The sequence below is a fragment of the Metabacillus herbersteinensis genome, assembly GCF_042433335.1.
In the GTDB taxonomy this organism is placed as follows: domain Bacteria; phylum Bacillota; class Bacilli; order Bacillales; family Bacillaceae; genus Metabacillus; species Metabacillus herbersteinensis.
This window is the reverse complement of record NZ_JBHLVO010000001.1, coordinates 115344-172436: the sequence shown is the minus strand read 5'-3', so window position 1 is coordinate 172436 and position 57093 is coordinate 115344. Positions and strand designations below refer to the sequence as shown.

Sequence of the window (57093 nt, the reverse complement as noted above, 5' to 3'; positions counted from 1 at the left end):
TGCAAATGACTCAAGAGAATCTTTTGACATGTTAATGTCTGAAATAACAAATGTAAATGAAAAGCTTTCTGGAATGAAAGACCGTATTCAGCAATTAAATGGCTCTATGCCAAAGATGGAGCAATCGGCAGAGAACTTTGTCTCAGTTTCTCAAGAAACGTTGGCAAGTGCCGAGCAAATGATTGCAACTTCTGAAGACCAAATGGACCAAGTAAAAAGAACACATGAAATAGGTCTAACATTAACAGAATTATCACGATCCCTTTCTAATAGTACAAAGCAATTTAAATTAAGTTAAATGAATACGTAAAATGGGGCTAACTGCTTAAGAGTTAGCCCCATTTACGTCTCTAAGTATTAAATTATATCAAGCCTTTAACTTATTTTTTGAAGGTGGAATTTCTTTTATGACTAAATATAGTACGATAAGGTGAACGAACCAGTTGATTAACAGACCACCTGGTACAGGGGCATTAATTGCCTCCATGATTGTAAAGAAAATTGTGGCTAACGTAATAGCATAGGCAGACATTACCCACAGTTGCTTAAAATTTACTTTTCTATTTAAGCTATTCTTTAGCGCCGATCCAAACAAAGCTAGAATCGTAATTTCAATAAACTTTGTTGCAGATGTGAAGAGATACATTGAAATAAAGAGTAAAGATAAAATAATTGGTAAAAGACTATTGAATTGTTTCATATAACTGATCATTTCTTCCTTCGTAAGGTCCATGTTCAGTAATTGATATTCATAAGTTTGGGCCACACCATTTGAAGATAATACAAATTGATTCTGTAAAAAACCAATTGCATTATGTTTTTTCTCAATAGCTTCAACATTAAAGGACCCAGTTGGATCAAACACGACGATGAATTCATCTTTACGAATTTCTATCGGTTTGTTTTGATCGGAAATGAGAGTTCCATCTTGGATCGAAAAATCTGGTAACTCATCTTGCAAAGTTTGGTCAAAACCTGTTAATCCATTAATTAGACCGTTGCTCATGTTTATTGCAATTGGTAAGGTAGCCAATAGAGACAACAAGAAGACAAATAGAATTGTTTTACCAATTCCTTGAAATCGAAAAAGTGATATTGACTTTGGTGAATAAATGCTTTTGATTAGTTGCTGAAAAATATTCATTATGTAGACACATCCTTCCCTGAGGTAATCCGTTGTTTATTTTATATCTCCAGGTACTGAAACACAAGAATTATGGTGCATTTGTAATGAAAAGTCTCTCGAACCTCTATTTAATGATTAATTGTAAATCATTGTGAGTAATATCAAAAATATCTTTACATTAAAACAACATTTCGTTAATAATTGTAAGGGTTGTTGAAAAATGTCGAAAGAAGAAAATTTGAGGGGTTGAAAACATTGGAAATTGATATCCAAAAGATGATTTTTGAATTCATCGGTGGTCTTGGGATATTTTTATTTGGTATAAAATACATGGGTGACGGACTGCAAAAATCTGCAGGTGACAAACTCCGTGATATTTTGGACAAGTTTACAACGAATCCATTAATGGGTGTGCTTGCGGGCATTTTTGTGACAGTTCTTCTACAGACGAGTTCAGGTACTACCGTGTTAACCGTTGGACTGGTTAGTGCTGGCTTTATGAATTTAAGGCAAGCGATCGGTGTTATTATGGGGGCAAACATTGGAACCACGATGACAGCATTTATCATTGGAATCAATATTACCGATTTTGCCCTTCCGATTATATTTGCGGGCGCAGTTTTGTTATTTTTCTTTAAGAATAAAAAATTACATAATATCGGACAGATTGTCTTTGGATTTGGTGGATTATTCTTTGGTCTCGAGTTAATGGGGAATGGGATGAAGCCATTGCAAACTCTCGAAGCGTTCCACGAATTAACGTTAAGTATGAGTTCAAATCCACTACTTGGTGTGTTAGTAGGCACCTTATTTACGGTCATTGTCCAGAGTTCAAGCGCAACAATTGGTATTCTCCAAGAACTCTTTGGCCAAGGCTTAATAGATATGAATGCAGCCTTACCTATACTATTTGGTGATAACATTGGAACAACTATTACAGCAGTACTTGCTTCTATCGGTGCGTCTGTTGCGGCTAGAAGAGCAGCGCTTACACATGTTATTTTCAACTTAATTGGAACAGCATTGATATTAATAATTTTACCACTGTTCACCACATTAATTACGAATATACAAAGTAACTTAGATTTAAACCCTGAAATGACAATAGCATTTGCACACGGGATTTTTAACACGGGAAATACGTTTATTCAGCTACCATTTATCGGTGCATTAGCTATCCTTGTTACAAAGCTAATACCTGGAGAAGATTCAATTATTGCTTATAAAGCAAAGCATTTAGATCCTTTGTTTATAGAACAATCCTCTTCTATTGCATTAGGACAAGCCAAGGAAGAGATTCTCCGTATGGGTAACTTTGCGATTATCGGACTGGAAGAGGCGAATAATTACTTAAAAACAAATCTAAAAAAGCATTCAGAAATGTCACTTCAACTTGAGGATGCAATCAATAATTTAGACCGGAAAATTACAGATTATCTAGTTTTGATATCAAGAAGTGAAATGTCAATTACGGAATCTGAAGAACATAGTATGCTGATGAACACTGTTCGAGATATTGAACGGGTTGGTGATCATTTCGAAAACATTGTCGAGCTTGTCGACTATAAGCAATCAAACAAAGTAAAACTGACTGAAAGCGCAATGGAAGACCTTGACGGTATGTTTACCATAACAATAGAAACAGTTAAAGATGCAATTACAGCTCTTGATGATAAAAATACAAGTCTAGCTTCAAAGGTATTAAAATCAGAAGAACAAATCGATATGCTTGAGCGTACTTTACGGAAAAAACATATCTTGCGTATTAATGAGGGAGCTTGTACTGGGCAAGCGGGGATTGTATTTGTGGATATTGTAAGCAATTTAGAACGAATCGGAGATCACTCTGTCAACATAGCGGAGGCTGTACTCGGTTACAGGAAATAAGTGTTAAATTGTAATTAACAAGATATAATGTAAGCAATGGTCTAGCGCCTTTGCTTATTTTTTATATATCACCAGAATTTATATAGACTTAGTCTGCTTTTCTGAATCCAGCTCCAGCGCCTAGACCCTCGAGGTCATAAGTCAATTCTAAATTGAAGGCAAAGAACGCCTTCTATTTAGAATCGTCTTATGCTATGCCTAAGTCTGAACAAGGCGCTTGCGCTTTTTTTAATAGTACATTTTCTAAAGGAGCTTACCATGGATTTTATTTATTGGACCCTTATAATTTTAATGTTTATTATTGCATTCATAGGACTTGTATATCCAATTATCCCAAGTGTTGTATTTGTTGTGTTGGGTTTTTTACTTTATGGGTGGTTTTATAGTTTTGACGAGTTATCAGTCATTTTTTGGATCGTTCAAGGTCTGTTTGTTGGTATTCTTTTTGCGGCAGATTATTTGACAAACTTAATTGGAATCAAACGTTTCGGTGGAAGTAAAGCTGCGATTTGGGGAAGTACGATCGGTTTACTTGTTGGTCCATTTATTATTCCTTTTCTAGGCGTTATTTTAGGACCATTTATTGGAGCAGTTCTTGCCGAATTAATTGTAAGCAAAAAAGACTTAAAAACTGCGACGAAAATTGGAATTGGATCATTAATCGGCTTTATTTCTGGTGTTTTTGCTAAAACAATTGTTCAGTTAATCATGATTAGTTACTTTCTTATCTTAGTATTATAGTTTAAATGGAACAATGGCTTATGAATAGAGAGAAGCCTCGTTCGTACTGTAATTGGCGAATACAAAATACGTTTTGCCGATACTGAAGAATATAAACTTGTTCATACGGGTCTTTAAAATTGAAAGATACGGACAAATTTGGTAATCTGAAAGAGAAGTTTATTTTGAGTACATATACCAACTTAGGAGGAGATTTTAAATGGCTTATGAATTACCGCAATTACCTTACGCTTATGATGCTTTAGAGCCTCATATCGACAAAGAAACAATGAACATTCACCACACGAAACACCATAACACGTATATCACGAATGTAAATGCTGCTTTGGCAGGTCACGATGAGCTTTTAAGCAAAAGTGTAGAGGAGCTTGTTTCTAATTTAGATGCTGTTCCAGAAGCTGCTCGTACAGCTGTACGCAACAATGGTGGTGGACATGCTAACCATAGCTTATTCTGGACAATTCTTTCTCCAAATGGTGGCGGTGAACCAACAGGTGAACTTGCTGAAAAGATCAACAGCAAATTTGGTAGCTACGAAAACTTTAAAGAAGAATTTGCAAAAGCTGGTACAACTCGCTTTGGTTCAGGATGGGCTTGGCTAGTTGTTAACAACGGTGAATTAGAAGTAACAAGCACACCCAACCAAGACTCTCCATTAATGGAAGGTAAAACTCCTGTTCTTGGATTAGATGTTTGGGAGCATGCTTACTACTTAAATTACCAAAATCGTCGTCCTGACTACATTGCATCTTTCTGGAATGTTGTAAACTGGGATGAAGTAACAAAGCGTTACGACGCAGCAAAGTAATTATTTCTTGAAAGAAAACGCAGATCAGACTTGTTGATCTGCGTTTTTTTGTGTTGTATTACGAATTTATAAAATTCTTGAACTGTGGATAGCGGTTCTGCAAACAGCTTCGATCCACTGGACGTGCTAGTGCAGTTATGGCGATTGACGTCGCGTTTTTGACTACCAGCGCCTAAACCCTCGAGGTCATAAGGCTGACCAAGGGCTTGCGCTCTTTTATGATAAAAAACCTAAACAATTCTTATAAAAATACATATCTCCCCTTTCATTACACAGACTATTCATTAGACATCGAAGGGGAGTAGTTTTATGTTTAAATTGCAAAAGTTATTTGGAGAAGTTGAGGTTAACCGAGATTTGATGCTTTTATTATTAATTGGTGGCTTATATTCGTTGAGTATTGCTTTGTCCAATACATTTGTAAATATATACTTATGGAAGCAATCGGGTGAGTTCATTGATCTAGCTATTTACAATTTATCAATCGTTGTCATGCAGCCAATTACATTTATAATAGCGGGCAGAATTGCAAAAAAAATTGACCGCGTTGTTGTTCTTAGATTAGGTGTTACTTTCTTAGCTGTATTTTTTATAGGAGTATTAATCATTGGAGAGTCCGCCTCAAACTACCTCGTTCTGTTAGGAGGTACTCTAGGTGTGGGCTACGGTTTTTATTGGCTTGCATTCAACGTGTTAACATTTGAAATTACAGAACCTGAAACAAGAGATTTTTTTAATGGATTTTTAGGAATACTAACTAGTATTGCAGGAATGGTAGGTCCAATTGTTGCCGGTTTTGTGATCTCAAGATTAACCAATTTTAATGGATATACAGTCATCTTCACGATCTCACTATTGTTGTTTTCTGGTGCCGTTATTTTAAGTTTTTTTTTGAAACGAAGACCCGCCGGAGGCATCTATTTATTTAAACGGATACTTCAAGAACGGAAAAATGACAGGAACTGGAGTCTAATTACAAAAGCTCATTATTTTCAAGGTTTAAGAGAAGGAACGTTCATCTTTGTTATCGGTGTATTTGTCTTCATTACAACTGGTAGTGAACTAGCACTTGGTACCTTTGGTTTAGTAAACTCCGCAGTAGCTTTTGTTTGCTATTATCTTGCTACAAGAATTATTAAGAAAAAAATGAGAAAAAAATCAATTCTAATTGGTGGTCTCCTTGTATACGTAAGTATCTTTTTAATCTTGTTTGATCTAAGTTACACAAAACTGCTGATTTATGCAGCGATAATTGCTGTTGGTTACCCAATGCTATTAGTTCCTTACATCTCGTTAACATATGATGTTATTGGCCGAGCTTGGAATGCCGGAGAGGCACGTATTGAATATATCGTTGTTCGAGAACTCTTTTTAAACATGGGAAGAGTAACTTCAATCCTTTGTTTCATTATTGCGATAACCTTTTTTAATGAAAAACAGAGTATCCCTATTCTACTCTCAATCATCGGTGCAGGCCATGCATGTATTTATCTCTTTATTAGAAAGATTGAATTAAGCGAAATAAAATCAGATGAAACAATGGAAGAAGACGGACAGAAACATATGCCTGAACCGAATCTTGTAGATGGGGAAAGTGGATAGCGTATTACAATCTTATGACAGTTGTCGGAAAATCTAGAAAAGTGTCGAAAAATATCATAAAATATAAAGTAGATGCCTCAAGGTGTCTATTCTTTTTTTATTTATTAAAAAAATAGTGAAGGTGATGACATGGGAAAGAACAAGAAAAAGAAAGTCGTACCTTTTCGCATAAATGTCTTATTTTTTTGTGTATTCATCTTATTTTCTACGATGATCTTAAGGATAGGTGTGATTCAAATTGTTTATGGTGAAGATTACACGAACGAGGTTGAACGTACAGAGCAAGTAAACGTAAGCACTTCGGTTCCAAGAGGTAAGGTTTATGATCGTAATTATAATGCAGTTGTTGACAATCAGCCTTTAAATGCTATCACTTATACTCGTTCGAATTCGACGACCCAAGAAGAAAGACTTGAGGTTGCAAAAAAGTTAGCTGAGATCATTGAAATGGATACAAGCAAAATAACAGAACGAGATATGAAGGATTATTGGATTATCACACGACCAGAACTAGCTGAAAAGAAACTTACTGAAGAAGATCTAAAAAAAAATGATGAACAAAAGAAAGAAGACAATTGGCTCTATGAACTTCAACTTCAAAGAATAACAGAAGAAGACCTCCGTGATATTTCCGAACAGGAACTTAAGGTATTGGCAATTAAAAGGGAAATGGATTCAGGCTATGCATTAACGCCACAAATTATTAAAAATGTTGATGTAACGGTTAAGGAGTTTGCCTATGTTAGTGAACATCTAGACACTTTGCCAGGCGTCGATATTACAACAGATTGGAAAAGAAACTATGTGTTTGATAGTACACTACGAACATTATTAGGAAACATTTCATCTTCTAATGAAGGAATTCCAAGAGAACGTTTGGACTATTACTTATCCAGAGACTATAACCGTACTGACCGTGTAGGGAAAAGTTATCTTGAATATGAATATGAAGAAGTGCTACAAGGACAAAAAGAAAAGGTTAGAAATATAACGGATAAAGCAGGGAACCTCATTGAAACGGAGACCATTTCAGAGGGGAAAAGCGGCAAAGATTTAGTCTTAACTGTAGACATGGAGCTTCAACGTGAGGTTGAGAAGATTATAGAAGAAGAATTGATTAATGCAAAGAAGAAATCAGGTACTGGATTACTTGATCGTGCGTTCGTCGTGATGATGGACCCGAGAAACGGCGAAGTTTTATCGATGGCAGGGAGACAGTTTGTAAAAAATGACGAAGGAAAAACTGAACTCCAGGATTTCGCTCTTGGAGCAATGACAACCTCCTATACAATGGGTTCGGCAGTAAAAGGAGCAACGGTGTTAACTGGATATGAAACAGGCGTCATTAAGCCTGGGAGTGTTCTCTTAGATGAACCACTCTACATTAAGGATTCACAACCTAAAAAATCTTATCAAACAATGGGGAAAATAGATGACCTAACAGCATTACAACGATCATCTAACGTGTATATGTTTAAAACAGCAATTAAGATAGGAAATGGAAAGTATGAACCTAATGGACCTTTACCTATAGAAACCAAAGCATTCACAACGATGCGTAATTATTTTAGTCAATTTGGTTTGGGTGTTAAAACGGGGATTGATTTACCGAATGAAGCAACTGGTTTTACAGGTCAAGATTTTACACCTGGTTTGCTTTTGGATTTGGCAATTGGCCAATATGACACGTATACACCACTTCAATTGGCACAATATGTTTCAACGATTGCAAATGATGGATATCGAATGAGACCACAGATTGTAAAAGAAATTCGGGAACCATCTCCTAAAGAAGGGTTAGGTACAGTTGTTAAAGCAGTCGATGCAGAGGTATTAAATCGATTAGACATGGATCAATCTCAAGTTGAAAGAGTTCAAGAAGGCTTTCGCCGAGTGATGCAAGAGCAAAGAGGAACAGCTTATAGCTATTTTAGAGGAGCGGAATATAACCCTGCTGGTAAAACGGGTACAGCTCAATCTTTTTATGACGGACCGATAAAAGATAAATTTTTAGCACCTACTTATAATTTAACCCTAGTGGGCTATGCCCCACATGATAACCCGGAAATCGCATTTTCAGTCGTTGTTCCATGGGCATATGATCGTGCAAAAAATCAGCATCCGATTAATAATCTGATTGGAAAAAGAATCATGGACAAATATTTTGAACTAAAAGCGGGTCAGAATGAAGAAAAAGCACTTAATGAGCAAAAAGAAGTTATAAATGGTACCGAATAATAGATAAGCAATGAATAACAGTACATTGTTTGGTCAAAAATAAAAGCACTCTATTGGGTGCTTTTTGTATTTTTGGTTAGTTTTTAAAATTTTTCTTCAATATATGTTTAAAGTAATATTAAGCTTCAAACCGCTTTACTACAGGACAGCTAGTCTATAGGATTCCAAATTGCGACAAAGTTCATCACAAATTTACAAAAGCTTAACATTAAGTTAAAACAAAATTAATACTAAACAGTTAATCTAATACTCGTAGGACAAAACAACCACTATCTAGGGGGAATTAAGAAATGAAAAGCTTTAAATTTCTAGCAATGTCTATTATGCTATCTTCTTTACTTGCATTTGCTGCAGCTTGTGGTAACACGGAAGAGCCAGCAGAAACTAACGAAGGTACTGAAGAAGTAGAAGAAGGTACTGAAGGTGCTTCTGACGAAGAAGCTGCATTAGAAGGCGAAGTTGGAATTGACGGTTCTTCAACTGTTGCTCCAATCGGTGAAGCTGTTTCTGAAGAATTCTCAGCTGAACAGCCAAATGTTAAAGCTCCAATCGGTGTTTCTGGTACTGGTGGCGGTTTTGAGAAATTCATCGCTGGTGAAACGGATATCTCTCAAGCATCACGTCCAATTAAAGACGAAGAAAAAGCTGCTCTAGAAGAAGCTGGTATCGAATTTACTGAATTTCAAGTTGCATTCGATGGTCTATCAGTTGTTGTAAATAAAGAAAATGATTTTATAGATAAATTAACTGTTGAAGATCTTAAGAAACTTTGGATTGAAGACGGTAAAACTAAAAAATGGTCTGACATTAACCCAGATTGGCCTGCTGAAGAAGTTAAATTTTTCTCCCCAGGAACTGATTCTGGTACTTATGACTACTTCAACGAAGTAATCTTAGAAGATGAGCAAATCGCAAAAGCTGCACAACTTTCAGAAGATGATAACGTATTGGTTACAGGTGTTACTGGAAATCCAAACGGTATGGGTTACTTCGGTTATGCGTACTACTTAGAGAATAAAGACAACCTTAAAGTTGTTCCGATCGTAAATGAAGCTGGTGAAGCAGTAGAGCCTACAAACGAATCAGTTGAGTCTGGTGATTACAATCCACTTTCTCGTCCATTGTACGTTTATGTAAACAATGCTTCACTTAAAGAAAAACCACAAGTTGCTGCTTTCGTTCAATTCTATTTAGAAAATGCTGCAACACTTGCTGAAGAAGTTGGATATGTTTCACTTCCTGAGGAAGAATACACAAAACAACTTGAAACTTTAGAAGGTTTAAAATAATATATAACAATAACATAGATGAGAAGCGAGATAATTGCTTCTCATCTTCCTATGCTTTTGGAAAGGGGTTTTCAAAATGGCTTTAACAAGTGGACAAAATGTGCGAGACTTAATAAAAGAGAAAAAGTCAAAAAATAGCACAAATCAAATGATCGAGAAGTTAGTTCCTGGATTGCTTTTTGTTTTAGCTTTAATTTCAATTCTTACAACAATTGGCATTGTTTTCACACTTTTATTTGAAACGATTACTTTTTTCACTCGTGTTTCTATCATTGATTTTTTAACTCAAAAAGAATGGTATCCTTTCTTTGAAGAGAACGCTACTTACGGAATAATGGCACTTATTTCTGGAACTTTACTTATTACGCTTATCGCAATTGTTGTTGCAGTTCCAATTGGGTTGGCTTCAGCTATATTCTTGAGTGAATATGCATCAGATCGAACAAGAAGAATAATAAAACCGATATTAGAAGTTCTCGCAGGTATTCCTACAATTGTCTATGGATTCTTTGCGTTAACTTTTGTAACACCACTGTTACAGAAATTCATTCCGGATCTAGCGATATTTAATGCATTAAGTCCTGGTATAGTCGTTGGTATCATGATTGTCCCAATGATTGCTTCACTTTCTGAAGATGCCATGAGTTCAGTACCGAATTCAATGCGTGAAGGAGCACTAGCTTTAAGGGCAACCAGATTGGAAGTAGCACTTAAAGTGATCCTTCCAGCTGCAACTTCAGGAATAGTTGCGTCATTTGTATTAGGAATTTCTCGTGCCATTGGTGAGACAATGATTGTATCATTAGCTGGTGGTGCAACTCCAAAATTAAGTTTCGATCCAACTGAATCGATCCAAACGATGACAGCGTATATTGTTCAGGTTAGTTCAGGTGATGCCGGTTATGGAACAACAGTTTACTACAGTATATATGCTGTAGGGATGACCTTGTTCTTGTTCACGCTCGCCATGAATATCCTAGCACAGGTTATTTCTCGTCGTTTCAAGGAGGAATACTAATATGAAGATGATTGATAAACAACAGCTTTCAAGGAAAATGGGTACAAGACTGATAGTTAATCAACTATTCAAAGGCTTATTTCTAGTAGCCACTTCTTTTGCATTGGTCGTTTTAGCTATCCTACTTTATCGGATATTCACTCAAGGATTTAGTTATGTTTCGCTTGATTTTTTCACAAGTTTTGCTTCAAGACGACCTGAGGATTCAGGTATTAAATCAGCATTGGTTGGCTCACTATGGGTTATTGGTGTAACCATTCCAATTGCATTACTATTATCTGTTGGTACTGCATTATATTTAGAAGAATACGCAAAAAAGAATAGGATCAACACGTTTATTCAAATGAATATTTCTAATTTAGCTGGTGTACCATCAATTGTGTTTGGTTTACTTGGATTAACTGTGTTTGTTCGATTCTTTGATTTAGGTCGAAGTATTTTAGCGGGTGGATTAACGATGGCATTACTTATTTTGCCTGTAATTGTTGTAGCTTCTCAAGAGTCGATTCGTGCAGTTCCGAAAGAACTTCGTGAAGCATCACTTGGAATGGGGGCGACCAAGTGGCAAACGATTTTAAGAGTTGTTTTGCCTTCATCCATTCCGGGTATTATTACAGGAAGTATTCTTGCCTTTTCCCGTGCGATAGGTGAAACAGCGCCATTATTAGTTGTTGGGGCTTTCGCATACGTTAACTATTTACCCGAAAATGTTATGAGTACATTCACGGTTATGCCAATCCAAATATATAACTGGTCAGCACGACCACAGCCAGAGTTTCAAGATGTAGCTGCGGCTGGTATAATTGTATTATTCATATTCCTAATTGTAATGAACTCTGTTGCAGTGTTCATTCGAAATAAGTTCCAAAATCGCTATTAACTGTTTTTAAGGATGAGGGAGGTTTCCTACATGGAAAGTTCAAGTATGGTAAAAATTAGAAAAGAAAAAAAGAGCGCACATGTAAATAAAGAAATCAATAAGAACATTGTGTATAAGACAGATAATTTAAACTTATGGTACGGGAAAGACCAAGCATTAAAGAATATTGATCTTGATATTTATGAAAATGAAGTAACTGCAATCATTGGACCATCAGGCTGTGGTAAATCTACTTATATTAAAACGCTAAATCGTATGGTTGAGTTAATTCCAATCGTTCGTACTTCTGGTAAAATTTTATATCGCGGGAAAAATATTTTCGATAAATCTTACGGAGTCGAAGAACTACGTACGCAAGTGGGCATGGTTTTCCAAAAGCCAAATCCGTTTCCGAAATCTATTTATGAGAATGTTGCATATGGCCCTCGCATACACGGAATTAGAGACAAAAAAATACTTGATGAGATTGTTGAAAAAAGCCTACGTGGTGCTGCTATTTGGGATGAAGTGAAAGATCGTTTAAAAGAAAATGCGTACGGTCTATCAGGTGGTCAGCAACAACGTTTATGTATTGCTCGTTGTTTAGCAATTGAGCCTGACGTTATTTTAATGGATGAGCCAACATCTGCTTTAGATCCTATCTCTACTTTAAAGATTGAAGAGCTTATTCAAGAGCTTAAGAAAAGCTATAGTATTATCATTGTGACTCACAACATGCAACAGGCTGCACGTATATCAGATCGCACTGCTTTTTTCCTAAATGGAGAAGTTGTCGAGTACACAGAGACAGATCGCTTGTTCTCAAATCCATCTGACAAACGTACAGAAGATTATATCACTGGACGTTTTGGGTGATTTAAATAATAGAAGGTCGTGCGCAAGATAGTTACGCACGACTTTTTGACTTATAATAAGAACAACTTAACAAAATAAAAAACAAGGGATTAGTTACATAAGGAGGACTTTGAAATGGTAGTAAGAGAAAAATTCGAATACGACTTGAAAAATTTACGTGAAAAATTAGTTGAAATCGGTAATCTGACGGAAATCGCTTTGTCACGAGCCATTCACGCTCTTGAAAACAAAGACATTGAACAAGCCCTTGAAATAATAGAGGATGATAATAAAGTGGATGATCTTGATGAGGAAATAAATGATTTAGCCATTTTGTTAATTGCAAAACAACAACCAGTTGCGATTGATTTAAGAAGAATAATTGTGGCAATTAAAATTTCAAATGATATTGAAAGAATGGCTGACTTCGCTGTTAATATTGCAAAGTCAACGATCCGAATAGGCGATCAGCCATTAATAAAACCAATTAATCATATTAAGAAAATGCATGCTATTGCTTCTGAAATGTTAACGCTATCAATAAAAGCATTTAACGAAGAAGATGTTGTGTTGGCAAAAAAAGTAGCGGACATGGATGACCAGGTAGATGAATTGTATGGTGAAACAATTCGAGAACTACTTGACATGATGCCAAATCAGAAAGAATTTTCTCAACAAATTACTCAGCTATCTTTCATTTGTCGTTATATTGAAAGAACGGCGGATCATGCGACAAATATTTCGGAGAGTATTTTGTATTTAGTTAAAGGTAAACACTATGATTTAAATACTTAAATAAAAAAGCCACATGTTGATCCTTATAGGATCAACATGTGGCTTTTTTTATTACCTCGTAATCGCTTCTGTAAGCTCTTCAAAACTCATACCCTGCATGACTTCAAACGTACCAAGTTGAACTTCTCTGTGATAATTACCTTTTATTAAGTACTGGTTAAAGTCCTTAGCTGAAGTAATGATGCCGTTTTGTTCAAGAAGGTCTGACACCTCACCTGTTGTCATTCCTTCTCTTATTTGCACGGAATACTTTTTGATTTCTACGGGCTTATCTTCTTGTTCTTTTACTTCAGTTTCTGCCGTTTTTTCAGTTGCTTTTTGCTGTTCTTTATTTGCAGCTTGATCCTTCGCTTTTATCAATGTTTCATATTCTTCATTTGTTATCGTCATTTGTCCACTTTTCGCTAAGTAATCCTTCACATCTGTTTCTGTTACTTCTTTTTGTAAGGCAACTTCATCAGCAGTAGGGGCATTTCCTGATAAAAAAAACGTTGCGCTTAATACAGAAGTAGCTGCGATCATTCCAGCCGCAAATGATTGAAAACCATTCTTACTCATGTTAAGACCCTCTCATTCCGTTCAACAATTGACTTAACTTCCTCAAGCTTTACATTTTCGGAAAGAGCAATTGCATCCATTGACATTCCTTGTTTATATTTTGAGATGACCCGACTTTTGTTGAGCATTTCAGGCTCGTCCACGGTCGTGCTGTTTTGGTTACCAAGTACATCATTCTGTAAGAGTTCTTCTTCTAGTACACGCATTTTTTTCTTTAATTTATAGATCTCCTGCATTGCTGAAAGTTGCAGATGATCTAATTCCTGTTCTAATTCCTTTACGTTATCTCGCTGAAAAAAAGAAATTCCAATAAGCGCGATGCTTATGATAAACAGGATAATAATTACGATACCCATTTTAGTCACCTTCTTATGTTTTTTTTCCTTTATCTTTATAACACACATAGAGCACTTTCAAAAGCGGTTTTGCTAAAAATGTAGATTATTGACTACTTTTCTTTCTAGCTAGGACCTATCCCGCTAGCTATTTGCGACTTCACTCGGGATTCTTTATAGTAAAAAGGAAAAGAGAACTTGAGAGTAGGGGTTGCTCGTGAAAAATAACCAAAAACAAATGAAGAATTCCTCCATTCATATCATTCGAGATTCAGACCTGAATTATGAGGAGTGTTTAACTATTTTTGTCGAAAATAATACTTCGTTAGCCGTCATTTGGTCTATTTCTTCAACTACTTGCGAAACTTTAGGTCATCTTTTACTAGAAGACTTTGTCCATTTACATAAAACTATTGTAATCTATCAAATAAATAATGAAGACTATTTCGAGCTTCCGTTTACAAAATCGGAAGGAAAGCAAGTATTAAGTAACCTTCAATCTGGTCAGTATTATTGTGAAATTATCTTACGGAATTCTCAAGATCAAGCAATAACAATCAAACGGTCAAATACCGAGCAGCTAACTCTAAATGCAGACAGAAGTCCCGCGGATTGTTATGTATGGAAGAAAAAAGAGTTACAACAAGAAGATTGGATTCGTAATTTTTCTGGATATACCGTATATGACGAAAAAAGCTAGGAGGGAGCGAGTGGATATACGACACGATTTTAGAGAAGCTTCTGACGAACTCAGTCTTCGCATTTTAATGCTTACAACCGAGTATCCACCCAATATCATTGGAGGGCTCGGGAGGCATGTAGGAGACCTTTCTATAAGCTTACAGGAGCTTGGTCACGAAGTTACGGTGATAACTCTTTCAACTACTCAGTCCGAAAGCTACGAAGAAGTTGATGGAGTTCGTGTATATCGCGTTGTTCCAATTCAAACAACTTTTTCCAACCTAATAGAATGGAATCTTAATGTGAACTTTCGGTTTATCCAGTTCTTTCAGGAAAACTTCGAAGATTCCTTTGACATCATTCATGCCCATGATTGGCTAACAAGTTTAGCAGGAATTGGATTAAAACGGAAATACTGTCTACCACTTATCGCAACCATACACGCCACTGAAAAAGGCCGAAACCAAAACAATGTAGGTGATGCAAGCCTAACTATAGTTCAAATGTATGAAAAACAATTAGTAGAAGCAGCAAATAAAATTATTGTTTGTAGTCACTTCATGAAAGAAGTATTAATGGAAGAGTTTCGTCCCCCTTTAGAAAAGCTAGCTATTATTCCAAACGGTGTGAATGAGTTGAACTTTAAAAACGCTCAATCTAAGAACAAAATGAGAAAAAAGTTTCCAAGCTTAGATAAACCGTTCATATTTTCATTGGGTAGACTAGTGACCGAAAAGGGCTTTCAATACCTTTTAAGAAGTATGCCAGGTATAATGGACGTCTTTCCAACTATACAGCTTGTTATTGCAGGTGAAGGACCAGAACTAAAAAACCTCCAACAAATGGCAAAAAAGTTACACATCCAAAATTCTACAACGTTTGTTGGATTTGTGAATGATTTGGAAAGAAACGCGCTTTTACAAGCCTGCACACTAACGGTGGTTCCCAGTACATACGAACCATTTGGAATCGTAGCGTTAGAGAGTATGATTTCAAAAAAGCCAACAGTTGTCTCACGCACTGGTGGCCTAAAAGAAATTATCACAAAAGATACAGGCGTTCTTTTTAAACCGGGTGATGAAAAGGAATTAGCACAGTGTATCATTTCATTACTTAAAAATGTAGTACGAACACAAGAGTTTGCAGAACAAGGGTATAAAACAGCGAAATCTTCTTTTAACTGGAGACCGATTGCAAAGTCTACAAGTAAGATATACGAAAAGTTCGTTAAAAAATAAGATGATCACCACAACTGATAAAAAAAATAACTAACCGGTGGAATTTATTGAACAAAAGTGCTATTATATTAAAGTCTGATTTATTTTAATAGCTTTTAATGTTTGGAGGGAAAGAAACATGCGTGTAAATATTACATTAGCTTGCACTGAATGTGGCGAACGTAACTATATTTCTAAAAAGAATAAACGTAATAACCCAGATCGTCTTGAGCTTAAGAAATATTGTTCAAGAGACAAAAAAATGACAGCACACCGTGAAACAAAGTAAGCAGTAGGATTAATTCCTACTGTTTTTTTTGTCCTTATTTTTATTCATGTGGGTGTTTCTTCTTTTATTAAATCGGTATACTTATAGTAATACAAAACGGTGGTGATCATGATAAACAAAAAATCAATGCGCGTTCATACTTTAAAGAAACTTCAACAATTGAGTGATGCTACATTTGAGACGGGGTCAGCAACTATACATAAACAGTTATATTCCGAAGATGTTTGGAACAATGCATCTACGATAGGATTGACGATTTCAAATGGCCATGAAGTTGATACAAAATCGGTCATAGAAAAAGCATGGATGCTTGGCAAAAGAGTCGTTGTCCCTAAATGCGATCCTAGTAGAAAAACGATGAACTTTCGAGAAATTAAAACATTTGACGAGCTTGAGATTGTTTATTATTCGTTACGTGAGCCCATTATAGAGCTTACGGATGAAGTGAGTTCAGAAGAAATTGATTTAATAATTGTACCAGGTGTTGTTTTTGACAAAAGAGGATATCGAATTGGATATGGTGGGGGCTATTATGATCGTTATCTTTCGTCCTATAGCGGAAACAAACTTTCAATGGCATTTTCACTTCAGATAGAACAAGATAATCTGCCGACAGAAGAGCATGATGTGGCCGTCTCTAAACTTATTACAGAACAAGAAATATTGAACTGTACTCATGGGTAGTAGTGGAGAAATCTATATTTATATCGTTGTTCTTTTTTTAGCGCTGTTAGGTTGGAAGGTAAGGGCACTTACCGTTTCTGGGGCAATTTCTGCTTTTTTTGTCGGTTCGATCATTTATCTTGGCTTTTCGTTTGAGGGATTAATTCTTTTAGGTGCATTTTTTGCAACCTCAAGTTTATTAAGTAAGTACAAGCGTAGGCAAAAGGGATTTTTAGAAGATATTCTCGAAAAAGGTGATCGACGAGATTATCTACAAGTGTTAGCAAACGGTGGTGTACCTGCCATAGTTAGCATCATATATACATTAACACCGGATAGCCTTCTTCTAGTCGTTTTTTGCACCTCACTTGCAGCTGCAAATGCTGATACATGGGCATCAGAAGTTGGAACACTTAGTAAAGGAAAACCAAGAATGCTATTAACTCTAATGAAGGTAAGTAGAGGAACGTCTGGGGCGGTATCCTGGTTGGGGACGAGGGCTGCTATAGGAGGAGCATTATTTATAGCGTTTGTCGCTTTGGTTACTTTTCAGTTGGAGTTTCACCACTTTCTGCTAATTCTCTCTTTTGGTTTTATAGGGAATTTGTTCGACACTATTCTGGGTAGTACATTACAAGTTACTTACACATGCAGCCAATGTGGAATTAAAACTGAACGACGAATTCATTGTGAGAAGACGGGGAATCAATCGAGTGGGTTGACGCTTGTAAATAATGATGTTGTGAATTTTATGGCCATTTTATTATCATCTATCTTCGTTTTTTTCATATTGTTTGTCACCGGATGATGAATAAATAGATTTTCGAGGATAAAAACAGACCTTCCAACAAAAAGTAAAGGTAGGAGGGATTAATATGATGCAAAGTATGAATAGGCTGTTATTTTTAATTTTTGGAACGTTGGCTATCTATCGTTTCCGTTACAAAATCGTTAACCTCGTTTTAGGACAACCGGAAATTCGTCGATATTTTATTCAGCTTTCAATGAGAATTCCATTTTTACGAGATCGTTTTGTTAATCGTGCTTTTCAATAAGTTCAACTTGAAAGAATCTGTCCATTTGCAAGTGATGGGCGGATTTTTTTGTCGTGACATATTCCAAGAGAGCAGGATACTTTCTATTAGAAGAGCTACCTTGTTATAATAATGAAAAAAAGTCAGGACGGATATTATGGTGATGGAGCAGGACTATCTTTTTTGGCAGATGGTTGATGAGCTTGTGATAAAGCAACAATTTAACATTATCCGTTTGTCAGAAGATCAACGCGAAGTTTGGCTTGAGCCGAGGAAAAATAAACAATATGGAATTCTTAGATTAAAGCGCTATGATGTTGATTGGGGAAATTGGCTTGCAAATGACCTTGAAGAGGCTGCAACTATTTTTGAGTCTCTACGAAAACAAAGTCAAAAACGTTCATTTCATGTTTTGAATGTCTACATTTCAACCTATCCACCTGTTGATGATTTTCCACTTGGATTGTCAGAACCATTTAAAGATCAACAAACTGGTAAAACAACTGTAACGTCAGTTTTTATGGATAAAGAAAATAAATTTCAAGAACCGTTTCCAGAGCTCGAAAATTTCCTTCAAAAGAAAGTTAGAGATCTTGTACCAACTAAAGAAGTAGGGTTTGATGAAGTTCAAAAGCTCAAATTTAAAGTTCTTAGTTACTCAAATCAAAGAGTGAAGGAAGAAAGAAAAGTTTTTGAATATGGTAAACCTTTGTTCACCTACTTTTTTATAGGACTTCAAGTTTTTATGTTTTTGCTGCTCGAGTTTTATGGGGGAAGTACGAATACAGAAACATTGGTTCAATTTGGGGCGAAATTTAATCCTTTGATTGCAGAGGGAGAGTGGTGGCGCTTTTTCACTCCTATTGTTTTACATATTGGTATGCTTCATTTGTTTATGAATAGCCTAGCCCTTTTGTACGTAGGATCTGCTGTTGAAAAAATCTATGGTTCTACACGCTTTTTAGTGATCTACCTACTAGCAGGTGTTGCAGGAACGATAGCAAGTTTTGCATTTAGTCCCTCAGTTTCGGCAGGTGCATCAGGTGCGATATTTGGTTGCTTTGGGGCTTTGTTATATTTAGGAATCGTTTTACCAAAGTTATTTTTCCGAACGCTTGGCTCAAACATTCTCGTTGTTGTCGGAATAAACCTCGCATTAGGCTTTGTTATACCAGGAATCGATAACGCTGGTCATTTAGGAGGTTTAATCGGCGGATTTTTAGCTGCGGTAGTCGTTCAACTGCCAAAACAAAATAAATTCATACTCCGAGCGATTGCGATAGCTCTAACCATTTTCCTTTTAACCTCAATGTATGGTTACGGTAAAAGTCAAACAGAAACTCAATTACAGCAATATCGTTCGATGACCAATTCCTTGTAATACGTGTAGATCGGGTATGTTTTCGCTTTTTTTCGTCGATGATGGCTAAGGAAATCTCTTACCCGAAATGGAGAAGCCCAATGAGCTATGATCAAAAGAAGGAACCTGTATCGAAACAAATTGATGAAAATCTATCGTACTTATCAGAACGACTCGGAGTAAAAAAAAGTTTTGATGTTATTCAGTTGGACTTGGAGTATGCAGAACGAAAAATGGCTTTGTTTTTGGTCGACGGCTTTGTAAAAGATGATATTTTGCATTATCTAATGAAATATTTGTCATCGTTATCTGAAGAACAGCTGAAAGAAAATACACTGGATAAGTTACTAAAAACGTATATACCTTACGTTGAAATTGATAAAACAGATGATTTAAATAAGGTAGTTGATACTGTTTTAGCAGGACCCACCGCACTAGTTGTTGATGGGATTGATCAAGTCATTTTAGTTGACGCTAGAACCTATCCAGTTCGAGGACCAGCAGAACCAGATATGGAGAGAGTGGTAAGAGGATCAAGAGACGGCTTTGTTGAGACGATTGTTTTTAATACTGCGTTAACAAGAAGACGAGTTAGAGATCGTTCGCTTCGAATGGAATATCTGCAAGTTGGCAGACGCTCAAAAACTGATGTTGTTGTTTGTTATCTAGAGGATATCGCAGACTTAAGTCATGTAGCAGACTTAAAAAAATCATTAGAGAAAATTGATACCGATGGTCTTCCGATGGCAGAAAAAACGGTAGAGGAATTCATTTCAGGTCATCATTGGAACCCTTATCCTTTAGTAAGGTACACGGAACGGCCAGATACAGCAGCAGCCCATCTCTATGAAGGTCATGTTTTGCTGTTTGTAGATGGTTCGCCGAGCGTTCTTATAACACCGACAACGTTTTGGCATCATCTTCAACATGCAGAAGAGTACCGGAACAAGCCAGTTACAGGGGCATACTTACGCTTTGTGCGGTTTGCGGCAGTTCTTGCTTCCCTTTTTTTGTTACCATTTTGGTATTTGCTTGCTGAACATCCTGAATACTTACCTGCTGGATTAGAATACATAGGAATTACAGATCCAGGGGAAGTTCCATTGCTCTTACAGTTTGTGTTGATTGAAATAGGAATAGATATACTAAGGATGGCTGCCATACACACACCTTCATCCTTAGCCACGGCATTAGGGCTTGTCGCTGCCTTAATGATAGGCCAAGTTGCAGTTGAGGTAGGCCTTTTTGCAAACGAGGTAGTCTTGTACCTGGCAATTGCTGCAATTGGTACATTTGCAACGCCTAGTTATGAACTAAGCTTAGCAAATCGGATTTTCCGGATCGTGTTATTACTGGCAACAGGTTTCCTAGGAGTGTTCGGTCTTATTGGTGTAATCACATTATGGATAATTATGCTTGCTAGACTTAAATCGTTTAATGTTCCATACCTATGGCCGTTTATTCCATTCAATTATCGTGCACTAAGAGATGTTCTATTAAGATCACCAATACCTCTTAAAAATAGGCGTCCAACCTTTTTAAACCCACAAGATCCAGATCGATAACCAGCGCTGCTTAGCAGGTGCTGGTTTTTTTGATTTAACTTTCTAGCTTGCTTGACGTTATGGTCAAATTCTTTATACTTTAAAATGTAGAATGTTCTTCTAGGTTAAAAAGAAGGTGAATTTTTGAAAACAATTTATGATATCCAACAATTATTAAAAAGATTCGGTACCATTGTTTACATAGGTGACCGTGTAGCGAATTTAGAGCTTATGGAAGAAGAAGTACGACAATTGTATGAGTTACAGATGATCGAAACAAAAGAATTTCAAATGGCTATTCTTTTATTAAGGCAAGAAACACAAATTCTCCTAGGTAAAAGAGAAAGACAGTAAGGAATACCTAACCGTGAAAACGGTTTCTAAAAACATCGTGTATTTATATAGGAAGAAAAGGGTGAATAATATGAATGAGAAATGGTTGGTTGGGGTCGATTTAGGCGGAACATCAATTAAGATGGCATTTATAAATTACTATGGAGAAATCATTGAAAAATGGGAGATTCCAACTGATAAGAGTGGAAAAGAAATTACAACAGATGTAGCGAAAGCCATTGATACGAAGCTTATTGAACTAGGTCAAGTTAAATCAAAGTTAGCGGGAATTGGAATGGGTGCTCCTGGTCCTGTAAACTTAACAACCGGGCTCGTTTATGAAACCGTTAACTTAGGTTGGAAAAACTATCCCCTAAAAGATCACTTAGAAATTGAAACAGCGTTACCAGCTGTTATTGACAACGACGCGAACATGGCAGCAATCGGAGAAATGTGGAAGGGTGCTGGAGATGGTGCAAAGGATCTAATTTGTGTAACACTTGGAACAGGTGTTGGTGGTGGGATTATTTCAAATGGTGAAGTTGTTCATGGTACGAATGGAGCAGGCGGAGAAATTGGCCATATGACCTCGATTCCAGAGGGTGGAGCGCCATGTAATTGTGGAAAGACAGGCTGTATTGAAACAATCGCATCTGCAACAGGTGTCGTAAGGATAGCAAAGGAAAAGCTGGAGAGTACCAATACATCTAGTGTACTTCGGGAAATTATTGAAAAAAATTCTGAGTTAACAGCGAAGGATGTTTTCTTTGCAGCAGAAAACGGAGATATACTAGCAGGAGAAGTAGTCGATTATGTGACATTCCATTTAGGATTAGTTTTAGCCAATTTAGCAAACGGGCTAAATCCAGAAAAAATCGTTATCGGTGGCGGTGTCTCAAAAGCGGGAGATCTGTTACTTCAAAAAGTAACGTCTTACTTTAATCAATTTGCCTTCCCAAGAGTAGCGGCGGGAGCAACGTTAACAATTGCAACATTAGGCAATGATGCGGGCGTCATCGGAGGCGCATGGCTAGCAAAAACCAATTTAATGAAACACTAATAAATCTTAGATTATAACACATAGTAAAAAGGAGCTTCCAAGAGGGAGCTCCTTTACTAATGGTTTTAGTACATTTGTTCTTTCGATTATAATTATTGTTAGAATCGATTTAATCGTTTTTATAATATTGGCAATATTTTTACTTTAGAAGAAAATGAAACTTTTTTTAGTTTAATGCGTCTAATAATAGGGTAAACGGAATAAGCTGAACATTATAATTCTAGCATGTTATTGTAATGGTAATATTAATTATTATTGCTTTTTGTTAAAGAAGTATTAAGATATGGTTTAGCTGTTCGATTGCCAACCTAATAAATGGTAGTTATTAAATATAAAAAAAGTTCACTGTTATACCGGAAGAGGAGGTACTATTTATGCGTAAAAAAACATTTTCAAAAATTTCATTTTTGCTTCTTGCCACAGTATTTTTGTGGATCAAAACCTACTTAGTCTATAAAACTAGCTTTGATATTAAAATAGAAAATTTCACACAAGAATTTATTTTATTCATAAACCCGTTAAGCTTTTTACTACTGATTTTTGGTATTGGCTTATTTATGAAGGAAAAGAGTCGTAATCGTTATATATTTGGTGCAAGTATCCTTGTAACAGGCGTACTTCTTGCAAATATGGTTTTTTACCGATTCTTTAATGATTTCCTAACAATCCCAGTTTTATTTCAAACAAGTAATATGGGTGACCTAGGAAGTAGTATTACGAGTCTTTTTCAACCAGCCGATTTATTGATGTTCGTTGACTTAGCGATTCTTTTTTGGTTATTGAAGAAGCCATCACTTAGCTCAGATGTAAGAATGACTAGAAAAGAAAAGTCAGCTTACTTTTTATTAGTAGCTGCCGTGTTTTTTTTCAACTTAGGATTAGCAGAAACAGAGCGACCACAGCTTCTGACTCGTTCGTTCGACAGAGAAGTATTAGTGAAAAATATCAGTGTTTATAACTTCCATATTTATGATGCAGTTATTCAGTCTAAAACTTCCGCACAACGTGCATTAGCGGATAGCAATAGTCTTACTGAAATTGAGAACTATGTAAATGCAAATGAAAAGGATCCTAATGAAGAGTTATTCGGTATTGCAAAAGACCGAAACGTCATCTTAGTTTCTCTTGAATCAACTCAAAGCTTTGTTGTGAATGAAACATTAAATGGAGAAGAAATCACACCGTTTATGAATGACTTCATTAAAGAAAGCTATAACTTTGACAATTTCTATCACCAAACGGGTCAAGGGAAAACGTCTGACTCTGAATTTATCGTTGATAATGCGTTATATCCATTAGGTCGTGGTGCAGTCTTTTTTACAAATAGTAATAATGATTATGTTGCTACACCAGAAATTTTAAAGGAACATGGATATTATTCTACTGTGTTCCACGCAAACAACAAAAGCTTCTGGAACAGAGACATTATGTACCAAGCACTTGGTTATGACAGATTCTTTGATGTAGATGATTATGAAGTAACACCTGAAAATTCAATTGGTTGGGGTTTAAAGGATAAAGAGTTCTTTGAACAATCTGTAGAACACATGAAAACTTTACCACAGCCGTTTTACAGCAAATTTATTACCTTAACAAATCACTTCCCTTTCGAACTAGGTGAAGAGGATAAAATGATTGATGAGTTTGATTCAAACAGTCGAACATTAAATCGTTACTTCCCAACCGTTCGCTACCAAGATGAAGCTCTTAAACGCTTCATTGAAGAACTTAAAGAAGCCGGTTTGTATGAGAACTCTGTTATCATTCTTTACGGAGATCACTACGGAATTTCGGAAAACCATAATGTTGCAATGGAGAAATTCTTAGGAAAAGAAATTACACCATTTGAATCGATAGAACTACAAAAAGTACCATTTGTTGTTCACATTCCAGGTGTAACAGATAAGAATCCAGAAACGATTTCAAAAGTTGCGGGTCAAGTTGATATTCGTCCTACAATCATGAACTTACTTGGTGTCGGCACAGAAGATCAAATTCAGTTTGGTTCAGATGCATTATCTGATGAAAAGTTATCATTCACTGTTTTACGTGATGGAAGCTTTATTACAGAGAACAATGTGTATACAGATGGAAAGTGTTATGACAAAGGTACTGGAGAGCCGACAGATCAAGCTGCATGTGAACCATATATGGAAAAAGCAAAGCAAGAATTAGACTACTCAGATCAAATTGTCTATGGTGACTTACTTCGTTTCTATGAACAAGAAGGAACGAAAGAAGAGCAAGCAAAAACAAATGAGAACTAATAAAAAAAGCTTTGGCCATTAGGTCAAAGCTTTTTTTATGTAAAGGAAATTAAGGTGATTGCGCTTTTGTTCATATATACTACCCTTAAAATTATTAATTTCTTAGTATCTTCTAATAACAACTTTCTCTTATCGCCCACATAAGCTGTTATTAGAGAGTTAACGAGGAGGGGATATCATGAAAGGTGCGACAATCCTTGAAACAAAAAAAGCCTATACTTCAACGAAACTCTACAATGATGTTGACACTTTAGTGAAGGTTTTTCCGTTTATTGAGAAAGAAACAATTGGGGAAAGTGTATTAGGAAAGCCGATTATTGAATTGTCAATTGGTAAAGGTCCAAAACGAGTCCATATGAATGGTTCGTTTCACGCCAATGAATGGATTACATCTGCTATTATGATGAAGTGGTTAGAAGAGTATGTAAGGGGCCTCACAACTCAAGACGAATTATTTCAGTTGTACACTCAAACAACCCTCTCTTTCGTTCCAATGGTCAACCCAGATGGCGTAGACTTAGTGTTAAATGGTCTCCCAGAAAACGATGAAGCCCGAGCAAAAGCATTAATGATTAATGAGGGGTCACTCGATTTTTCACAATGGAAAGCAAATATTTGTGGAATTGACTTAAATAACCAATACCCTGCGAATTGGGAAATTGAAAAGGAAAGAAAAATTCCTAAGTCACCAGCTCCCAGAGATTATCCAGGTGATGCTCCCTTAACTGAGCCAGAAGCAATCACAATGGCTAACTTATTGAAAAAGGGAAATTTTGATCGAGTTCTTGCCTTCCATACGCAAGGGGAGGAGATTTACTGGGGTTATATGAATAAAGAGCCACTAGAAGCTGAAGTGATTGTAAAAGAGTTTGAAAAGCTGAGTGGCTACAAAGCCATTCAACATATTGATAGTCATGCAGGGTTTCGAGATTGGTTTGTAAATGAATGGGGCCGACCTGGGTTTACAATTGAATTAGGAAACGGTGTCAACCCTTTACCACTTACTCAATTTGAAGAAATTTATCAAAAAAGCAAAGGAATCTTTTTTTCTGGATTATATATGTAAAAGCTGAAACTTTTTTGTTTTAAACACGTCATACCTATAGATACTATCAGTAGAGGTGAGAATTAGTGATGAGATTAAGAAATTTTACGACAATGCTAATATTTTGTAGCCTTTTTCTCGTCAGCTGCCAGCACTCTCAACCATCAAATGATGATACAAATCTTTCAACTATACGAGATACAAACTTGGAAGAACGTTCAGCCTCTACGTCCCTTTTTGGGAAACAGTCTCTTTTACCCATAAAGCTAGAAGAACAGTCCTTTCACTCTGTCGCAGATTGGAAGGATGATGAAACAATTTTTTATATCACCCAATCTAGTGAAGGATCCATCATTCACACCTATCATCTTTTTACAGGTGAAGATAATGTCTTTTATGAAAGTGATGCACCTATCATAAAACTTGAAGCAAACGAAGATCATAGCTTGTTTTTAGTACATACAAGTCCAACGAGTTACGAAGCTGAACTTATCATATTAGATGAAGATGCAAACGAAACATTCTATCAAAAAATACCTTCATTTGAACTTCAGTATACCTGGAATCAAACAAATTCAAATCAACTTTATGTAACATCCTTTTCAGAGGATTGGTCCTTTAATACGATGATTATTGATCTTGATAATGGAACCGTTAGTGAAAATTCAATCTCAGTACCATTTGTACAATGGATGAATGAAAAGCAATTTTCCTATTTAAAGTGGAATGAAGAAGAACCTTCACTTTCAGCTCCTTTGTACATTTATGATCTTAATAATGAAAAAGAAACACTGCTTTCAGAAAATATCATTTCTCACCATAGTTATCGAGACACAATGATTACAATCGAACGAAGTGAACAATCAAACAATAAAGGAATCTACCGCTTTTATGATTTAACAACGACTACTGAAGTGGCAAAGCTCGAAACTCCACTACTTTCACTTTTTTCAGAATGGCTGATTCCATATTACGACTATAGCGATGTAGGTGGAATTTTTTATACACTACAAGCTAACGATACTGGTACTACCTTTGATCTAAACTCTTTTAATATCGAAAAAAGTGAAACAAAGACGATTTTGAACGAAATAGAGAACCTTCCGTTTAAACTTTCTCCAAGTGGGGAATTTGCTTTATATGGTGCACGCTTTGAAAAAGTAATTATAATAGAAGATGTAGAAATTAAAGAACTAGTAGAGCTATCATAAGAGAGGATGACTTATACACATGGCAATTGTTGATGTAACGATCATACCCATTGGTACTTCAACTCCAAGCGTGAGTGAATATGTTGCCGATATCCAACATATCTTACAAACGTATCAAGTTGAAGGAAAAATAAACTATCAATTAACACCAATGAATACAATCATTGAGGGAGAATTGCCTACTTTATTTGAAGTGATTCAAGCGATTCACGAAGCCCCATTTAATAAAGGAATCATGCGAGTCGCAACAAATATTCGAATTGATGACCGAAGAGATAGAACCTCCACAATGGAAAGTAAAATGGAAAGTGTTCATAATCAAATTAAAAAGAACGGCACCTTTTAAAATGACGGTAAAATAAAAACCTTGGCAGTATAGCCAAGGTTTTTAATGTACTGTTGGAAATCCGCTGTTAAGTAATGTCATAACTGTGAACCATCCGAAAACAGCAAGTGTTCCGAATGCAAAGAAAATGCCCATTACATTTTTTTCTTTAAGTGAACGGAGTAAACCAAACACCGATAATATTGTCACAAGTGCAAAAATAACGACTATACCCATTAAATAAGCCCCCTTACCATATGTAGATCATTCCTAAGTTGGATCAACTAAATGATGTACATGATACAAACTAAGTCCTTCTAATATTTTAATCAATTTTACGCCATTTGTCGAGGCGAAAATGTAACGCCAATGGAATAGGCTGTGGCAATTCCTTGAACAAGCTTAAGGAATTGAGAATCAATGTAAAGGAGTGCACCGTCCTTTGCGATAAGGTGTTCTTCAAATTGAAGCAATGCCATTTTTTCTTGGACAGGATCGGTTGCTGTTATTGTAAACGATTGGACTAACTCTTGAAATAAATAAATTTTATTAGCGTGCGATTTAAAACCATAATCGGAATACAGACTTGTAACCTCAGGATTATCTAGTAAAACAAGTGCATGTTGTTCTTCAAATATAGTCTGTTCTTCGAATAAACTTTTTAGTCGTTCAGCTTCAAAAAACGATGAAACAATCACAATTGTATCATCGTGATCAACTATGCGAACTTTTTCTTTTATCCTTAATAGAAGATTGAAATTTAGAGAAGTTGCCCCACTTAGCTCTACCCCAAATAGAATGTTCATTTACGCAGCCCCTTTAATTAGTACACAATAATGTCTAATCTATTAGTAATAGTGTAAAATAGAAAGAAAATTAATTCAATTGAGGTGCAATATGAAAACAAAATGGGTGAGGATGCCACTAGGTCCACTTCAAACAAATTGTTATCTTTTTTCAAATGAAAACAACGAATGTATTATTTTTGATCCAGGAAGTGAAGGTTCAAGACTGAACACCTATTTAAAAGAAAAAAAGTTAACACCTTTAGCAATTTTATTAACTCATGCACATTTCGACCACATTGGCGGAGTAGAAGACGTTCGAAACCAATGGGGAATTCCAGTATACATACATAGAAATGAAAAGAAGTGGCTAACCAGTCCAGCCCTTAATGGCTCACAGCGCTTTATCGGGCATGAAATTAGTTCACGTGATGCGGATCATCTTATAGAAGCTGAAGGTGATTTGCAAATAGGTGCTTTTACTCTACAAGTTTTCGAAACGCCAGGTCATTCACCAGGAAGTGTTTCCTTTTACTCAAGGGATGCAAGGTTAGTATTCTCAGGTGATGCACTTTTTGAAGGAAGCATCGGACGAACTGACTTACCAGGTGGTAACCATGATCAACTGCTTAAAAGTATTCATGACAAGCTTCTTACTCTACCAGAAGACACAATCGTCTTGTCAGGGCATGGACCTGAAACAACGATTGAATTTGAGATGGAGAGTAATCCGTATTTAAATGGTTTCTAAGCCAATGAATAAGCTCTTGTTTGAAAAAATAATTCAGTGTGGAGGTTCAATAACATATTCAGACTATATTGACCTTGTTTTATATGATCCAGAGCACGGTTATTACACGAAAAATCAAAATAAGATAGGGCCTAAAGGCGATTTTTATACATCAAGCTCTGTTTCTGATTGCTTTGCGAAAGTATTTGCTAGAAGATTTATTTCACTAGTTGAACAGAGTTTGATAGAGCCTGCGTTTTGTGAGATCGGTGGAGGAACTGGAAAATTTCTTAGTTCTTTTCTAAGTGAGTGGAAAAAACAATCACCTAAAACCTATGAGATTTTAGAAGTTACTGTCATTGACAAAAGTCCTTTTCACCTCGAATTACAAAGAGAGAATTCTGGGTTGAAATCGATACAATTCCTAGAGAGACTAGAAGAGTTAGAAGCTTCGTTTAACGGAATTTTCTTCTCAAATGAATTATTCGATGCTTTGCCAGTACACGTAATTGAAAAAAGAAACGGTGAGTTGTTTGAAGTTTGGATTGAGATAGGTGAAAAAGATACAGTGGTAGAACAGTGTTTACCTCTTGCGAATGAGGAAATAAAAAATTATTTAATCTGGCAAAAGCTGCAGATAAATGAAGGACAGCGGATTGAAATACCGTTGAAAATGCTCGAACTTCTAGATGTGATCGATCAGAAGATAAAAAGCGGGTTGATTATCACAGTTGACTATGGCTACACTAATGAGGAATGGTCACATCCAGTTCATCATAATGGGAGTTTGCGTGGCTACTACAAGCATAGAATGATACAAGATCCCTTACAACACCCTTTTAACATGGATTTAACCACTCACATTCATTTAGATGCATACAGATCTAAAGCTTCTCTCTTTACCTGGGAGTTGATTGTAAATGAAAAGCAGGATGAATTTTTAGTCAATGCTGGAGTTTTAGACTTACTACAAGATACAAACAACCGAGATCCATTTTCTCCACAAAGCAAACAAAATCGATCCATACGTTCACTAATCATGTCAGGCGGATTAAGCTCTGCATTTGATGTAATGATTCATAGTAAGGGAGTTTCAGTTAGACGCGAAGATATTATATCGTAAAAAAAGAGTCAACTCGTTTATACGAGTTGACTCTTTTTTATAACTCAGTGTCCCCCACCTTGACCAGGGATCATCATAAATGTTGTCCAGTACGAAAACCCAATGAAGAAAACGGTTAAATAAGCACCGAAAATATAAATGTACATGCGTTCAGATAATTTTAGATAAGATAAGATTACGAAAAATCCAGTTTGGCCGAAAAACAGTAAAGATGTTGTATTCATTCCACCAAGGTAGAACATCACTGCGAAAATTCCGGTCCAGAAACCTAACACTCGGAACATACGATCCATATGTATCCCTCCTTTGTCGACTTTAACATAAGCTGCTGCGTATTCAGTCATAAAGTGTCTGATATACAAGTCCGTCACTTTACTTATTATAATGTACCATTCATGCAATTGTAAATACACGTTTCTAGTGAAAAACATCAAACTGCCTAAGAATAAAAAGTTGTAAAAAAATGTTCAAATATTACGAGGTAAATTAATGTGCAATAGTTATACAAAGAATATACAATATGTTTAACTGGATGAAAACGCTTATTAATATCATTTATTACCAAAAAAAGGACCAAATTTAAAGGAGGAAATAACGTGAGTGAATTAATGTTTTATAGTTATCCAAGCTGTACATCGTGTAGAAAAACAAAAAAATGTTACTTTTGCCGTTGGTCGGCAAGGCGTTTTCCTTGGTGAGGGGGTTTTTGTTTTATATTGTGAGGAATTATTATAGATTGAAATCATCTAAGCGGAAAGTTAAAAGACTATGGCCGGATGTACGGGATTTAAATTGTACTGTTTTTGCTTTTTGTGAGCGGATTTATAATAAAAACTGAATTTCTTCTAAGAGGAAATTTAAAAACTGGTTCAGAAAGTGGCGCAAAACAAAATTTTAGCTGTGTGACGAATTTTTGGTTGTTGTGTACAATCGCTTTACATTGACAAAAGGAGGTTAGTCTTGTGCAGGCGATTGAGGTTTTGAGTGAGCGGTTGATTGAGGAGGCGTGTTCTTTGCATGCTTCTGATATACACATTGTCCCTAGGGATAACGATGCGATTATTCAGTATCGGATTGATGATGATTTAATTGAGAAGCAGACGATGCGAAAAGAAGTTTGTGAGCGAATGATTTCACATTTGAAATTTCTAGCTTCGATGGATATAGGAGAAAGACGTCGTCCACAAAATGGTTCGCTCTCTTTGAATACGACGAATGTGAATGTTCACCTTCGACTTTCGACGTTACCAACCATTTTTGAAGAAAGCTTGGTTATACGAATTCTACCTCAGGAGAAAATTCCTTCATTAGAACAAATTTCTCTTTTCCCAGCGACAACAAGAAAATTATTATCGATCTTAAATCATTCACATGGATTGATGATATTCACTGGACCAACTGGATCAGGAAAAACGACAACTCTGTATTCACTCATTCATTATGCCAAGCTACATTTTAAAAGAAATATCATTACACTTGAAGACCCAGTGGAAACGAAGAGCTCTGAGGTTCTGCAAGTTCAGGTAAACGAAAAAGCGGGGATTACTTACGCAGCCGGTTTGAAGGCTATCTTAAGACACGATCCAGATATTATCATGGTAGGGGAGATACGGGATTCTGAGACGGCTAAGATTGCAATTAGAGCGTCTTTAACCGGACATTTAGTATTAAGTACAATGCATACGAGGGACGCAAAAGGTGCGATTTATCGGCTTCTAGAATTTGATGTGAGTCTTTCAGAAATAGAACAAACCCTGATCGCGATCTCTGCTCAAAGGCTAGTGCAGCTGAAGTGTCCTTTTTGTGAAGGAGAATGTTCAACATTTTGTAGAAAAATGAGAACAAAAAGGAGGCTAAGTATTTATGAACTATTATATGGGAAAAATCTGTCTGCCGTTATCAAAGAGGCCAAAGGAGAAGATTCGTTATACCACTACCCGAAGATTAAAGATGTAATCAGAAAGGGAATTGCACTCGGATATCTTTATCCACAATCCTATGATCGCTGGGTGTATCATTACGATGATTAAATCTTGGGCTATTAAGGAGCAAGCATTGATATTGGGAAGACTTAGTAACTTATTAGAAAAAGGCTATACCTTAAATGAAGCGCTAGTTTTTCTTGAGCTTAACGAAAAAGGTCAAAAAAAAGCAGACTTATCTTCCTGTATCAAACACTTATCCTCTGGTAACTCCTTTCGCTATGCTTTAACAGAGCTCAAATTCCATCGTGACGTAATTAGCTATCTTTATTTTGCTGAACAGCATGGGGATATGGAATTTGCCCTTAGAGAGGGCAGTGATATGCTCAATAAAAAAACGATTCAAGTTGAAAAACTAAAGAAAATCCTACGTTATCCTCTTTTCTTAATCTTTACTGTTGTGATTATCGTAAGCATCGTTCAGTCTGTCATCTCTCCTCAGTTTCAACAACTGTACCAGTCAATGCGTTTAGAGCCATCGCTGTCTACACTCTTTCTTCTCATCATCTTTGACCTATCAAAGTTAAGTTTAATCTTGTTACTAATACTGGTCATCCTATTCACAATCTACTACTTTGCTTTTTTTAAGAAAAAACAAGCTGACGAGCAAATGCTGCTTTTGTTAAAAATTCCGATCCTGAAGAAAACGATTAAAATGTTCACAAGCTATTTTTTCGCCTTGCAGCTAAGTAACCTTTTAAGAGGAGGCTTATCAACGTTTGATAGTTTAAAAATCTTTGAATCTCAAAGTATTCTTCCGTTTTACAGAATAGAAGCAGGATATTTAATCGACCGTCTTAAGAAAGGAGATCGTTTAGATAAAATAATCCAGTTACGGCCGTTTTTTGAAAGAGAATTGGCCCATGTAATCCTACATGGTCAAGCAAATGGTCAGCTACCACGGGAGCTTTATACCTACAGTCAGTTTGTAATCGATCAACTAGAAAACAAAGTAATTAAAGCCATCTCAATTGTCCAACCAACCATCTTTGCATTAGTAGGGATCATTATTCTAGTCGTATATTTGTCCATGCTATTACCAATGTATCAAATGATTGAACACATATAGGAGGAAAAAATGAAAAACGAAAAAGGATTTACACTTGTCGAAATGCTAATAGTCCTACTCGTCATCTCAATTTTATTGTTGATTACAATTCCAAACATTACAAAACACAATGCAAATATTCAAGATAAAGGCTGCAAAGGTCTGACAAATATGGTCCAGGCCCAAGCAACTGCCTATATGATGGATGAGAATGTCAGTAGTGTCACGATCGCTGAACTAAAAGCAGAAGGCTACTTATCTAATGATCCAGTTTGTCCAAATGGAAATACAATCGTAATCGATTCACAAGGTAAGGTTTCTGAAAGTGTTCCAACACCATAACAAGGGCTTTACTCTTTTAGAAACACTACTCGTTCTAACAATCGTTTCCGTTATGAGCTTTGTGTTAATTTTTAACGTTTCAGGGATGCAAAAGAAAAAAGTCATAAGTACATTTTTTGAGCAATTTGAAAAAGATTACTTTTATGCCCAGCAACATGCGATTGTTCATCAAAGGGTAATCTATATCATATTTGACGTAAGTAATACTACGTATGTAATTCAAAAGGGAGCTTTTGATGGAACGTTAGTAAGTAGAACATATCCTTCTACTCTTAATCTTCAGCTTGGTACACTCGGAAACCGTATCGCGATTCATCCGAGTGGTTCAATCCAAAAAAGCGGAACAATGAGAATAGACTACCATGATGAGAAATACGAGGTCATTTTTTATCTGGGTAAGGGGAGATTTCGTGTTAAACAATTGTAAAGGGTTTTCGATGGCTGAATCTCTAACTGCACTAAGTGTGTGGCTATTGATTGTTAGCTTTCTCGTTCCACAAATGGTGCTACTAGTAGAAAAACGACAAAATGTTAAACAATCAACGATTGCTTATAAAATTCTTCATGAAGAAACTCAAAAAGTATTTTTTGACAAAAAAACCAAGCTGAATACTGTTGTTAAAGAAAATGGGACAACCTATAACCTAGTTTGGAAAGGAGAAACATCGTATACAAAAGCATGTATTAGCTGGGAAAACCATTATAACCAAACGAAAGAACAGTGTTTCTTTACCTCATAATAATCAGGCTGGCTATAGTTTTATTAATTTATTACTCTCGCTAGTTATCTATTTTACAATTATTTCATCCTTTGCGTTGATTCTCCACTTTGTTTCAACTCAAACAAATTACCCTGATGATTTAAAGCCTTTTGAATGGGATGTTTTTCTTATCCAATTACAACGGGAGCTAAGTGAAGCAAGCAACATCGAAACCACAACGAATGAGCTAACATTTCAAAATAATCAAGGAGAAACAGTCACCTTTCACCAATATCAAGATTTGTTAAGACGACAAGTCGAGGGAAGAGGGCATGAAATCGTGCTATTACAAGTAAAGGAGTCAACATTTACTAAAGAAAATACAGGTGTTACATTAAAGGTAGTAAGTACAGCAGGGAAAAATTTCACTTTCACATTTCGCTCAATGAAGGAACTAAATTAAATGCTTAACAGTGAAAAGGGATACATCCTTCCAACTACGATCGTTCTTGCCCTTTTTTGTTTAATGATTGTTACTCATCTCTCAACCATTTTAATTACTGAGACAGCTTTTTATCAAGATACAAAGCAGTTTTACATCTTAGAAAACATGATGCAAGTAGCTGTAGATGCTTCACTTGCGGAGATAAATGCAGGAATTACAAGCGGAAGTAACACGTTAACCTTACCAAATGGGGACATACAATACAGTATACAACAAATTTCACCCGAAGAAATTGAGGTTCAACTTACTTGTACTTCGACAGAAAATAATTTAAATATAGCTATGTATCACTATAATATTCTAGAAAATAAAATGAGTATGTGGGAAGAGTATTAAATGTACTAGGAGTTGTGGTATTGTAAGAAGAAAAAGCGGAGGGACAGTATTGAAAGCTTTGTATTTAACTGGTTTTATGGGAGCAGGTAAAACAACGATTGGTAAAGAGCTAGCAACATTTCTCAACCTACCTGTCATTGACACAGATCAGCAAATTGAAGAGAAATATCAAAAACCTGTTAGCCAAATCTTTGCAGATCAGGGAGAAACCACTTTTAGAGAATATGAAACAAAGATATTAAAAGAATTACCAACAGAAAATGTTGTGATCACCACTGGTGGCGGAATCGTTTTAAAGAAAGAAAATCGTGAATGGATGAGAGAAACCGGACTGATTATCTTCTTGAAAACCGATTTAGAAGTAATCCTGCAGCGTTTGGAGAACGATGAAAGTCGGCCCCTTGCTCAAAATAAATCAAAGCTCGAGCTGTCTGAATTACTGAAATCTCGATTACCTTACTATAATGATTGTACTTTAACTCTAGACACGACTCATAAAAGCATTAACGAGATTGTCGAGGAAATTATTGGTAGAATAAAATGAGCCATGTTTGGAAAAACTAGGAGATAAAAGTTATTTCCGAGGTGCATAACGTGTCAACAAATGATTATGTAAAATATCTAACACAACAACTAGTCAAATATATGGATACACCGAAAGCTGAACGAATCCAGCAAAAACAGAAAAAAAAACAAACAGAAGCACCACCCTACAGCAACAGATGGCTAGGTATATTACCATTTGCATTAAAACTGTTCATGGAAAAAAGACGAAAAAAATAAAATTCACCTAATCAGAGGTGGATTTTATTTTGTTATGAATGTTAAATTAACTTTACATAATGTTAAGTATACTATACAATTAAATTAGAAATAGTTGGCAGGTGATTTTATGGAATTAGTAAATCGAGTAAAGGAACTACGAGCTAAATTTAGTATGACACAAGAAAAACTTGCATTAGAGGTTGGAGTAACAAGGCAAACCATTGCCTCAATTGAAAAGGGAGATTACATTCCATCTCTGTTGTTAGCACTGAAAATTTGCAAAGCGTTTCATGTAGAAATGGGAGAACTATTTTGGATTGGGGAGGAACGGGTAAAATGAAAAAATTATTACAACCCGCTTTACTAAACATTGTCACGATTATTTTATTCGGATGGGCACTGACAGCCTTTTATATGGCCCAAGTTCAATTTGCTGAAATAATCAAGGACCCAGAACCACCATGGGAAATTAGTGTAAATATTGTCCCACTCCTAATCTTCTTCGTAATCTGCACACCAATTTCATTTTATTTAACAATCCGAAACAAAAAGAAACATGGAGGATTATGGAAAACATTTATGCTGCCACCTGAATTTGAGGAAGCCGATGAAAGAGAACAATTAATTACAGCAAAAGCATGTCGAGCATCCTACATTACCATGTGGTTTGTTACTCCTATTGCTGCGGGACTATTACTATTGCATCCATTTGTAGAGAAATGGCTCCCATACTACCCAATACTCGTTATTCTGGTCATACCGCTTGCGCAGATACTAAGCTATTTTATCTCTCTAAAAAAGAATATTTAAAAAAGAGCCGTTACATTGTAGCGGCTCTTTCCTTCTAAGCTTCAGGAATTACCTGAATCTTTTTAACCTGACCAGTTGAAGAATCAAAGGTAATCGTTGTATAAACACCAAAATCATTCATACCTTCTCTAAGAGTAAGCTTATATTGTTTAACCGTACGTCCCTTTTTCGTTTGATCCCAAATTTTTTGAGTAAACAGCACCTGAGAAAGCGGATAGCGTTTTTTTGTTTCATACACAGCAACATCTTCCCACGTTTGATTAGATTCAGCAGAAACTTCACTGGAAAATGAAACCTGTAGGAACGTTAAACCGTATAATACTGTAAGAAAAATAATCCATTTTTTCATAGTCATTACACCTACCTTAGTAGATATTTTTACCAATTATAAAGGATGTATTCATGGGAGGGGAATTAAAATGGGATTTGTAATTCTAATGTTTTTTGTTTTCATTATTATAATCATTATCGCATTAACAGCAGGAAGCAATGCCAAAACTAACCATAAAGGTCGTTCAGATTCTACTCCATTTTTTCCTTTTTACGGTGGGGGTAGTGATCATCGTCATCATGACGACCATCACAGTCATGATAGCTCATCGTCAAGTGACTTTGGAGGAGGAAGCGATGGCGGTGGTGGAGGAGGAGGGGGTGATTGAAAAAAATTGCCGTACTATCTCTCATTCTTCTAATGGGTTGCTCACAAGAAGCACCTGTTAAAGTACCGCCAGCGATTGAGATTACGCCAATGGATTTAACAGATAGAGAAATAAAAATTCTACAAGGCTTCTCTGGAGATGAAGTTCTAGCCTATGACCTTAAAGTAACCAATTTACAAGAAAAGATTATCCAAGTTACGATTGAACATTACCACAATGGCAAAAAAGAAGAAGATCCTTTAGACTTCGGAAGTGAAATACTAAATGCCGAACAAGAAACCTCTGTTTTAATCTCAAGAACAAGAATACAAGAAAATGATGAAATCGGCTCGTATCAAACAAAAGCTGTCCTAATTGATCAAACTGGATACAGTTCTTTCCAAAGTGCCCCCGTAAACTATGATGAACCTTTTGACAGCTCGATTTTTAATAAATTAGAAGAATCAAAGAAAGTTAATCTTGATGATGAGGTAGTAATAGGAGTAACCGTTGAAGGAGATGGTTCACAGGGTTTATCCGGCGGTACACTTGACGAAAATGAACCGGAGTTTAAGACAATGATTCAACAAAACAAAGACGTATTTGTATACAAAATCAAAATAGTATCAAACTGGAAAAAATAAAAGCCATCGAAATGATGGCTTTCACTCTTCTTTATGTAGAACCACACCAGTCTGAATAAAATATTGGATTTCATCCAAGGACAGGCCTAGTTGTTGTGCTTCTTTGATTAGATATAACCACTCTTGATCTAGAGTTTCCTTTAAGGAAACTTTTGTTTCACTCATTAGCCTATCCCCCTGGAATCTTTCCTTGTTTTGTATCCTGCCATTTTTTGAAGCGTAAGTAATCACGAAATTCTTTGAAATCGTCTTTATTCATGCCTTCTTCTATTGCTTTGTTGAACAAGCGATTCCATTCATCATCAAGTATAATAGAACCCTGATGACCTGCTGCAACTGAGGATCCAAGTAAACTCTCGATATCCGTTTCTAGTGTTGTAGCAATCTTTCTTAGAAATTGAAGAGAGGGATTCTTCTGAACATCTCGTTCAATATAACTTAAATAAGACTTTGATACACCCGCTAACTCAGCAAGTTCACTAATCGAGTATCCCTTTTGTTGCCTCAACTCCCTTAAGCGTTCTCCTACCATCTCTTATCTCCTTATCCAAAATCTATCTAACCTAAATGTACTCATTCATTATATGAAACATTTTGTTCTTTATAAAATTGCAAAATAGTATGGAAACTTGAGGGAATGAAAGAAAACAGTGGGAAAACGTTCTTTTTAACGAAAATTCGCCTATTTTCGGATTTTTTCAAAATGTGCTATATAGCATATATTAACAGTGTGAGATTTGTTGTGCCATTGTTTGTAAAAACAATATAAATTCTTATATTTACATATAGATATCCATAATATATAAGTCGAAATGACTAGAACCAAATTGTTCTACTTACAACGAAATAGTAATAAGTTAAGAAGAATTTTATGATTATTAACAAGAAAAAAGGATAGTTGGCTTCGTATTTTAGTAAGAGAATATTGAAAATAACGATTGACTTGTTCATTATAAAGAACTATAATTAAGATAGAAATGATGTATTTGGGAATAAAATTTAAGGTTCGTTCTTTATACTGAACCTTTATTACTAAAAGGTGGTATAAATGAAAAACGAAAATTCACAGGAAAAAATTCATGTAGAACAGCAACCAACAAAGGAAATAGACTTAAAAGAATTATTTATTCTATTGAAGAGATACATATGGATTATTGTCGGTATTACAGTGATTGCAACATCAATTGGAGCTTACTACAGCTACTCTACATTTACTCCAATCTATCAATCTTCAGCAAGAATCATCATTGGGGCAGATGCAGAGACGATGAAGACATTAAAGGTCATTATTAAGGATGCAACAGTGTTAGATCGGGTTAGTAAAGAATTAGGTCTTAATCGTTCTGCCGATTCGTTAAGTAGCCAGATCATGGTTGAAAATATCGAAAGCTCACAAGTAGTGAAAATTTCTGTAATTGATTCCAACCCAGTAACAGCTGCGAAGATTGCTAATACAACCATTAAAGTGTACCAAGAAGAAATCGTAAACATTATGGACTTTTCTGACGTTAGAATATTATCTGAAGCTGTGGAAAATGAGCAAGCGTATCCTATTAATGAAACTCAAAATCGGACGATTTTTATCGCGTTTTTTGTGGGCTTAGTAATTAGTGTAGGCTTTGCATTTCTTCTCGATTCATTCGATGACTCCTTACGTTCCGAACGAGAAATTGAAAATCTCATGGGACTTCCAGTGTTAGGTAGTGTCTCTGTCATGAACAAAAAAAATATCAATAAAGTGAAAGCTAAACAGGAAAACCTTGAGATAAGGGGTGAAAGCATTGGCTCGTAATAATAATAAACTGCTAACGCTAAGAAAAAAAAGAAGTTTAATAAGCTATACGAGCCCGAATTCCCTTATCTCAGAACAATACAGAACACTTCGAACAAACATACAATTTGCATCTGTCGATCAAACTAACAGGACATTTATTATTACCTCACCTGGACATAATGAGGGAAAGACAACAACAACTGTTAACCTTGCGATATCGATGGCGCAACAGGGTGAAAAGGTTCTGCTGGTTGATGCAGATATTAAAAATCCAATGTTACATCACGCTTTTAAGATCAACAACAACACTGGATTAACGAATGTTTTGGTGGGGCAAACGGAATTAAATGACGCTATTTTCCAAACTGAAATTGGTAGATTAGGAGTTTTACCGAGTGGACCAACACCACCCAATCCTAGTGAGCTAATTGGTTCAAAAGCAATGAAGGAATTAATGAAGAAACTTTTAGAGGAATATGATCTAATTTTCTTCGATTGTCCTCCAGTACTTGAAGCAACTGATACAAAAATATTAGCAAATCAATGTGATAGTGTTCTTCTAGTTGTGAAATATGGAAAAACAGACAAAGGATCTGCACTGGAAGCAAACCGAGTTTTAAATATGTGTAATGCAAAATTATTAGGGGTCATATTAAACGAAAAAAAATAGGTGAAATATATTTTTTTACACATTTGTTCTTTATTAAGAATTCCTAAAAGAATATTAAGATATAGGTGATGTCTCCTTCCCGTTATCGACGGAGGCACTCGGCCATGCTGTGGGTTGAAAGAGACCTTAGACGCGAGTCGTCAAGAGTGTGGAGTGAGGGTGGGTTAAATGCCCACATTTAAATAAAGTTTTTACTTACAGATGTTCCACGGAATCTTTGTAGGTAAAAACTTTATTTAGAAAAGGGAGTTGCAGGAATGAAGAATTTTGATCAATACCCTAAATCAGTCAAGAAAATGGTTCGTTATATAAAACAAGAGGCAACCAAAGAGCAGCTTGATGAATTAGGAAAGGTAATTGAATATGCAATTAATAAAAGAACACTAACTTTAGAAAAAACATCTCAACATTGAGGGGTGAGAAAGGATGAGTCGCTTGACATACCGCAGGAGGTTGTCCTTATTAATTATAATCGATTCCATTATTGTTTTAACAGCAATCTTCATTGGTCGATTTTTAGTAGATGCAAGTCTCTATGACATCACACTACCGCTCGCCATTAGTTCATTAACGTTATTGCTCAGTCATCATTTCTTCTCATTTTTTTATAAGTTGTATAAGAAGGCATGGGAATATGCCAGCATTGGTGAACTCTTAATTATTTTTAAGGCAATTACCTTTTCAATTACAACAACTGCTATTATGCAATTCATCATTGAGCAACAAGTTCATTTTCGCCTATTAGCTGTTACATGGATGATTCACATGTTATTAATAGGTGGTTCAAGATTCATTTGGCGAGTCGTTCGAGATGTCTATCTTGATAAAACTGTACACAAGAAGCGAACATTGATTATTGGCGCGGGCGCTGCAGGGACAATGGTTGCAAGACAACTACAAAATAATCATGATGCTGACATGTGTCCAGTTGCATTTATTGATGATAACGTAAATAAGCAAAAATTAGATATCTTCGGGATACCAGTTGTAGGTGGTGTAAACCGAATTGAGGAAATAGTCAAGGAATTACATATAGAAAACATTGTGATTGCTATCCCTTCAATGAGCAAAAGAGACCTAAATATTATTTTTAACGAATGTGCAAAAACAACCGCCAAAACACAAACGATTCCAATGCTAGAGGATTTAATTACTGGAAAAGTATCAGTAAATGAATTCAGAGATGTCCAAGTTGAAGATCTTTTAGGTCGTGAACCAATCGAATTAGACATTTCAAGCATTTCCGAATTTGTTACGAACAAAGTTGTCCTAGTAACGGGTGCAGGTGGATCAATCGGTTCTGAAATTTGTCGTCAAATTTCACGCTTTGCTCCAAGAACATTAATTTTATTAGGTCATGGTGAGAACAGTATTTACTCGATTGAAATGGAACTTAAAGAAACTTTTAAAGATACAGAAGTTGAATTCATTACAGAAATTGCCGATCTACAAGATGCGACCAAAATCTTGTCGATTATGAATCATCATCATCCAGATGTTGTTTACCATGCCGCGGCACACAAGCATGTTCCACTGATGGAACGTAATCCCGAGGAAGCAGTGAAGAATAATGTGATTGGAACAAGAAATATTGCACAGGCAGCTAGTAGGTTCGATGTTGGAACCTTTGTGATGATCTCGACAGATAAAGCCGTTAACCCTACAAGCGTAATGGGAGCAACAAAAAGACTAGCTGAGATGTTAGTTCAGTATTTTGATCAAACGAGTCGAACGAAATTTGTTGCCGTAAGATTTGGAAACGTCTTAGGCAGTAGAGGCAGCGTCATCCCATTATTTACAAAGCAAATTCAAAAAGGCGGCCCTGTTACAGTCACCCATCCAGACATGGTGCGCTATTTCATGACAATTCCAGAAGCATCAAGGCTTGTTATTCAAGCGGGGTCACTAGCAAGAGGTGGGGAGATTTTCGTTTTAGACATGGGTGAGCCAGTTAAAATCGTTGATCTCGCAAAAAACCTTATTAAGTTATCAGGTAATTCAATTGATGAAATAGGTGTTGAATTTACTGGAATGCGCCCAGGTGAGAAACTATTTGAAGAGTTACTAAAAGAGGATGAAATTCATGAACAGCAAGTATATCCAAAGATTTATATTGGCAAAACAGCAGAGCTTTACATTGAAGAAATCGATTACATCATTGATACCTTCTTGAGCTTGGATAAAGAGACTTTAAGAGAAAGATTATTAGAGCTTGCTAACCACCGACTACCTGTTAAAGAATTAGTATCGATACCAAGTTAGATAACTGAATAAAAAGGAGATTCCACAATGAAGGTTAGAAAAGCGATAATCCCTGCCGCAGGTTTAGGAACGAGATTCCTACCGGCAACAAAGGCAATGCCAAAAGAGATGCTCCCAATCGTTGACAAACCAACGATACAATATATTGTCGAAGAAGCCGTAGAATCTGGGATTGAGGACATTATCATTGTTACAGGAAAAGGAAAACGAGCCATTGAAGATCATTTTGACAACTCATTTGAACTCGAACAAAACTTGTTGGAAAAGGGAAAGTTAGAACTTTTAAGCGAAGTTCAAAAATCATCAAAACTAGTTGACATTCACTATATTCGCCAGAAAGAACCTAGAGGATTAGGTGATGCTATCTGGTGTGCAAGAAAGTTTATCGGAAATGAACCATTTGCAGTTTTACTTGGAGATGACATTGTACAATCAGAAAAACCTTGCTTAAAACAATTGATTGAACAATATGAAAGATATAACGCATCCGTGATAGGTGTACAGCACGTATCAGACGATGAGGTTTCAAGGTATGGTATTGTCGACGGAAACGAAATAGGTAACAGGTTTTATAGTGTAACTAATCTAGTAGAAAAACCAAAACGCGAAGAGGCTCCTTCTAATTTGGCAATTCTAGGACGATACATATTAAGTCCTAAAATCTTTGACATCCTAAGCAACCAAAGACCTGGATCTGGTGGCGAAATACAACTAACTGATGCGATTGCAGCATTGAATGAGCACGAAGCGATTTATGCATACGACTTTGAAGGTGTACGTTATGATGTTGGTGAAAGAATGGGTTTTATCCAGACAACGATTGAATTTGCTCTTCAACGTGAAGATTTGAAATATGATTTATTAAATTATTTATCTAAGGTTATGGAAAAAGAAAGCATAAATAAGATCTAAACCAAAGAGGTGCCAATAGGGTGTCTTTTTTTGTAGTATCAGAAAGTATAAAATTTGATACTAAGTCTGCGTTTCTGGATCCAACTCCAGCGCCTAGCCTCTCGAGGTCATAAGTCAATTCTAAATTGAAGGCAAAGAACGCCTTCAATTTAGAATCGCCTTATGCTTGTCGGTGCTGAACAAGGCGCTTGCGCTTTTTTTATTACAAACAGTTAGGAAAGTGGGGTGATCAAAAAATGCCAGAAAAAGTGTTGTTTTGTGCGACTGTTGATTATCATTTTAAAAGCTTTCATTTACCTATTCTGAAATGGTTCAAAGAAAAAGGCTGGGAAGTACATGTTGCTGCATTTGGAGAAACCGAACTTCCATTTGTAGATAAGAAGTTCAATATCCCAATACAACGTTCACCCTTTCATCAAAAGAACATCATTGCCTATCGGGAACTCAAGTCTATTATAGATGAAAACAATTATAAAATAATTCACTGTCATACACCGATGGGTGGAGTACTAGCCCGACTAGCTGCAAGACAAGCAAGAGAAAAAGGTACCAAAGTGTTGTATACAGCTCATGGCTTTCATTTTTGTAAAGGTGCCCCAGTTATTAACTGGTTGTTATATTATCCAATTGAAAAAATCCTATCAAAGTATACAGACTGCTTAATCACCATTAACAAAGAGGATTATCAACTAGCAATTTCCCACCGTTTTATGGCGAGAGAGGTCGAACATGTTCATGGTGTTGGGGTAGATACAGAGCGTTTTAAGCCAATGAATGCAGCTGAAAAAAATAGACAAAGAGAAAAATTTGGCTATAAAGAAGAGGACTTTTTACTTTTTTATGCGGCTGAATTTAATAAGAATAAAAATCAGCAATTATTGATTAGGGCATTAGCATTAATAAAAGATGCTGTTCCGAGTGCAAAGCTGCTTTTAGCTGGGGAAGGTAATCTGCAGGAATCTTGTAATAAGCTAGCGGATGAACTCGGTGTTGAGAAAATGATAGCGTTTTTAGGTTATCGAAACGATATTGATACATTGCTTCCAATGTGTGATGTAGCTGTTGCATCTAGTCTTCGAGAAGGACTACCCGTAAATATTATGGAAGCGATGGCTTGTGGGTTGCCGGTTATTGGTACTGAAAACAGAGGACATTATGAGTTGATTCAAGATCAAAACAATGGGTACCTTGTTGATCGAGAAAGTGTTGACGAAATGGCAGGAAAGATTAAACACCTTGCAGATGAGCATTTGTTGAGTTCAAAATTAGGTGAAAACGGTCGAGAGACAATTGTAAATAATTACAGTATCAAAACAATACTAATAGAGAATAGTTATCTTTATCAAAGATATATGAGTGAAATGGAGGGTGTAAGGTGGGTAGCCCAATAAGAGTGTTGCATGTTGTAGTTAATATGAACCGTGGTGGAGCGGAGACGCTTATTATGAATTTGTATCGTAATATTGATCGTTCGAAAGTACAATTCGACTTTTTGACATGTAAAGAAGGAGTATTTGATCAGGAGATATTGGATTTGGGTGGAAAAATCCACCGAATTCCTTACATTACTGATGGGGGACATTTTCATTACATAAAGAATTTAAACCAATTTCTTAAAGCAAATAATCAATACAAAATTGTCCATTCCCACATGGATAAAATGAGTGGATTAGTATTGAAGGCTGCTAAGAAAGCTGGGATTACCGTTCGAATTGCACATAGTCATAGTACGAGAAGTGAAGGGAAATATCTTAAAAGAATATATAAATGGTATGCAGGGATAAATATTGTTAAAGATTCTACACATTTAATAGCATGTTCAAAACCTGCAGCAGAATGGCTGTTTTCAAATAATTTAGATAACGTTTATTATTTGAAAAATGGTATTGATACAGACAAATTTGCATTCTCTTCGGAAATTAGAAAACAAGTACGAAATGAATTAAATGTACCAAATGATTGTTTAGTCATTGGACATGTTGGAAGTTTTACACAGCCAAAGAATCACCGTTTTCTATTAAATATTTTTAGTGAATTATATAAAATGAATAAAAATAGTTTATTAGTTTTAATAGGTGATGGACCTTTAAAAAACATGTTTGAAGTTAAGGTAAAGGAGTTAAATTTACAAGAAAATGTTAAATTCCTAGGAACAAGAAGTGATATACATAAATTACTTCAGGCATTTGATGTTTTTGTTTTTCCTTCGCTGTATGAGGGATTACCTGTTACTTTAATTGAAGCTCAAGCTATTGGATTACCTTGTATTATAGCAGATCATATAACAAAAGAAGTTGATATGGGCGTAGAACTTATTAGTTATCAAGGTATGAATGACTCCTCTATTGAATGGGCGAATTCGGTACTATTAAATAATAGTAGAAAAAATAAAGTCTTAGATGTAATAAAGAGCAGTGGTTTTGATATTAAAGAAGGTGTTAATTGGCTTGAATCTTTTTATATAGATGCTATTAATACATTAGTAAATAAATCTGATTTTCATCGAAAAAAGGGGTCAACAAATGTCTCAAATATTATGTCATATAAGAGTAGGTAAAGTAACTCTACACCTTTATCAGATATTAGCTGGGTATACACTACTTGCTAGGCAGGGGATTATTAAGTTGACAATTGAGACATTAAAAAAACATAGCTCAATTCACCATCCAGACAATGTGCTAGAAGTCATAATTAATAATGAAATATGTGTACTTTATGATTTAAATGACGGTTACGATAATTTGTTAACAGACGATCAATATTATGTTGATTTTATGAATAATTTGTTAGCAAATTGTGATTTCTATTTTAAAAGAAGCTACAGCAAAACATATAATCAAAAATTAAATCATCAAAACAAAATATGCCCTTTAGGTTTAAATTATATGGTTACCACACCAAGAAATGTGGCACATAAGCCATTACCACTAGAAGAATACAAGGAAAGATTAAAAAAACTTGCACGGAATATACCATTTACGGAATATTACAACGGAAAATACAAGACAACAGCTTTTGAAGATATACCCAAAAAAGAAGTTAACCAGAAAATACTGTTTATGGCAAGACTTTGGGATATTTCAGGAGATAATCTATTGCAGAATTCTAGAAAATCGGAAGAACGTAAATATATTAATTATGTAAGGGCAGAATGTATAAGACTTTGTCGTAAAGAATTTGGTGATCAATTTTTTGGTGGTGTTAATCCTACACCATACGCCAACGAAAACTACCCTGACATAGTAATTGATGATAAAAATATTACAAAACGAAATAATTACCTGAAAAAAGTTAAGGAATCAGCAATTTGTATATCAACTATGGGACTCCATGAATCAATTGGTTGGAAATTTGCTGAATATGTAGCAGCGAGTAAAGCAATTGTAACAGAGGAATTACACTACGAAGTACCAGGAGAGTTCTCAGAAGGTAAAAATTATCTTACTTTTAACACACCTGAGCAATGTGTGAACCAACTATATACTCTCATAGATAACAAAGACTATAGGTATCAAATGATGGTTAATAATTTTGAATATTATCACCAATATGTTAGACCTGATCGTCTTATCTTAAATAGTATTTTAACGGTGTTAAATAAGGGAAGGGTGAATGAAAATGAACAAAACACTCACAGTATTTACGCCTACATATAATCGTGCCTATACACTGCATTTAAGTTATGAGAGTCTAAAACGGCAAACAAGTAAAGATTTTGTATGGTTGATTATAGATGATGGTTCAACTGATAATACAAAAGATCTTATTAATAAATGGATAACTGAAAATATAGTACCTATCCGATATCATTATCAGATAAACAAAGGAATGCATGGAGCACACAATGCGGCATATGAATTAATTGATACAGAATTAAATGTCTGCATTGATTCTGACGACTATATGGCTGATGATGCTGTTGAGAAAATCGTTCATTTTTGGGAAAAATATGGAAGTGATAAATACGCTGGTATTGTAGCACTAGACGCAACACCAAATGGGCAGATAATAGGTGCGAAAATGCCAGATTATTTGACTGAATCTACACTTTCACATCTTTACAGTAAGCATAAGGCTAAGGGTGATAAAAAACTAGTTTACAGAACAGAATTAATTAATAAAACACCACCTTATCCTGTCTTTCCAGGAGAGAAATATTGTCCATTAAGCTATAAATATATTCTTATTGATCAAGAGTGTCCGTTACTTTTGATGAATGAGATTCTTTGCTATGTAGAGTATCTACCTGATGGTTCTAGCATGAATATAATAAATCAATATAAGAAGAATCCAAATGGATTTGCTTTTTTCAGAAAAGTTGCGATTGAATATGCGCCTACATTCAAAGAAAGTTTTAGGGAATCTGTGCATTATGTATCTAGCAGTCTAATGATAGGGAACAATAAATTTTTACGGGAATCACCCAAATTCTTAACTACTTTATTAGCGACACCATTTGGTATTTTTCTATATTTATATATTAAAAGAACAAATAAAGCAACAGTCCTAAAAAGTGGTTAGATTGGTTGAAAGGGAATAAGTCATGACAATAATGTGGATTAACCTTACGTTGGTATATATGTTTTCTTCTCTATCTAGATATTTTTCAAAGCCACTATCTTTAACCTCAAACTTTGTAAAGCCGAATAAACTGTTTGTTTTTTTTGCTATTACATCATTGGTAGTTGTATCAGGCCTCAGAAATAATATCGGTGATACTGGATCTTATATGCATTCTTACAGTATTAAAAGTTTTAATTTGGAAAACATTAATTATTTAGGTGATTTTGGTTTTGATATGTTGCAAATGATTTTACAACTTTTTTCTTCTGACCCACAGTTGCTAATTATCTTTACAGCAGTAACTACTAATTTGCTAATTGCCATGAGTTTATATAAATATTCACGTATGTTTGAGATTAGTTTGTACGTATATATAACAGCAGGGATGTTCACAACTTCAATGAATGGTATTAGACAGTATTTAGCTGCTGCGATTATCTTTTCAGCAACAAAATATCTTTTGAATGGTAATTTTAAAAAGTATTTTTTAATTGTTTTAATTGCTTCAACTTTTCATAAAAGTGCTTTAGTACTAATACCAATTTATTTCATAGTGAGAAGGGAAGCATGGACTAAAGTAACATTTTTTCTCTTATTTATTTCCATAATCATCGTTATTAGTTTTAATCAATTTTCTGAACTTCTCTTTGCTACATTAGATAGTACTCAATACGGACACTATAGCGACTTCTCCGAAGGCGGTGCTAACTTTATTAGGGTAGCAGTTAATGCAACGCCGATTATTATAGCTTTTTTTGGTCGACATAAACTAAGAGAATTATGGCCAAAAAGTGACTATATTGTAAATCTTTCAATAATAAGTGCTATGTTTATAATAATATCGACGCAGAATTGGATATTTGCTAGATTTAATATTTACTTTGATTTATATAATTTAATCCTAATTTCTTGGATTGCTATGTTATTTAAAGAAAGAAATAAGAAGTTCATTTGTTATGGAATTTTAGTTTTGTATTTTTGTTATTACTATTACGAACATGTAATAACATATGGCTTAGTTTATAAGAGTAACTATTTGAATTTTTAAATGGGAGAAATGTAAAGAATTAAAAATTTGTTTTAGTAAAGCTCAAGTATATTTTATAAAAAATTAATATTTAGGTGGTCAAGAGTTGGAAAAAGTAATTAAATTAAATACATTAACCTCATTTAGATTTATAGCAGCTCTATTAGTTTTCTTATTCCATGCTAGTGTCTGGTCAAATTATCAAACAGGTTATTTGGGTGTAAGTTTCTTTTTTATCCTTTCTGGTTTCATCTTAGCTTACAATTATAGCGTCAGATTAAAGCAATTGGATAGCCATGAGATAAAAAAGTTTTATTGTGCACGTATTGCGAAAATATATCCAATTCATTTATTAACATTTTTTTTTGCTGTACCATATTATTTCTTTATACCGCTTAAACATGATCCAGTGTTATATGTGTTTCAATCAATAACAAACATATTTTTATTACAAAGTTTTATACCATTTGGTAATGTATCGTTTAATGGTGTTTCATGGAGTCTTTCAAATGAAATATTTTTTTATTTAATGTTTCCGATTATTATTTCTCTAACACTAAAATATTTATGGGAGATAAAATGGAAAATATATCTTATCGGAAGTCTATGGTTAATATTTATTTTTTGCTTTGCTAATCTACCAAGTAATAATGAATTAACAACTTGGTTTACTTATTATTTCCCGATAACGAGAATTTTTGAATTTTTTGTTGGTGTAACATTGGGATTGATATTTCTAGAAAAGAGAGATTTTTTAATAAAAAAATCACACTTATTTTTAAGCTTTCTAGAGGTATTATCAATAATATTATTAATTTTTGTAATAATAATTTCGCCATACTTCCCTCAAAGTTTACGGTACAGTTTACTTTACATTCCTTTCCTAAGTTTCTTGATATTTATCTTTTCTTTACAAAAGGGAATAATCTCAAATGTCTTTTCTAGGAAAATATTTGTCTATCTTGGAGAAATTAGTTTTTCTTTTTATATGGTTCATAACCTAGTTTTATCTTACATTTACTTTCTATGGAAACCTAATATTTCAGAATCTTTAACTATAATAATATGTTTTATTATTTCCTTAATATGTAGTTCACTGTTATATCGTTTTTATGAAGAACCAATGAGAATAAAAATGAAACAATTCTTGAATCAAAAATTCATTGAAAATAATGAAAAAATATTTAGTAAGAAAAAGATTATTTGAATTAATTATGATTAGATCATTATTAAAATATTCCGCAATATCGTTCTTTATTAAGAATATTATGAGGGTGAAAAAATGAACATATCAGCAAAATTAACTGAACAGAAATTAGAAGAAATCTTAATTAATAGCTATAAAATGGGCCAGGAAAAGGAAGATTTAAGAGTAAGCGAATTAGTCGAAGATATTAAACGTCAAGTTATATTGGCTTTAAAAGCATAGCCGAACTGAAAAATAATAAGACTTTTAGGAGGTGGTTCTTTATCAAGCGAAGTTTTGATTTACTAGTGTCATTGTTTTTATTAACCTTACTTTCACCTATTATGTTTATTTTAGCATTTTTGGTTAGGAGTAATTTAGGTTCGCCAATAATTTTTAAACAACAGAGGCCTGGATTAAATGGGCAGCCTTTTTATTTTTATAAATTTCGATCGATGACTGATAAAAAGGATTATAATGGCCAATTATTGCCTGATAATATAAGGTTAACCACTTTTGGAAAGTTTTTAAGAAAATATAGTTTAGATGAGTTTCCTCAACTAATTAATGTAGTAAAGGGAGATATAAGTTTAGTTGGCCCAAGGCCATTATTAATGGAATATTTACCACTCTATACAAAGGATCAATATAAAAGACATCAAGTTAGACCAGGAATTACTGGATGGGCTCAGATTAATGGTCGAAATGCAATATCTTGGGAAGAAAAGTTTAAATTAGATATTTGGTATATTGAAAATCAAAGTTTTTTCCTAGATTTAAAGATTTTGTTTTTAACAATAAGAAAGGTCATTAAATCAGAAGGGATAAAGCATGTTGATCATGCAACTATGCCGATATTTAGAGGGAGTTTGAAAAATGAAAAAGGAAACTGAGATGAATATACTATTTACAAGTTCCGGAAGAAGAGTTGCACTAATAAACTATTTTAAGGAGACCTTTCAAAAGCATAATATAAATGGGAAAATTATTACTGCAGATTTAAAAAATAATGCCCCATCTGCTTATTTTAGCGACAAGCATATAATTGTACCTAAAATAAGTAACCCAAACTACTTAGAGGAACTTTTTAATATATGTAAGCAAGAATCGATACATTTAGTTATCCCTTTGATTGATACTGAATTAACCCTGTTATCAAAAAATCTCAACCTTTTTGAAGAAGTAGGAGTTAAAGTATTAGTTTCTAGTGTTGAATTAAACGAAATTGCATCTGATAAAAGGAAGACTTTTCAATTCTTTCTCGAAAATGGTATACCAACTCCTAAAGTATATACTAATGAAGAACTTGAAGAAAAAGCTTATACATTCCCGTTGCTTATAAAACCTCTTGATGGTAGTTCAAGTAAAGGTGTTACAAAAATTTATAATGAAAAAGAGCTTGTTTTTTTTAGAGAGTATATTCAAAATGCTATGGTTCAGGAGTACATTGAGGGTACGGAGTATACTGTTGACGTTATGGTTGATTTTAAAGGAAATATTAAGACAATTGTGCCTAGGATGCGGATAGAAACAAGAGCAGGTGAAGTGAGTAAAGGGGTAACAGTGAAGAGTAATTCTATAATTAGGGCTGTTGAGAAAGTTGTAAATTCATTACCACATCCAGCCGGTTGCTTAACTTTACAGTGCTTTAAGAAGTCTAATGGAGAAATAACATTTATTGAAATAAATCCAAGGTTTGGTGGGGGAATTCCTTTATCTATTCAGGCTGGTGCAAATTTCCCATTATGGACCATTCAAGCGTCAAAAGGAGAAATCTTTAATGTTCAAGATTATTCTTGGCAAGAAAATCTAACAATGCTCAGATTTGATGAAGCTGTCTTTACAGAGAGAATTCAATATGCCAATTAAAGCCATTGTTTTTGATATGGATGATACTCTTTATTATGAAAGTGATTATGTAAGAAGTGGAATGAATGAGTTAGGAAAATGGGTTAATGAAAACTATAATATTGATGCTTTTTACAAAATTGCAATGAATTTTTTTGAAAAAGGTGAAAGGAAATACATCATTAATAAAACTCTTGATCTATTAATGATTCCTTACAATGAAAAATTAATTCAAAAAATGATTAGTATTTATCGTTCTCATAAACCAACTATACAATTATTAAATGATTCCAAATGGGTATTAGAAAATTTGGAAAAAAATATAAAAGTTGGTCTTATATCTGATGGCTACTTTATTGCACAAACGAATAAAGTTCATTCACTAGGAATAAAGGATAAATTCCAATCTATTATTTTAACAGACCAATTTGGAAGGAACAATTGGAAACCAAGTCATAAGCCATATGAACAAATGTGTTTAAATTTACAAGTTTGCCATGATGAATGTGTGTATGTAGGAGACAATGTAAAAAAAGATTTTATAACTGCGAAAAAACTAGGTTGGAAAACTGTTCATATTGAAAGAGAAACGGGAATCTACGCGAAAATTACTGAGACACCAGAGTATATGGCACACTATAAAATTAATAACTTGAGAGAATTATTAGACATACTGGAATTTCAGCATCTTTTTAATACTCATTGTGAAGAGGCTTTCGACTCTTAAGGAGGGGAATATGATTAAGAAGAGAATATATTTATCTGCTCCCCATATGAGCGGAAAAGAAATAAGGTATATAAATGAAGCGTTTCGATCAAATTGGATTGCACCATTAGGACCAAATGTGGATGCTTTTGAAAGTGAATTTGCAAACTATGTAGGAGTCAATGAAGCTGTAGCCGTTAGTTCAGGCACTGCAGCGATTCATCTGGCTCTTTCTTTATTAGATGTAAAAAAAGGAGACAAAGTATTTTGTTCTACTCTGACTTTTGTAGCAAGTGCGAACCCTATACTTTATCAAGGGGCTGAACCAGTATTCATCGATTCAGAGCCTGAAACATGGAATATGTCCCCTGAAGCCCTTGAGCGAGCATTTCATGATGCTGTTCTTGAAGGTAGACTACCTAAAGCTGTAATTGTTGTAAATCTTTATGGACAAAGTGCCAAAATGGATGAAATTGTCACAATGTGCAATCATTATGATGTCCCAATCATTGAGGACGCTGCCGAATCTCTTGGCTCAACTTATAGGGGAAAAATGAGTGGAACCTTTGGTAAGTTCGGTGTATTTTCATTTAATGGAAATAAAATTATTACCACCTCAGGTGGTGGAATGCTCATATCAAATGATATAGATGCAATAAAAAATGCCCGCTTTTTAGCTACTCAAGCAAGAGACCCGGCTTTACATTATCAGCATAGTAGGATTGGTTTTAATTATAGGTTGAGTAATATCTTAGCTGGAGTTGGAAGAGCTCAATTAACTGTTTTAGAGGATAGGGTTGCTGCCAGAAGAAAAGTCTTTCAAAAATATTACGAGAAACTTTATAACCTCCCAGGTGTTAAATTTATGCCAGAGCTTGAAAACACAATTTCCAATAGATGGTTAACCGCAATTATTATTGATGAAAAAAAAGCAGAATTATCAGTTATGTCGTTACTTCAAAAGTTAGCTGATGAAAATATTGAAGCGCGACCTGTATGGAAACCACTTCATTTACAACCACTTTTTGAAGGTAATAGGTACTACCCACATAATGTTGATGGAAGTGTGTCTGATGGTTTATTTAGAAATGGAATTTGTTTACCATCTGGATCAAATCTAACTGATGAAGATCAGATTAGGGTAGTGAATAGTATTCTTCAAATCTTTAAAGTACCAGTCTAGAAAATAATGATCTTACAAATATCTCTTTTGGGGGAGATAAAACTTGGAAAGTAAAAGTAAAATACCAAAGATCATCCACTATTGTTGGTTCGGAAATAATGAAAAGCCAGAAATCGTAAAAAAGTGTATCCACAGTTGGAGAGAACATCTATCAGAATATAAGATCATCGAGTGGAACGAAAAAAATTTTGATTTGAATTTTAACTCTTATGTTAAAGAAGCATACGAAGCTAGCAAGTATGCATTTGTAAGTGACTTTGTAAGAGTTTATGCTTTATATCATTTTGGGGGCATATATTTGGATACGGATGTTGAAGTGTATAGGCCATTTGACGACCTGCTTTTTCATGAATCATTCTGGGGGTTTGAACAAGAAAATTTCATTGCAACAAGTACAATAGGAGCTGTTGAAGGAAACAATCTCATTAAGTTATTTTTGGATTCATATTCAGAAAAGCACTTCCTAAGAAATGATGGAAGTTACGATGATTTAACGAATGTAGCAATCATCACAAAGATATTAGAAGATATGGGCTTAAAAGCAGATGGACATTATCAAAAAATTGAGGGCATGGGAACATTTTATCCTCAAACTTACTTCTCACCATATGATTATATAAATTGTAGGAAATTTATTAGTAATAATACGTATGCGATGCATCATTTTTATAAGAGCTGGTTACCACCTAGAGCTAGATTCAATAGTAATGTAAAAAAAGCATTATCCAAAGTAATAGGCGGTAATAACATAGCTCGGTTAAGGAAAGCTTTTAGGCGAAATTTGTTTATTGAGGGGAATAATCGTGATTAGTATACTTAATAAAATTACAAGTACTCTTGTATCCGAATGTCGTAATAGAGGCATTTATTTTACTATCTTGATGAATCTCTCTCATTTGTTTGGAGTAATTAGAGGTTTTTTTTATAAATTTATATACTTTAAAAACATTAAGTCATCGATTTTTTCACTCCAGTCAAATAGTAAAATAGAAATCTTTAGTAAAGACTCAAAGGTAATTATCGGGAAGTTTGTATTTATTCGAAAAAATGCTAGCTTACGAATTGATTATAATGGCGAATTGTTTCTAGGAGACAACGTATTTATTAATGATAATTGTACCGTTAACTGTGTCAATCAGATTTCTATCGGAAGAAATACAAAGATTGCTCCAAATGTATGTATAAATGACCATGATCATAATTATAAAAAAATAACCGATGATCATTTAATTAGAGGCGTGGTCAACATAGGTGAAAATGTTTGGATTGGCTCAAATGTCGTTATCTTAAGAGATACCTTTATAGGGGACAATGTGGTAATAGCGGCTGGTAGTGTTGTTAAAGGGAATGTGCCATCGAACACGCTATATTTGGATAAGAGAGAAACAAGAATTAAAGAATTAGATAGTTCAAGCAAATTTGTTTCAAGAGCTAACTAGCCTACTATTTTTCTAGACCATTTAATGAGAGGAATATTATGAAAAAGACTATTTTAATTTCCGTTTTTGACATGGAAATAGGTGGTATTGAACGAAGCTTAATTAATATGTTAAAAATCTTTGACTATAATACTTATAATGTAGATCTATTTATTTGTGAACATAAAGGGGATCTTATGAGACAAATCCCTGAACAGGTAAATATTATTCCCCAGATAAACAAGTATTCTGTTTTTAGAAAGCCTATTAAGAGATGTGTAAAAGAAGGGCACTATACGACTTCTATAATTAGAATAATTAGTAAGTATTTAGCAGATATAAAGTCTAAGTTAAGGAAGCTCGAAGAAGGCTCAGGTTATATACAGATGCAACTGGTGCAAAAATTTTCATCTTATTTTTTACCTAGAATAACCCCGAAAGAATATGATCTTGCCATAAGTTATGCATGGCCACACGATATTCTAGCAAATAAGGTTATTGCAAAGAAAAAGGTAGCATGGATCCATACAGATTATAGTAAATTAGAAATTGACAACGAATTAGACTTAAAAATGTGGAAGAAATTTGATCATATTGCTTCAATTTCCGATGAATGTACAAACTCATTTTTATCTAAATATCCTTCGCTGAAAGAAAAAATTATTCTTATTGAAAATATCACGTCTCCTTATTACATAAAGGAAATGGCACAAGAAAAAATAGCTTTCCCAAACAATGATGACGACCATTTTAATATTTTATCGGTTGGAAGATTGTCTTATGTAAAGGGTTTTGATAACGCTGTAATGGCGCTAAGGACTCTCCATAATAAAGGTTTTACGCATATAAAGTGGTATGTGATTGGATATGGGGGATATGAATTGGAATTAAAGAAATTGATTTCAAGTAATAATCTTAATGATAGTTTTATTTTATTAGGAAAGAAAACAAATCCGTATCCGTATATGAAAGCAGCAGACCTATACGTACAACCGTCTAGATACGAGGGAAAGGCTGTGACAGTGGGTGAAGCACAAATCCTTTCTAAACCAGTGATGATTACAAATTATGCAACATCAAAAAGCCAGGTGAAAGATGGAATTGACGGATGTATTACAGAGTTATCTGTAGAAGGAATAGCAGATGGAATAGAAAAATTATATAAGAATTCAGAACTGAGAGAATTCTTAATTACTAATTGTGAAAATAAAGATTTTAATAATCAGTTTGAACTTGAGAAGTTATATCAAATCATAAATTAAAAACTATAGGTAAAGTTGGTTCCGAAAGTATTTTAATACTTAATATATTAAATGTAATTGTTAGAATATCAATTGTTCATTATTAACTGTATAAAATTCAGAAGTAGTATAAATAAAAGATAAAAGAGAGGTAATAAGTAGTGGATAATGTTTTATTGTTAGATACATCAGTAGGTTCTCTCAATAAGGGAGACGATATAATAATGAAATGTGTAAGATTTCAACTGTCAGATAAAACGAAAAATGCATATGTACTGACATTGCCGACGCATGTATCTCCTTTTCATTGGTATCAAGTTGCTAGAGGCTCAAGTAGGGTAAAGATTTATAGTAACGCAAAATATAAATTTGTAGGCGGCTCTAATTTGTTAACAATGGATATGCTTACACACTTTCCTCAATGGAATATTAATCTATTTAATTATGGTCCTTTAAAAGGTAGTATACTGGTTGGAGTTGGGGCAGGTAAAGGAACGAAAATAAATAGGTATACTAAAATGCTATATAATAAGGTTTTGTCTCATGATAATATCCATAGTGTTAGAGATGAAAGAACTAAAATATTTTTAGAAGAAATGGGATTTAAAGCTTTAAATACAGGCTGTGCAACGTTGTGGTCTCTTACTCCAGAATTGTGTAAAGAAATTCCTACCAAAAAATCAGATTCAGTCATCTTTACACTTACATACCATTCTAAAGACTATATTAATGATCAACTATTGATAGACACTTT

69 protein-coding genes (2 of these 69 running past the window's edge) are annotated in these 57093 nt (G+C 34.8%); 60 read left to right on the top strand and 9 right to left on the bottom strand.

Features of this window, described 5'->3' with window-relative positions; genetic code table 11:
* Positions 1-298, top strand: the end of a protein-coding gene (locus tag ACFFIX_RS00905; RefSeq protein WP_378929558.1) for a methyl-accepting chemotaxis protein. Its footprint begins 1460 nt before the window's first position; 298 of the gene's 1758 nt are visible here — the last part of the coding sequence; its start codon lies off the left edge, out of view; the stop codon is at positions 296-298.
* Positions 299-367: 69 nt separating this feature from the next.
* Here ACFFIX_RS00905 and ACFFIX_RS00900 read toward each other — a convergent pair whose 3' ends face one another.
* Positions 368-1144 (bottom strand): DUF1189 domain-containing protein, encoded by a 777-nt coding sequence (locus ACFFIX_RS00900; RefSeq protein WP_378929555.1) that lies wholly within the window; start codon positions 1142-1144, stop codon positions 368-370.
* A 237-nt stretch (positions 1145-1381) separates the two neighbouring features.
* On the opposite strand from ACFFIX_RS00900, the gene ACFFIX_RS00895 reads away from it, so the two are divergent.
* The 10 genes from ACFFIX_RS00895 to phoU all read left to right on the top strand — a co-directional run bounded on the left by ACFFIX_RS00895 (position 1382) and on the right by phoU (position 13218).
* Positions 1382-3013, top strand: a complete 1632-nt coding sequence (locus ACFFIX_RS00895; RefSeq protein ID WP_378929552.1) for a Na/Pi cotransporter family protein — start codon at positions 1382-1384, stop codon at positions 3011-3013.
* A 258-nt stretch (positions 3014-3271) separates the two neighbouring features.
* Complete coding sequence (locus ACFFIX_RS00890; RefSeq protein ID WP_378929549.1) at positions 3272-3754, top strand: DUF456 domain-containing protein; 483 nt, start codon at positions 3272-3274, stop codon at positions 3752-3754.
* Between the two features lie 199 nt (positions 3755-3953).
* Positions 3954-4562: a superoxide dismutase gene (locus tag ACFFIX_RS00885; protein WP_378929546.1), complete on the top strand. Its 609-nt coding sequence runs from the start codon at positions 3954-3956 to the stop codon at positions 4560-4562.
* 309 nt (positions 4563-4871) lie between these two features.
* On the top strand, positions 4872-6164 hold the full coding sequence (locus tag ACFFIX_RS00880; protein WP_378929543.1) for an MFS transporter: 1293 nt from the start codon (positions 4872-4874) through the stop codon (positions 6162-6164).
* Between the two features lie 129 nt (positions 6165-6293).
* On the top strand, positions 6294-8402 hold the full coding sequence (locus ACFFIX_RS00875) for a peptidoglycan D,D-transpeptidase FtsI family protein (RefSeq protein ID WP_378929540.1): 2109 nt from the start codon (positions 6294-6296) through the stop codon (positions 8400-8402).
* Positions 8403-8692: 290 nt separating this feature from the next.
* The gene (locus ACFFIX_RS00870; RefSeq protein WP_378929537.1) at positions 8693-9691 is read left to right on the top strand and encodes a PstS family phosphate ABC transporter substrate-binding protein; all 999 of its coding nucleotides are present in this window, start codon (positions 8693-8695) and stop codon (positions 9689-9691) included.
* A 76-nt stretch (positions 9692-9767) separates the two neighbouring features.
* Positions 9768-10709 (top strand): phosphate ABC transporter permease subunit PstC, encoded by a 942-nt coding sequence (pstC, locus tag ACFFIX_RS00865; protein WP_378929535.1) that lies wholly within the window; start codon positions 9768-9770, stop codon positions 10707-10709.
* Position 10710: 1 nt separating this feature from the next.
* Entirely contained in the window at positions 10711-11589 is an 879-nt protein-coding gene (gene pstA / locus ACFFIX_RS00860; RefSeq protein WP_378929532.1) for a phosphate ABC transporter permease PstA, read from the top strand.
* A 45-nt stretch (positions 11590-11634) separates the two neighbouring features.
* The gene (pstB, locus tag ACFFIX_RS00855) at positions 11635-12444 is read left to right on the top strand and encodes a phosphate ABC transporter ATP-binding protein PstB (RefSeq protein ID WP_378930341.1); all 810 of its coding nucleotides are present in this window, start codon (positions 11635-11637) and stop codon (positions 12442-12444) included.
* 114 nt (positions 12445-12558) lie between these two features.
* Positions 12559-13218, top strand: a complete 660-nt coding sequence (phoU, locus tag ACFFIX_RS00850; RefSeq protein ID WP_378929529.1) for a phosphate signaling complex protein PhoU — start codon at positions 12559-12561, stop codon at positions 13216-13218.
* 51 nt (positions 13219-13269) lie between these two features.
* Here phoU and ACFFIX_RS00845 read toward each other — a convergent pair whose 3' ends face one another.
* Positions 13270-13776 (bottom strand): hypothetical protein, encoded by a 507-nt coding sequence (locus ACFFIX_RS00845; RefSeq protein WP_378929526.1) that lies wholly within the window; start codon positions 13774-13776, stop codon positions 13270-13272.
* The gene (locus ACFFIX_RS00840) at positions 13773-14132 is read right to left on the bottom strand and encodes a hypothetical protein (RefSeq protein WP_378929523.1); all 360 of its coding nucleotides are present in this window, start codon (positions 14130-14132) and stop codon (positions 13773-13775) included. The genes ACFFIX_RS00845 and ACFFIX_RS00840 overlap by 4 nt, the downstream gene beginning before the upstream one ends.
* A 196-nt stretch (positions 14133-14328) precedes the next feature.
* Here ACFFIX_RS00840 and ACFFIX_RS00835 point away from each other — a divergent pair, with 196 nt between their 5' ends.
* From ACFFIX_RS00835 to ACFFIX_RS00770, 14 genes are all read left to right on the top strand, one after another.
* Positions 14329-14811: a hypothetical protein gene (locus ACFFIX_RS00835; protein WP_378929520.1), complete on the top strand. Its 483-nt coding sequence runs from the start codon at positions 14329-14331 to the stop codon at positions 14809-14811.
* A 10-nt stretch (positions 14812-14821) separates the two neighbouring features.
* A complete protein-coding gene (locus ACFFIX_RS00830; RefSeq protein WP_378929517.1) occupies positions 14822-16030 on the top strand; it encodes a glycosyltransferase family 4 protein in 1209 nt (402 codons plus the stop codon).
* 118 nt (positions 16031-16148) lie between these two features.
* Entirely contained in the window at positions 16149-16298 is a 150-nt protein-coding gene (rpmG, locus tag ACFFIX_RS00825; protein WP_378929514.1) for a 50S ribosomal protein L33, read from the top strand.
* Positions 16299-16406: 108 nt separating this feature from the next.
* On the top strand, positions 16407-16982 hold the full coding sequence (locus ACFFIX_RS00820) for a 5-formyltetrahydrofolate cyclo-ligase (protein ID WP_378929511.1): 576 nt from the start codon (positions 16407-16409) through the stop codon (positions 16980-16982).
* Complete coding sequence (locus ACFFIX_RS00815) at positions 16975-17769, top strand: DUF92 domain-containing protein (RefSeq protein ID WP_378929508.1); 795 nt, start codon at positions 16975-16977, stop codon at positions 17767-17769. The genes ACFFIX_RS00820 and ACFFIX_RS00815 overlap by 8 nt, the downstream gene beginning before the upstream one ends.
* Positions 17770-17836: 67 nt before the next feature.
* Complete coding sequence (yqgO, locus tag ACFFIX_RS00810) at positions 17837-18016, top strand: protein YqgO (RefSeq protein WP_378929505.1); 180 nt, start codon at positions 17837-17839, stop codon at positions 18014-18016.
* Positions 18017-18152: 136 nt separating this feature from the next.
* A complete protein-coding gene (locus ACFFIX_RS00805) occupies positions 18153-19376 on the top strand; it encodes a rhomboid family intramembrane serine protease (protein WP_378929502.1) in 1224 nt (407 codons plus the stop codon).
* 80 nt (positions 19377-19456) lie between these two features.
* Positions 19457-20920, top strand: a complete 1464-nt coding sequence (locus tag ACFFIX_RS00800) for a spore germination protein (protein ID WP_378929499.1) — start codon at positions 19457-19459, stop codon at positions 20918-20920.
* 123 nt (positions 20921-21043) lie between these two features.
* Positions 21044-21253: a YqgQ family protein gene (locus ACFFIX_RS00795; protein ID WP_378929496.1), complete on the top strand. Its 210-nt coding sequence runs from the start codon at positions 21044-21046 to the stop codon at positions 21251-21253.
* Positions 21254-21323: 70 nt separating this feature from the next.
* A complete protein-coding gene (locus tag ACFFIX_RS00790) occupies positions 21324-22292 on the top strand; it encodes an ROK family glucokinase (protein WP_378929493.1) in 969 nt (322 codons plus the stop codon).
* A 374-nt stretch (positions 22293-22666) separates the two neighbouring features.
* The gene (locus ACFFIX_RS00785; RefSeq protein ID WP_378929490.1) at positions 22667-24559 is read left to right on the top strand and encodes an LTA synthase family protein; all 1893 of its coding nucleotides are present in this window, start codon (positions 22667-22669) and stop codon (positions 24557-24559) included.
* 178 nt (positions 24560-24737) lie between these two features.
* Positions 24738-25625, top strand: coding sequence for a M14 family metallopeptidase (locus ACFFIX_RS00780; RefSeq protein WP_378929487.1), 888 nt, complete (start codon positions 24738-24740; stop codon positions 25623-25625).
* Positions 25626-25693: 68 nt separating this feature from the next.
* Positions 25694-26815: a YqgU-like beta propeller domain-containing protein gene (locus ACFFIX_RS00775; protein ID WP_378929484.1), complete on the top strand. Its 1122-nt coding sequence runs from the start codon at positions 25694-25696 to the stop codon at positions 26813-26815.
* 19 nt (positions 26816-26834) lie between these two features.
* The gene (locus tag ACFFIX_RS00770) at positions 26835-27161 is read left to right on the top strand and encodes an MTH1187 family thiamine-binding protein (protein WP_378929481.1); all 327 of its coding nucleotides are present in this window, start codon (positions 26835-26837) and stop codon (positions 27159-27161) included.
* Positions 27162-27203: 42 nt separating this feature from the next.
* Here the strand turns inward: ACFFIX_RS00770 and ACFFIX_RS00765 are convergent, their stop codons facing one another.
* Entirely contained in the window at positions 27204-27377 is a 174-nt protein-coding gene (locus tag ACFFIX_RS00765; RefSeq protein WP_378929478.1) for a DUF2759 domain-containing protein, read from the bottom strand.
* 98 nt (positions 27378-27475) lie between these two features.
* Positions 27476-27946, bottom strand: a complete 471-nt coding sequence (locus ACFFIX_RS00760; RefSeq protein WP_378929475.1) for a hypothetical protein — start codon at positions 27944-27946, stop codon at positions 27476-27478.
* Positions 27947-28037: 91 nt separating this feature from the next.
* On the opposite strand from ACFFIX_RS00760, the gene ACFFIX_RS00755 reads away from it, so the two are divergent.
* Both ACFFIX_RS00755 and ACFFIX_RS00750 read left to right on the top strand, forming a co-directional pair.
* Entirely contained in the window at positions 28038-28676 is a 639-nt protein-coding gene (locus ACFFIX_RS00755; RefSeq protein WP_378929472.1) for an MBL fold metallo-hydrolase, read from the top strand.
* 4 nt (positions 28677-28680) lie between these two features.
* The gene (locus ACFFIX_RS00750) at positions 28681-29778 is read left to right on the top strand and encodes a class I SAM-dependent methyltransferase (RefSeq protein WP_378929469.1); all 1098 of its coding nucleotides are present in this window, start codon (positions 28681-28683) and stop codon (positions 29776-29778) included.
* A 44-nt stretch (positions 29779-29822) separates the two neighbouring features.
* On the opposite strand, the gene ACFFIX_RS00745 is transcribed toward ACFFIX_RS00750, so the two are convergent.
* Positions 29823-30071 (bottom strand): DUF2626 domain-containing protein, encoded by a 249-nt coding sequence (locus tag ACFFIX_RS00745; protein WP_378929466.1) that lies wholly within the window; start codon positions 30069-30071, stop codon positions 29823-29825.
* 669 nt (positions 30072-30740) lie between these two features.
* Between ACFFIX_RS00745 and comGA the strand changes: the two genes are divergently transcribed.
* The 11 genes from comGA to ACFFIX_RS00690 all read left to right on the top strand — a co-directional run bounded on the left by comGA (position 30741) and on the right by ACFFIX_RS00690 (position 36267).
* Positions 30741-31808, top strand: coding sequence for a competence type IV pilus ATPase ComGA (gene comGA / locus ACFFIX_RS00740; RefSeq protein WP_378929463.1), 1068 nt, complete (start codon positions 30741-30743; stop codon positions 31806-31808).
* Positions 31801-32829, top strand: a complete 1029-nt coding sequence (gene comGB, locus ACFFIX_RS00735) for a competence type IV pilus assembly protein ComGB (RefSeq protein ID WP_378929460.1) — start codon at positions 31801-31803, stop codon at positions 32827-32829. The genes comGA and comGB overlap by 8 nt, the downstream gene beginning before the upstream one ends.
* A gap of 9 nt (positions 32830-32838) precedes the next feature.
* The gene (comGC, locus tag ACFFIX_RS00730; RefSeq protein WP_378929457.1) at positions 32839-33150 is read left to right on the top strand and encodes a competence type IV pilus major pilin ComGC; all 312 of its coding nucleotides are present in this window, start codon (positions 32839-32841) and stop codon (positions 33148-33150) included.
* Complete coding sequence (gene comGD, locus ACFFIX_RS00725) at positions 33134-33577, top strand: competence type IV pilus minor pilin ComGD (protein ID WP_378929455.1); 444 nt, start codon at positions 33134-33136, stop codon at positions 33575-33577. The genes comGC and comGD overlap by 17 nt, the downstream gene beginning before the upstream one ends.
* 10 nt (positions 33578-33587) lie before the next feature.
* Complete coding sequence (locus tag ACFFIX_RS00720; protein WP_378929452.1) at positions 33588-33890, top strand: hypothetical protein; 303 nt, start codon at positions 33588-33590, stop codon at positions 33888-33890.
* Complete coding sequence (gene comGF / locus ACFFIX_RS00715; RefSeq protein WP_378930340.1) at positions 33820-34314, top strand: competence type IV pilus minor pilin ComGF; 495 nt, start codon at positions 33820-33822, stop codon at positions 34312-34314. Before ACFFIX_RS00720 ends, comGF begins: the two co-directional genes overlap by 71 nt.
* Positions 34315-34692, top strand: a complete 378-nt coding sequence (gene comGG / locus ACFFIX_RS00710) for a competence type IV pilus minor pilin ComGG (RefSeq protein WP_378929449.1) — start codon at positions 34315-34317, stop codon at positions 34690-34692.
* A 49-nt stretch (positions 34693-34741) separates the two neighbouring features.
* Positions 34742-35236, top strand: a complete 495-nt coding sequence (locus ACFFIX_RS00705) for a shikimate kinase (RefSeq protein ID WP_378929446.1) — start codon at positions 34742-34744, stop codon at positions 35234-35236.
* Between the two features lie 50 nt (positions 35237-35286).
* Complete coding sequence (locus tag ACFFIX_RS00700; protein ID WP_378929443.1) at positions 35287-35475, top strand: YqzE family protein; 189 nt, start codon at positions 35287-35289, stop codon at positions 35473-35475.
* Between the two features lie 109 nt (positions 35476-35584).
* Positions 35585-35797 (top strand): helix-turn-helix transcriptional regulator, encoded by a 213-nt coding sequence (locus ACFFIX_RS00695; RefSeq protein ID WP_378929440.1) that lies wholly within the window; start codon positions 35585-35587, stop codon positions 35795-35797.
* Entirely contained in the window at positions 35794-36267 is a 474-nt protein-coding gene (locus tag ACFFIX_RS00690) for a hypothetical protein (RefSeq protein WP_378929437.1), read from the top strand. Before ACFFIX_RS00695 ends, ACFFIX_RS00690 begins: the two co-directional genes overlap by 4 nt.
* A gap of 34 nt (positions 36268-36301) precedes the next feature.
* Here the strand turns inward: ACFFIX_RS00690 and ACFFIX_RS00685 are convergent, their stop codons facing one another.
* Positions 36302-36616, bottom strand: coding sequence for a DUF3889 domain-containing protein (locus ACFFIX_RS00685; RefSeq protein ID WP_378929434.1), 315 nt, complete (start codon positions 36614-36616; stop codon positions 36302-36304).
* 70 nt (positions 36617-36686) lie between these two features.
* Between ACFFIX_RS00685 and ACFFIX_RS00680 the strand changes: the two genes are divergently transcribed.
* Positions 36687-36926 (top strand): YxzE family protein, encoded by a 240-nt coding sequence (locus tag ACFFIX_RS00680; RefSeq protein ID WP_378929431.1) that lies wholly within the window; start codon positions 36687-36689, stop codon positions 36924-36926.
* Positions 36923-37549: a YgaN family protein gene (locus tag ACFFIX_RS00675; protein ID WP_378929428.1), complete on the top strand. Its 627-nt coding sequence runs from the start codon at positions 36923-36925 to the stop codon at positions 37547-37549. The genes ACFFIX_RS00680 and ACFFIX_RS00675 overlap by 4 nt, the downstream gene beginning before the upstream one ends.
* Positions 37550-37570: 21 nt before the next feature.
* Here the strand turns inward: ACFFIX_RS00675 and ACFFIX_RS00670 are convergent, their stop codons facing one another.
* A complete protein-coding gene (locus ACFFIX_RS00670) occupies positions 37571-37714 on the bottom strand; it encodes an anti-repressor SinI family protein (RefSeq protein ID WP_378929425.1) in 144 nt (47 codons plus the stop codon).
* Between the two features lie 4 nt (positions 37715-37718).
* The gene (locus ACFFIX_RS00665) at positions 37719-38081 is read right to left on the bottom strand and encodes a helix-turn-helix domain-containing protein (protein WP_378929422.1); all 363 of its coding nucleotides are present in this window, start codon (positions 38079-38081) and stop codon (positions 37719-37721) included.
* A gap of 516 nt (positions 38082-38597) precedes the next feature.
* Here ACFFIX_RS00665 and ACFFIX_RS00660 point away from each other — a divergent pair.
* The 20 genes from ACFFIX_RS00660 to ACFFIX_RS00565 form a co-directional block, all read left to right on the top strand.
* Positions 38598-39341, top strand: coding sequence for a YveK family protein (locus ACFFIX_RS00660; protein WP_378929419.1), 744 nt, complete (start codon positions 38598-38600; stop codon positions 39339-39341).
* A complete protein-coding gene (locus tag ACFFIX_RS00655; protein ID WP_378929416.1) occupies positions 39322-39993 on the top strand; it encodes a CpsD/CapB family tyrosine-protein kinase in 672 nt (223 codons plus the stop codon). The genes ACFFIX_RS00660 and ACFFIX_RS00655 overlap by 20 nt, the downstream gene beginning before the upstream one ends.
* Before the next feature lie 257 nt (positions 39994-40250).
* Entirely contained in the window at positions 40251-40406 is a 156-nt protein-coding gene (locus ACFFIX_RS00650) for a hypothetical protein (RefSeq protein WP_378929413.1), read from the top strand.
* 22 nt (positions 40407-40428) lie between these two features.
* Positions 40429-42255, top strand: coding sequence for a polysaccharide biosynthesis protein (locus ACFFIX_RS00645; RefSeq protein WP_378930338.1), 1827 nt, complete (start codon positions 40429-40431; stop codon positions 42253-42255).
* A gap of 27 nt (positions 42256-42282) precedes the next feature.
* The gene (gene galU / locus ACFFIX_RS00640) at positions 42283-43167 is read left to right on the top strand and encodes a UTP--glucose-1-phosphate uridylyltransferase GalU (RefSeq protein WP_378929410.1); all 885 of its coding nucleotides are present in this window, start codon (positions 42283-42285) and stop codon (positions 43165-43167) included.
* A 236-nt stretch (positions 43168-43403) separates the two neighbouring features.
* The gene (locus ACFFIX_RS00635) at positions 43404-44558 is read left to right on the top strand and encodes a glycosyltransferase family 4 protein (RefSeq protein ID WP_378929407.1); all 1155 of its coding nucleotides are present in this window, start codon (positions 43404-43406) and stop codon (positions 44556-44558) included.
* Complete coding sequence (locus tag ACFFIX_RS00630; protein WP_378929404.1) at positions 44543-45724, top strand: glycosyltransferase family 1 protein; 1182 nt, start codon at positions 44543-44545, stop codon at positions 45722-45724. The genes ACFFIX_RS00635 and ACFFIX_RS00630 overlap by 16 nt, the downstream gene beginning before the upstream one ends.
* Entirely contained in the window at positions 45690-46823 is a 1134-nt protein-coding gene (locus tag ACFFIX_RS00625; RefSeq protein ID WP_378929401.1) for a glycosyltransferase family 1 protein, read from the top strand. The genes ACFFIX_RS00630 and ACFFIX_RS00625 overlap by 35 nt, the downstream gene beginning before the upstream one ends.
* Positions 46786-47688: a glycosyltransferase family 2 protein gene (locus ACFFIX_RS00620; protein WP_378929398.1), complete on the top strand. Its 903-nt coding sequence runs from the start codon at positions 46786-46788 to the stop codon at positions 47686-47688. The genes ACFFIX_RS00625 and ACFFIX_RS00620 overlap by 38 nt, the downstream gene beginning before the upstream one ends.
* Before the next feature lie 22 nt (positions 47689-47710).
* Entirely contained in the window at positions 47711-48778 is a 1068-nt protein-coding gene (locus ACFFIX_RS00615; RefSeq protein WP_378929396.1) for an EpsG family protein, read from the top strand.
* Between the two features lie 85 nt (positions 48779-48863).
* Positions 48864-49964, top strand: a complete 1101-nt coding sequence (locus tag ACFFIX_RS00610) for an acyltransferase family protein (protein WP_378929393.1) — start codon at positions 48864-48866, stop codon at positions 49962-49964.
* Positions 49965-50039: 75 nt separating this feature from the next.
* Entirely contained in the window at positions 50040-50186 is a 147-nt protein-coding gene (locus tag ACFFIX_RS00605; RefSeq protein WP_378929391.1) for a YwzD family small protein, read from the top strand.
* A gap of 41 nt (positions 50187-50227) precedes the next feature.
* Positions 50228-50836 carry a sugar transferase gene (locus ACFFIX_RS00600; protein ID WP_378930336.1) on the top strand — a complete coding sequence of 203 codons (609 nt, stop codon included), beginning with the start codon at positions 50228-50230 and terminating at the stop codon, positions 50834-50836.
* A 1-nt stretch (position 50837) separates the two neighbouring features.
* Positions 50838-51812 (top strand): ATP-grasp domain-containing protein, encoded by a 975-nt coding sequence (locus tag ACFFIX_RS00595; protein WP_378930334.1) that lies wholly within the window; start codon positions 50838-50840, stop codon positions 51810-51812.
* Entirely contained in the window at positions 51802-52518 is a 717-nt protein-coding gene (locus ACFFIX_RS00590) for an HAD family hydrolase (RefSeq protein WP_378929389.1), read from the top strand. Before ACFFIX_RS00595 ends, ACFFIX_RS00590 begins: the two co-directional genes overlap by 11 nt.
* Before the next feature lie 10 nt (positions 52519-52528).
* Complete coding sequence (locus ACFFIX_RS00585; protein WP_378929386.1) at positions 52529-53680, top strand: DegT/DnrJ/EryC1/StrS family aminotransferase; 1152 nt, start codon at positions 52529-52531, stop codon at positions 53678-53680.
* Positions 53681-53723: 43 nt separating this feature from the next.
* Positions 53724-54491 carry a glycosyltransferase family 32 protein gene (locus ACFFIX_RS00580; protein WP_378929383.1) on the top strand — a complete coding sequence of 256 codons (768 nt, stop codon included), beginning with the start codon at positions 53724-53726 and terminating at the stop codon, positions 54489-54491.
* Positions 54484-55119: an acyltransferase gene (locus tag ACFFIX_RS00575; RefSeq protein ID WP_378929380.1), complete on the top strand. Its 636-nt coding sequence runs from the start codon at positions 54484-54486 to the stop codon at positions 55117-55119. The genes ACFFIX_RS00580 and ACFFIX_RS00575 overlap by 8 nt, the downstream gene beginning before the upstream one ends.
* Positions 55120-55157: 38 nt before the next feature.
* Positions 55158-56360: a glycosyltransferase gene (locus ACFFIX_RS00570; RefSeq protein WP_378929377.1), complete on the top strand. Its 1203-nt coding sequence runs from the start codon at positions 55158-55160 to the stop codon at positions 56358-56360.
* Between the two features lie 140 nt (positions 56361-56500).
* Positions 56501-57093, top strand: partial view of a polysaccharide pyruvyl transferase family protein gene (locus ACFFIX_RS00565; RefSeq protein ID WP_378929373.1) — the 5' portion only. Its footprint extends 376 nt past the window's final position; only the first 593 of its 969 coding nucleotides appear in the window; the start codon lies at positions 56501-56503; its stop codon lies off the right edge, out of view.

Bases quoted from the DNA above. Each gene is read 5' to 3' on its own strand.
- ACFFIX_RS00880 (WP_378929543.1), top strand. From the start codon at position 4,872: ATGTTTAAATTGCAAAAGTTATTTGGAGAAGTTGAGGTTAACCGAGAT.
- pstA (WP_378929532.1), top strand. From the start codon at position 10,711: ATGAAGATGATTGATAAACAACAGCTTTCAAGGAAAATGGGTACAAGA.
- ACFFIX_RS00570 (WP_378929377.1), top strand. From the start codon at position 55,158: ATGAAAAAGACTATTTTAATTTCCGTTTTTGACATGGAAATAGGTGGT.
- pstC (WP_378929535.1), top strand. From the start codon at position 9,768: ATGGCTTTAACAAGTGGACAAAATGTGCGAGACTTAATAAAAGAGAAA.
- ACFFIX_RS00695 (WP_378929440.1), top strand. From the start codon at position 35,585: ATGGAATTAGTAAATCGAGTAAAGGAACTACGAGCTAAATTTAGTATG.
- yqgO (WP_378929505.1), top strand. From the start codon at position 17,837: ATGATGCAAAGTATGAATAGGCTGTTATTTTTAATTTTTGGAACGTTG.
- comGB (WP_378929460.1), top strand. From the start codon at position 31,801: ATGATTAAATCTTGGGCTATTAAGGAGCAAGCATTGATATTGGGAAGA.
- ACFFIX_RS00890 (WP_378929549.1), top strand. From the start codon at position 3,272: ATGGATTTTATTTATTGGACCCTTATAATTTTAATGTTTATTATTGCA.
- ACFFIX_RS00720 (WP_378929452.1), top strand. From the start codon at position 33,588: ATGGCTGAATCTCTAACTGCACTAAGTGTGTGGCTATTGATTGTTAGC.
- ACFFIX_RS00590 (WP_378929389.1), top strand. From the start codon at position 51,802: ATGCCAATTAAAGCCATTGTTTTTGATATGGATGATACTCTTTATTAT.
- ACFFIX_RS00635 (WP_378929407.1), top strand. From the start codon at position 43,404: ATGCCAGAAAAAGTGTTGTTTTGTGCGACTGTTGATTATCATTTTAAA.
- comGC (WP_378929457.1), top strand. From the start codon at position 32,839: ATGAAAAACGAAAAAGGATTTACACTTGTCGAAATGCTAATAGTCCTA.
- ACFFIX_RS00845 (WP_378929526.1), bottom strand. From the start codon at position 13,776: ATGAGTAAGAATGGTTTTCAATCATTTGCGGCTGGAATGATCGCAGCT.
- ACFFIX_RS00670 (WP_378929425.1), bottom strand. From the start codon at position 37,714: ATGAGTGAAACAAAAGTTTCCTTAAAGGAAACTCTAGATCAAGAGTGG.
- ACFFIX_RS00840 (WP_378929523.1), bottom strand. From the start codon at position 14,132: ATGGGTATCGTAATTATTATCCTGTTTATCATAAGCATCGCGCTTATT.
- galU (WP_378929410.1), top strand. From the start codon at position 42,283: ATGAAGGTTAGAAAAGCGATAATCCCTGCCGCAGGTTTAGGAACGAGA.
- ACFFIX_RS00615 (WP_378929396.1), top strand. From the start codon at position 47,711: ATGACAATAATGTGGATTAACCTTACGTTGGTATATATGTTTTCTTCT.
- ACFFIX_RS00870 (WP_378929537.1), top strand. From the start codon at position 8,693: ATGAAAAGCTTTAAATTTCTAGCAATGTCTATTATGCTATCTTCTTTA.
- ACFFIX_RS00745 (WP_378929466.1), bottom strand. From the start codon at position 30,071: ATGGATCGTATGTTCCGAGTGTTAGGTTTCTGGACCGGAATTTTCGCA.
- pstB (WP_378930341.1), top strand. From the start codon at position 11,635: ATGGTAAAAATTAGAAAAGAAAAAAAGAGCGCACATGTAAATAAAGAA.
- ACFFIX_RS00815 (WP_378929508.1), top strand. From the start codon at position 16,975: ATGGGTAGTAGTGGAGAAATCTATATTTATATCGTTGTTCTTTTTTTA.
- ACFFIX_RS00780 (WP_378929487.1), top strand. From the start codon at position 24,738: ATGAAAGGTGCGACAATCCTTGAAACAAAAAAAGCCTATACTTCAACG.
- ACFFIX_RS00805 (WP_378929502.1), top strand. From the start codon at position 18,153: ATGGTGATGGAGCAGGACTATCTTTTTTGGCAGATGGTTGATGAGCTT.
- ACFFIX_RS00800 (WP_378929499.1), top strand. From the start codon at position 19,457: ATGAGCTATGATCAAAAGAAGGAACCTGTATCGAAACAAATTGATGAA.
- ACFFIX_RS00775 (WP_378929484.1), top strand. From the start codon at position 25,694: ATGAGATTAAGAAATTTTACGACAATGCTAATATTTTGTAGCCTTTTT.
- ACFFIX_RS00770 (WP_378929481.1), top strand. From the start codon at position 26,835: ATGGCAATTGTTGATGTAACGATCATACCCATTGGTACTTCAACTCCA.
- comGG (WP_378929449.1), top strand. From the start codon at position 34,315: ATGCTTAACAGTGAAAAGGGATACATCCTTCCAACTACGATCGTTCTT.
- ACFFIX_RS00605 (WP_378929391.1), top strand. From the start codon at position 50,040: ATGAACATATCAGCAAAATTAACTGAACAGAAATTAGAAGAAATCTTA.
- ACFFIX_RS00790 (WP_378929493.1), top strand. From the start codon at position 21,324: ATGAATGAGAAATGGTTGGTTGGGGTCGATTTAGGCGGAACATCAATT.
- ACFFIX_RS00900 (WP_378929555.1), bottom strand. From the start codon at position 1,144: ATGAATATTTTTCAGCAACTAATCAAAAGCATTTATTCACCAAAGTCA.
- ACFFIX_RS00760 (WP_378929475.1), bottom strand. From the start codon at position 27,946: ATGAACATTCTATTTGGGGTAGAGCTAAGTGGGGCAACTTCTCTAAAT.
- ACFFIX_RS00750 (WP_378929469.1), top strand. From the start codon at position 28,681: ATGAATAAGCTCTTGTTTGAAAAAATAATTCAGTGTGGAGGTTCAATA.
- ACFFIX_RS00595 (WP_378930334.1), top strand. From the start codon at position 50,838: ATGAATATACTATTTACAAGTTCCGGAAGAAGAGTTGCACTAATAAAC.
- ACFFIX_RS00585 (WP_378929386.1), top strand. From the start codon at position 52,529: ATGATTAAGAAGAGAATATATTTATCTGCTCCCCATATGAGCGGAAAA.
- ACFFIX_RS00755 (WP_378929472.1), top strand. From the start codon at position 28,038: ATGAAAACAAAATGGGTGAGGATGCCACTAGGTCCACTTCAAACAAAT.
- ACFFIX_RS00625 (WP_378929401.1), top strand. From the start codon at position 45,690: ATGTCTCAAATATTATGTCATATAAGAGTAGGTAAAGTAACTCTACAC.
- ACFFIX_RS00765 (WP_378929478.1), bottom strand. From the start codon at position 27,377: ATGGGTATAGTCGTTATTTTTGCACTTGTGACAATATTATCGGTGTTT.
- ACFFIX_RS00650 (WP_378929413.1), top strand. From the start codon at position 40,251: ATGAAGAATTTTGATCAATACCCTAAATCAGTCAAGAAAATGGTTCGT.
- ACFFIX_RS00820 (WP_378929511.1), top strand. From the start codon at position 16,407: ATGATAAACAAAAAATCAATGCGCGTTCATACTTTAAAGAAACTTCAA.
- ACFFIX_RS00665 (WP_378929422.1), bottom strand. From the start codon at position 38,081: ATGGTAGGAGAACGCTTAAGGGAGTTGAGGCAACAAAAGGGATACTCG.
- ACFFIX_RS00685 (WP_378929434.1), bottom strand. From the start codon at position 36,616: ATGAAAAAATGGATTATTTTTCTTACAGTATTATACGGTTTAACGTTC.
- rpmG (WP_378929514.1), top strand. From the start codon at position 16,149: ATGCGTGTAAATATTACATTAGCTTGCACTGAATGTGGCGAACGTAAC.
- ACFFIX_RS00620 (WP_378929398.1), top strand. From the start codon at position 46,786: ATGAACAAAACACTCACAGTATTTACGCCTACATATAATCGTGCCTAT.
- ACFFIX_RS00875 (WP_378929540.1), top strand. From the start codon at position 6,294: ATGGGAAAGAACAAGAAAAAGAAAGTCGTACCTTTTCGCATAAATGTC.
- ACFFIX_RS00785 (WP_378929490.1), top strand. From the start codon at position 22,667: ATGCGTAAAAAAACATTTTCAAAAATTTCATTTTTGCTTCTTGCCACA.
- ACFFIX_RS00660 (WP_378929419.1), top strand. From the start codon at position 38,598: ATGAAAAACGAAAATTCACAGGAAAAAATTCATGTAGAACAGCAACCA.
- ACFFIX_RS00885 (WP_378929546.1), top strand. From the start codon at position 3,954: ATGGCTTATGAATTACCGCAATTACCTTACGCTTATGATGCTTTAGAG.
- ACFFIX_RS00680 (WP_378929431.1), top strand. From the start codon at position 36,687: ATGGGATTTGTAATTCTAATGTTTTTTGTTTTCATTATTATAATCATT.
- ACFFIX_RS00690 (WP_378929437.1), top strand. From the start codon at position 35,794: ATGAAAAAATTATTACAACCCGCTTTACTAAACATTGTCACGATTATT.
- phoU (WP_378929529.1), top strand. From the start codon at position 12,559: ATGGTAGTAAGAGAAAAATTCGAATACGACTTGAAAAATTTACGTGAA.